At 71.1% G+C, this 56792-nt stretch carries 52 protein-coding genes and 2 pseudogenes (1 of these 54 running past the window's edge); 19 read left to right on the top strand and 35 right to left on the bottom strand.

What is annotated here, in order from left to right; genetic code table 11:
• Positions 1 to 388, top strand: partial view of a dTDP-4-dehydrorhamnose 3,5-epimerase family protein gene (locus tag OIE75_RS00270; RefSeq protein WP_307017556.1) — the 3' portion only. The gene continues 221 nt to the left of window position 1, outside the view; 388 of the gene's 609 nt are visible here — the last part of the coding sequence; its start codon lies beyond the left edge, outside the window; it ends in the stop codon at positions 386 to 388.
• A gap of 67 nt (positions 389 to 455) precedes the next feature.
• Here the strand turns inward: OIE75_RS00270 and OIE75_RS00265 are convergent, their stop codons facing one another.
• Complete coding sequence (locus OIE75_RS00265; RefSeq protein ID WP_307017558.1) at positions 456 to 1469, bottom strand: Gfo/Idh/MocA family protein; 1014 nt, start codon at positions 1467 to 1469, stop codon at positions 456 to 458.
• Between the two features lie 195 nt (positions 1470 to 1664).
• Between OIE75_RS00265 and rfbA the strand changes: the two genes are divergently transcribed.
• Positions 1665 to 2534, top strand: a complete 870-nt coding sequence (gene rfbA, locus OIE75_RS00260; protein ID WP_307017560.1) for a glucose-1-phosphate thymidylyltransferase RfbA — start codon at positions 1665 to 1667, stop codon at positions 2532 to 2534.
• Positions 2535 to 2594: 60 nt separating this feature from the next.
• The gene (locus OIE75_RS00255) at positions 2595 to 3671 is read left to right on the top strand and encodes a glycosyltransferase (RefSeq protein ID WP_329468912.1); all 1077 of its coding nucleotides are present in this window, start codon (positions 2595 to 2597) and stop codon (positions 3669 to 3671) included.
• Between the two features lie 98 nt (positions 3672 to 3769).
• Here the strand turns inward: OIE75_RS00255 and OIE75_RS00250 are convergent, their stop codons facing one another.
• Positions 3770 to 4948, bottom strand: coding sequence for a glycosyltransferase (locus OIE75_RS00250; RefSeq protein ID WP_329468911.1), 1179 nt, complete (start codon positions 4946 to 4948; stop codon positions 3770 to 3772).
• A 241-nt stretch (positions 4949 to 5189) separates the two neighbouring features.
• Between OIE75_RS00250 and OIE75_RS00245 the strand changes: the two genes are divergently transcribed.
• Positions 5190 to 5453: a hypothetical protein gene (locus tag OIE75_RS00245; RefSeq protein ID WP_329468910.1), complete on the top strand. Its 264-nt coding sequence runs from the start codon at positions 5190 to 5192 to the stop codon at positions 5451 to 5453.
• A 64-nt stretch (positions 5454 to 5517) separates the two neighbouring features.
• Here OIE75_RS00245 and OIE75_RS00240 read toward each other — a convergent pair whose 3' ends face one another.
• The 17 genes and pseudogenes from OIE75_RS00240 to OIE75_RS00160 all read right to left on the bottom strand — a co-directional run.
• Positions 5518 to 7452: a multicopper oxidase family protein gene (locus OIE75_RS00240; protein WP_329468909.1), complete on the bottom strand. Its 1935-nt coding sequence runs from the start codon at positions 7450 to 7452 to the stop codon at positions 5518 to 5520.
• A gap of 73 nt (positions 7453 to 7525) precedes the next feature.
• On the bottom strand, positions 7526 to 9304 hold the full coding sequence (locus OIE75_RS00235) for an ABC transporter ATP-binding protein (RefSeq protein ID WP_329473906.1): 1779 nt from the start codon (positions 9302 to 9304) through the stop codon (positions 7526 to 7528).
• 69 nt (positions 9305 to 9373) lie between these two features.
• Positions 9374 to 9583 (bottom strand): hypothetical protein, encoded by a 210-nt coding sequence (locus OIE75_RS00230; RefSeq protein WP_307017575.1) that lies wholly within the window; start codon positions 9581 to 9583, stop codon positions 9374 to 9376.
• A 108-nt stretch (positions 9584 to 9691) separates the two neighbouring features.
• Complete coding sequence (locus OIE75_RS00225) at positions 9692 to 9985, bottom strand: hypothetical protein (protein WP_329468906.1); 294 nt, start codon at positions 9983 to 9985, stop codon at positions 9692 to 9694.
• A 53-nt stretch (positions 9986 to 10038) separates the two neighbouring features.
• Positions 10039 to 10320, bottom strand: coding sequence for a TrkA C-terminal domain-containing protein (locus tag OIE75_RS00220; protein ID WP_329468905.1), 282 nt, complete (start codon positions 10318 to 10320; stop codon positions 10039 to 10041).
• Positions 10321 to 10478: 158 nt separating this feature from the next.
• Positions 10479 to 11627: an FAD-dependent monooxygenase gene (locus OIE75_RS00215; RefSeq protein ID WP_307017581.1), complete on the bottom strand. Its 1149-nt coding sequence runs from the start codon at positions 11625 to 11627 to the stop codon at positions 10479 to 10481.
• A gap of 275 nt (positions 11628 to 11902) precedes the next feature.
• A complete protein-coding gene (locus OIE75_RS00210) occupies positions 11903 to 12904 on the bottom strand; it encodes an SMP-30/gluconolactonase/LRE family protein (protein ID WP_329468904.1) in 1002 nt (333 codons plus the stop codon).
• Between the two features lie 170 nt (positions 12905 to 13074).
• Positions 13075 to 13959, bottom strand: coding sequence for an aldo/keto reductase (locus tag OIE75_RS00205; protein WP_329468903.1), 885 nt, complete (start codon positions 13957 to 13959; stop codon positions 13075 to 13077).
• A gap of 67 nt (positions 13960 to 14026) precedes the next feature.
• A complete protein-coding gene (locus OIE75_RS00200) occupies positions 14027 to 14815 on the bottom strand; it encodes an SDR family NAD(P)-dependent oxidoreductase (protein ID WP_307017588.1) in 789 nt (262 codons plus the stop codon).
• Positions 14816 to 14850: 35 nt separating this feature from the next.
• On the bottom strand, positions 14851 to 15168 hold the full coding sequence (locus OIE75_RS00195) for a putative quinol monooxygenase (RefSeq protein ID WP_329468901.1): 318 nt from the start codon (positions 15166 to 15168) through the stop codon (positions 14851 to 14853).
• 13 nt (positions 15169 to 15181) lie between these two features.
• Positions 15182 to 15955, bottom strand: coding sequence for an SDR family NAD(P)-dependent oxidoreductase (locus tag OIE75_RS00190; RefSeq protein ID WP_329468900.1), 774 nt, complete (start codon positions 15953 to 15955; stop codon positions 15182 to 15184).
• Positions 15956 to 16041: 86 nt separating this feature from the next.
• On the bottom strand, positions 16042 to 17022 hold the full coding sequence (locus OIE75_RS00185) for an aldo/keto reductase (protein ID WP_329473905.1): 981 nt from the start codon (positions 17020 to 17022) through the stop codon (positions 16042 to 16044).
• Between the two features lie 90 nt (positions 17023 to 17112).
• Positions 17113 to 17442, bottom strand: a complete 330-nt coding sequence (locus OIE75_RS00180; RefSeq protein ID WP_329468898.1) for a carboxymuconolactone decarboxylase family protein — start codon at positions 17440 to 17442, stop codon at positions 17113 to 17115.
• Between the two features lie 94 nt (positions 17443 to 17536).
• Positions 17537 to 18793 (bottom strand): MFS transporter, encoded by a 1257-nt coding sequence (locus OIE75_RS00175; RefSeq protein ID WP_307017593.1) that lies wholly within the window; start codon positions 18791 to 18793, stop codon positions 17537 to 17539.
• A gap of 77 nt (positions 18794 to 18870) precedes the next feature.
• Complete coding sequence (locus OIE75_RS00170) at positions 18871 to 19752, bottom strand: aldo/keto reductase (RefSeq protein ID WP_307017595.1); 882 nt, start codon at positions 19750 to 19752, stop codon at positions 18871 to 18873.
• 214 nt (positions 19753 to 19966) lie between these two features.
• On the bottom strand, positions 19967 to 20854 hold the full coding sequence (locus tag OIE75_RS00165; protein WP_307017597.1) for a helix-turn-helix transcriptional regulator: 888 nt from the start codon (positions 20852 to 20854) through the stop codon (positions 19967 to 19969).
• A 408-nt stretch (positions 20855 to 21262) separates the two neighbouring features.
• Positions 21263 to 21499: pseudogene (locus tag OIE75_RS00160) on the bottom strand (integrase core domain-containing protein); the annotation flags it as partial.
• A gap of 89 nt (positions 21500 to 21588) precedes the next feature.
• On the opposite strand from OIE75_RS00160, the gene OIE75_RS00155 reads away from it, so the two are divergent.
• Complete coding sequence (locus tag OIE75_RS00155) at positions 21589 to 22296, top strand: hypothetical protein (protein WP_307008757.1); 708 nt, start codon at positions 21589 to 21591, stop codon at positions 22294 to 22296.
• 59 nt (positions 22297 to 22355) lie between these two features.
• Here OIE75_RS00155 and OIE75_RS00150 read toward each other — a convergent pair.
• Both OIE75_RS00150 and OIE75_RS00145 read right to left on the bottom strand, forming a co-directional pair.
• Positions 22356 to 22544 (bottom strand): annotated as a pseudogene (locus tag OIE75_RS00150) (helix-turn-helix domain-containing protein); the annotation flags it as partial.
• Between the two features lie 76 nt (positions 22545 to 22620).
• Positions 22621 to 23334 carry an SDR family NAD(P)-dependent oxidoreductase gene (locus OIE75_RS00145; RefSeq protein ID WP_307017601.1) on the bottom strand — a complete coding sequence of 238 codons (714 nt, stop codon included), beginning with the start codon at positions 23332 to 23334 and terminating at the stop codon, positions 22621 to 22623.
• 145 nt (positions 23335 to 23479) lie between these two features.
• Between OIE75_RS00145 and OIE75_RS00140 the strand changes: the two genes are divergently transcribed.
• A complete protein-coding gene (locus OIE75_RS00140; protein WP_329468897.1) occupies positions 23480 to 24112 on the top strand; it encodes a TetR/AcrR family transcriptional regulator in 633 nt (210 codons plus the stop codon).
• Positions 24113 to 25257: 1145 nt separating this feature from the next.
• Here the strand turns inward: OIE75_RS00140 and OIE75_RS00135 are convergent.
• Entirely contained in the window at positions 25258 to 25713 is a 456-nt protein-coding gene (locus OIE75_RS00135; protein ID WP_329468896.1) for a MarR family winged helix-turn-helix transcriptional regulator, read from the bottom strand.
• Positions 25714 to 25827: 114 nt separating this feature from the next.
• Complete coding sequence (locus OIE75_RS00130; RefSeq protein ID WP_329468895.1) at positions 25828 to 26433, bottom strand: maleylpyruvate isomerase family mycothiol-dependent enzyme; 606 nt, start codon at positions 26431 to 26433, stop codon at positions 25828 to 25830.
• Between the two features lie 71 nt (positions 26434 to 26504).
• On the opposite strand from OIE75_RS00130, the gene OIE75_RS00125 reads away from it, so the two are divergent.
• The gene (locus OIE75_RS00125; RefSeq protein ID WP_329468894.1) at positions 26505 to 27428 is read left to right on the top strand and encodes a LysR family transcriptional regulator; all 924 of its coding nucleotides are present in this window, start codon (positions 26505 to 26507) and stop codon (positions 27426 to 27428) included.
• A 36-nt stretch (positions 27429 to 27464) separates the two neighbouring features.
• Entirely contained in the window at positions 27465 to 27644 is a 180-nt protein-coding gene (locus OIE75_RS00120) for a hypothetical protein (RefSeq protein ID WP_329468893.1), read from the top strand.
• Positions 27645 to 27794: 150 nt separating this feature from the next.
• Here the strand turns inward: OIE75_RS00120 and OIE75_RS00115 are convergent, their stop codons facing one another.
• The 7 genes from OIE75_RS00115 to OIE75_RS00085 all read right to left on the bottom strand — a co-directional run bounded on the left by OIE75_RS00115 (position 27795) and on the right by OIE75_RS00085 (position 34617).
• A complete protein-coding gene (locus OIE75_RS00115) occupies positions 27795 to 28685 on the bottom strand; it encodes an ABC transporter permease (protein WP_329468892.1) in 891 nt (296 codons plus the stop codon).
• Positions 28672 to 29499: an ABC transporter ATP-binding protein gene (locus tag OIE75_RS00110; protein WP_329468890.1), complete on the bottom strand. Its 828-nt coding sequence runs from the start codon at positions 29497 to 29499 to the stop codon at positions 28672 to 28674. Before OIE75_RS00110 ends, OIE75_RS00115 begins: the two co-directional genes overlap by 14 nt.
• A gap of 58 nt (positions 29500 to 29557) precedes the next feature.
• Complete coding sequence (locus OIE75_RS00105; protein WP_329468888.1) at positions 29558 to 30664, bottom strand: aliphatic sulfonate ABC transporter substrate-binding protein; 1107 nt, start codon at positions 30662 to 30664, stop codon at positions 29558 to 29560.
• A 239-nt stretch (positions 30665 to 30903) separates the two neighbouring features.
• Complete coding sequence (locus OIE75_RS00100; protein ID WP_307015747.1) at positions 30904 to 32259, bottom strand: sulfate adenylyltransferase subunit 1; 1356 nt, start codon at positions 32257 to 32259, stop codon at positions 30904 to 30906.
• Between the two features lie 2 nt (positions 32260 to 32261).
• Positions 32262 to 33200 (bottom strand): sulfate adenylyltransferase subunit CysD, encoded by a 939-nt coding sequence (gene cysD, locus OIE75_RS00095; protein ID WP_329468886.1) that lies wholly within the window; start codon positions 33198 to 33200, stop codon positions 32262 to 32264.
• Positions 33197 to 33787 (bottom strand): adenylyl-sulfate kinase, encoded by a 591-nt coding sequence (gene cysC / locus OIE75_RS00090; RefSeq protein ID WP_443078251.1) that lies wholly within the window; start codon positions 33785 to 33787, stop codon positions 33197 to 33199. The genes cysD and cysC overlap by 4 nt, the downstream gene beginning before the upstream one ends.
• Before the next feature lie 53 nt (positions 33788 to 33840).
• Positions 33841 to 34617 (bottom strand): alpha/beta fold hydrolase, encoded by a 777-nt coding sequence (locus tag OIE75_RS00085; protein ID WP_329468884.1) that lies wholly within the window; start codon positions 34615 to 34617, stop codon positions 33841 to 33843.
• A 350-nt stretch (positions 34618 to 34967) separates the two neighbouring features.
• Between OIE75_RS00085 and OIE75_RS00080 the strand changes: the two genes are divergently transcribed.
• The 9 genes from OIE75_RS00080 to tpg all read left to right on the top strand — a co-directional run bounded on the left by OIE75_RS00080 (position 34968) and on the right by tpg (position 46676).
• A complete protein-coding gene (locus tag OIE75_RS00080) occupies positions 34968 to 36911 on the top strand; it encodes a condensation domain-containing protein (protein ID WP_329468883.1) in 1944 nt (647 codons plus the stop codon).
• On the top strand, positions 36908 to 37042 hold the full coding sequence (locus OIE75_RS00075) for a hypothetical protein (protein WP_307017629.1): 135 nt from the start codon (positions 36908 to 36910) through the stop codon (positions 37040 to 37042). The genes OIE75_RS00080 and OIE75_RS00075 overlap by 4 nt, the downstream gene beginning before the upstream one ends.
• The gene (locus OIE75_RS00070; RefSeq protein ID WP_329468881.1) at positions 37042 to 39024 is read left to right on the top strand and encodes an FAD/NAD(P)-binding protein; all 1983 of its coding nucleotides are present in this window, start codon (positions 37042 to 37044) and stop codon (positions 39022 to 39024) included. Before OIE75_RS00075 ends, OIE75_RS00070 begins: the two co-directional genes overlap by 1 nt.
• On the top strand, positions 39021 to 40448 hold the full coding sequence (locus OIE75_RS00065; protein ID WP_307017633.1) for a lyase family protein: 1428 nt from the start codon (positions 39021 to 39023) through the stop codon (positions 40446 to 40448). The genes OIE75_RS00070 and OIE75_RS00065 overlap by 4 nt, the downstream gene beginning before the upstream one ends.
• 133 nt (positions 40449 to 40581) lie before the next feature.
• Entirely contained in the window at positions 40582 to 41352 is a 771-nt protein-coding gene (locus tag OIE75_RS00060) for a thioesterase II family protein (protein ID WP_329468880.1), read from the top strand.
• 10 nt (positions 41353 to 41362) lie between these two features.
• Entirely contained in the window at positions 41363 to 42628 is a 1266-nt protein-coding gene (locus tag OIE75_RS00055) for a beta-ketoacyl-[acyl-carrier-protein] synthase family protein (protein WP_307017638.1), read from the top strand.
• Positions 42625 to 43872 carry a ketosynthase chain-length factor gene (locus OIE75_RS00050; RefSeq protein ID WP_329468877.1) on the top strand — a complete coding sequence of 416 codons (1248 nt, stop codon included), beginning with the start codon at positions 42625 to 42627 and terminating at the stop codon, positions 43870 to 43872. Before OIE75_RS00055 ends, OIE75_RS00050 begins: the two co-directional genes overlap by 4 nt.
• 131 nt (positions 43873 to 44003) lie before the next feature.
• Positions 44004 to 46112: a telomere-associated protein Tap gene (gene tap, locus OIE75_RS00045; RefSeq protein WP_329468875.1), complete on the top strand. Its 2109-nt coding sequence runs from the start codon at positions 44004 to 44006 to the stop codon at positions 46110 to 46112.
• A 6-nt stretch (positions 46113 to 46118) separates the two neighbouring features.
• The gene (gene tpg, locus OIE75_RS00040) at positions 46119 to 46676 is read left to right on the top strand and encodes a telomere-protecting terminal protein Tpg (protein WP_307017644.1); all 558 of its coding nucleotides are present in this window, start codon (positions 46119 to 46121) and stop codon (positions 46674 to 46676) included.
• Between the two features lie 37 nt (positions 46677 to 46713).
• On the opposite strand, the gene OIE75_RS00035 is transcribed toward tpg, so the two are convergent.
• Positions 46714 to 48087 carry a helix-turn-helix domain-containing protein gene (locus tag OIE75_RS00035; RefSeq protein WP_329468873.1) on the bottom strand — a complete coding sequence of 458 codons (1374 nt, stop codon included), beginning with the start codon at positions 48085 to 48087 and terminating at the stop codon, positions 46714 to 46716.
• A 216-nt stretch (positions 48088 to 48303) separates the two neighbouring features.
• On the opposite strand from OIE75_RS00035, the gene OIE75_RS00030 reads away from it, so the two are divergent.
• On the top strand, positions 48304 to 48924 hold the full coding sequence (locus OIE75_RS00030; protein ID WP_329468872.1) for a hypothetical protein: 621 nt from the start codon (positions 48304 to 48306) through the stop codon (positions 48922 to 48924).
• A 68-nt stretch (positions 48925 to 48992) separates the two neighbouring features.
• Here the strand turns inward: OIE75_RS00030 and OIE75_RS00025 are convergent, their stop codons facing one another.
• On the bottom strand, positions 48993 to 49199 hold the full coding sequence (locus OIE75_RS00025; RefSeq protein WP_329468871.1) for a hypothetical protein: 207 nt from the start codon (positions 49197 to 49199) through the stop codon (positions 48993 to 48995).
• 6 nt (positions 49200 to 49205) lie between these two features.
• A complete protein-coding gene (locus OIE75_RS00020) occupies positions 49206 to 50465 on the bottom strand; it encodes a hypothetical protein (RefSeq protein WP_329468870.1) in 1260 nt (419 codons plus the stop codon).
• 514 nt (positions 50466 to 50979) lie between these two features.
• Here OIE75_RS00020 and OIE75_RS00015 point away from each other — a divergent pair.
• Entirely contained in the window at positions 50980 to 51738 is a 759-nt protein-coding gene (locus OIE75_RS00015; RefSeq protein WP_329468869.1) for a hypothetical protein, read from the top strand.
• A 167-nt stretch (positions 51739 to 51905) separates the two neighbouring features.
• Here the strand turns inward: OIE75_RS00015 and OIE75_RS00010 are convergent, their stop codons facing one another.
• A complete protein-coding gene (locus OIE75_RS00010; protein ID WP_329468868.1) occupies positions 51906 to 52079 on the bottom strand; it encodes a hypothetical protein in 174 nt (57 codons plus the stop codon).
• A gap of 151 nt (positions 52080 to 52230) precedes the next feature.
• Entirely contained in the window at positions 52231 to 54792 is a 2562-nt protein-coding gene (locus OIE75_RS00005; RefSeq protein ID WP_329473903.1) for a DEAD/DEAH box helicase, read from the bottom strand.
• Positions 54793 to 56792 lie beyond the last annotated feature (2000 nt).

The raw sequence follows: 56792 nt of genomic DNA, 5'->3' as shown, positions 1-56792 counted from the left end.
CACCTGCGTGCGCGGCAGCGCCCTGGACATCGCCGTCGACCTCAGGGTGGGCTCACCGACGTTCGGCCACTACGACGTCACCCACCAGAGCCCGCAGACCGGGACGGCCGTCTACCTGCCCGACGGCGTCGGCCACGCCTTCCTCGCCCTGAGCGACGACACCTGCATGAGCTACCTGTGCTCCCAGGAGTACGTGCCGGGATCGATGATCGACATCGACGCGCTCGACCCGGCACTCGCCCTGCCCTGGAACCTCACCGCACCGCCCATCCGCTCGGACAAGGACGCCGCGGCACCCACCCTCGCCCAGGCGGCCGCGGCCGGCCTGCTGCCCACCTGGCAGCAGTGCCCGCCGCGCCCGCCCGCCGCGGCACGGGCCGGACAGTAGCGGGACACACCACGGCGGCCGGCCCCTCGGGGGCCGGCCGCCGCGGTGTGCTCTCACCGGACCCCGCTCACCCGGCCGCCCCGACCAGGGCGCGGGCGCGGATACAGGCCATCAGCCGCGCCTGCCGCACCAGATCACCGTGGTGCACCGCCCGCGCCGCCGGATCGGCCACCGCCGCGTGAAACGCGGTGAACACACCGACGAACTGGTCCGAGGCCGCGGCCAGGATCCGCGTCTGACGGTCCTTCTGCTCCAGACGCAGCACCGGACGGGCACCGACCGAGGGCGTGAACGCCCACTCCAGCACCAGCCGCCCCTCACTGCCCCACAGGTCGTACGTCGAGCGGTAGCCGTGGGACAGACCGAACGAGCAGTGCGCACTGACCCCGTCGTCGTCACCCAGCAGCGCTACCCCGGACACGTCCACGCCCAGCTGCGCGTCGAACCGCAACGCGGCCCCCAGCACCCGCGCCGACGCACCGAGATACTCCTGCGCCGCCCGCACCGGATAGCAGCCCACCTCCCACAGCGCCCCGCCCCCCAGCTCCGCCTGGTACTTGATCTGGCCGGGATCGGTCGGCGGGATCCCGAACGACCCGTTGAAGGACCGCAGTTCACCGATGGCCCCGCCGTCCACCAGGGCCCGCGCCTGCGCGTGCTGGGGATGCCGCAGGAACGCGAAGTTCTCCATCACGGCCAGCCCGCGCTCCTCGGCGAGCGCGACCAGGTCCCGGGCGCTGTCCTCGTCGGGCACGGCGGGCTTTTCCAGCAGCACGTGCTTGCCCGCCTCGAGCGCCCGCCGCGCCCACTTGGCGTGCTCGCTGTTCGGCAGCGGGATGTAGACCGCGTCGACACCGGGCGCCTCCAGCAGCCGCTCGTACCCCTCGACGGCCGCGCAGCCGGCGCCACCCGCGACACCCTCAGCCTTCTCACGGGAACGGCTCGCGACGGCCGCCAGACGGAACGGGGAGCGGCCGATCGCCGGCAGCGCCCGGCGCACCGCGATGTCGGCGCACCCCATGATGCCGATACCGGCCCTCGACCCGGATTCGAGAAAGGGCGTCAGATCTTCGATTTCCACAGGCCCACCTAAACGACGTCAGTAAATACGAATGCCTGAACCGGTATGCCGCCAGCCTGAGTACGCGGGCCCGTGCCTGTCAACAACACCGAATGCGAAGGCACCGCCGCGGGGAAAACTTCCGGGCGGACACCGGCCCCCGATAAAGTGCGTGGCACGCCTAATTGGGCACGAAGTCACTGAGGAGGCGCCACGGTGAAGGGCATCATCCTGGCCGGCGGCAATGGCACGAGACTCCATCCGATCACCCTCGGAGTTTCGAAGCAAATGCTCCCGGTCTACGACAAGCCGATGATTTACTACCCGCTGTCGGCCCTGATGCTGGCGGGGATCACCGAAATAGAGATCATCACCACGCCCGAGGACTCGGACATGTTCCGGCGGCTGCTGGGCGACGGCTCCTGGCTGGGCATCACCCTGACCTACGCCGAGCAGGACAAACCCCGCGGCCTCGCCGACGCGTTCCTGGTCTGCGCGGACCACATCGGCGACGACTCCGTGGCCCTGGTCCTGGGCGACAACATCTTCCACGGCTACGAGTTCGGGCCCATGCTCCAGCGCGCCGCACAGGACCTCACGGGCTGCGTCCTGTTCGGCTACCCGGTCCGCGACCCCGAGCGCTACGGCGTGGGCACCCTCGACGAACAGGGCCGGCTCGTCGCCCTGGAGGAGAAGCCCGCCGACCCGCAGACCAACATGGCCATCACCGGCCTCTACCTCTACGACAACCAGGTCGTCGACATCGCCCGCCGCCTGCGCCCCTCGGAACGCGGCGAACTGGAGATCACCGACCTCAACCGCGTCTACCTCGAACGCGGCCAGGCCCGGCTGGTGCCGCTGGGGCGCGGGTTCGTCTGGCTCGACACCGGAACCCACGACGCGCTCATGGAGGCCGGGGACTACGTCCAGGTCCTGGAACACCGCCAGGGCGTACGCATCGCCTGCCTCGAGGAGATCGCCTACCGCATGGGCTACATCGACCAGGAGTCCTGCTACCGGCTCGGCAGCCGCCTCGCGAACTCCTCCTACGGCCGCTACGTCATGGAAATGGCCCAGGCCGGCTGACTCCGCCCCGCCCGCGCGGTCCGCGCACCCGACCCGACCACGAAAAGAAGTGCGACAGCCATGAAAATACTGTTCACCGTCGGGGGCAGCCAGGCGGCCGTCTTCGGCGTCGCCCCGCTCGCCGCCGCCGCCCGCAACGCCGGCCACGAGATCCTGCTGGCCGCCGACGAACCACTGATGGCGGCCGCCCAGTCCGTCGCCCTGCCCGCGGTCTGCATCACGCCCGACCGCATGCGCTACGGCCAGGACGCCATGACGGCCACCGACCGCATCGACGCCCTGCTGGAGGTGACCCGGCAGTGGACCCCGGACCTGGTCGTCGGCGGCCTCTCCCACGTCCCCCGCCTCCTCGCCGCCCGCCTCAAGGTCCCCTTCGTCCGGCACATCTGGTACATCGCCCCGATGGCCCGCCGGGACCGCACCGCCATCGCCGAACTCCAGCCGCAGCTGCAGCGCCTCGGACTGACCGGCCTGCCCGAGCCCGACCTCTTCGTCGACCTGTGCCCGCCCGCCCTGCGCCCGCCGGGCGCCTCCGCGGCCCGGTCGATGCGCTGGGTGCCCCGGGTCAGCCAGCGCCGCGTCGAGCCGTGGATGTACACCCGCCCCGCCGGCCGGCGCCGGGTGCTGATCACCGCCGGCACCCGCAACCTGATGCTCGACACCCCCGGCAGCTCGCTGCGCCGCCTGGTGGACTCCCTGACCGGGGCGGGTGCCGAGGTGCTGATCGCCGCCCTGCCCGAGGCCGCCGAACGCTACGGCGCCGAACTCGGCGGCGTACGCATCGGCTGGATCCCCCTGGACGTCGTCGCCCCCACCTGCGACCTGGCCGTCCACCACGGCGGCGCCACCACCGCCATGACACTGATCCACGCCGGCGTGCCCCAGCTGATCGTCCCCGACAACGGCTACGGCAAGGCCGTCGCCCAGGCCGTCAGCGGCTACGGCGCCGCCGTGATGGTCGACCGCGACCGGCCCCAGGACGGGCAGGACCTGGACGAGGTGACCGTCACGGCCTGCCGGGAGATCCTCGCCGACCCGACGTACGCCGAGCGGACCCGTACCCTCGCCGCCCACAGCGCCGCGCTGCCCACCCCGGACGAGGTGCTGCGCGAGATCGAGGCCCTGGCCGCCCGCTGAGCGGGAGCCCGCACCACGCGCCCGCGCCCCGGGACCGGCGGAGAACCCTCCGCGGTCCCGGGGCGCGGGCGCGTGCCGGCCGTGAACGTGGCCGGCCCTCAGACCAGCGCCTCCAGCCTGGGCACGATCTCGGCGGGCGTGGGCAGCGTCGAGATCTCCTTGGCGAGGAACTGCGTGCGCTCCGTGTAGCCGGGGTTCTCCAGCAGCTCCCGGCAGGCCGCGGCGATCACTTCGCCCGGCTCCTTGTCCGGCTCCTGGGCCTGCGGCCACAGCGTCCTGCCGGCACCGAAGCCGGTGATGGCCTTGGCGATGGCCTCCCGGTGGTAGTTCGGCGGGAACTCCGGCGGGTTCTCCGGGATGACCAGCTGCGGCACCCCGTTGGCCATCAGCGTCGTCGCGGTGGTCGCACCGCCGTGATGGACCGCCAGGTCACAGGTGGCGGCGGTGACGTCGATGGGGATCCAGCCCACGCGCGCGTCACCCAGCTGGTCGCCGAACCGCCCCACCGCGCCGGGGTTCGCCGCGATCAGCGTCTCGGCACCCAGCTTGTCCAGCTCCTTGACCAGCAGCGGCATCGACCAGCCCGGGTCGCGGAACATCAGACTGCGGAAACCGGAGGTGATCACCACCCGCTTGCGGCCGCCCTCGGGGCGGGTGTACATCCAGCGCTCCAGCCGGCGCTGCGGGTTGCTGGGGATCCAGCGCATCGCCTGCGCCGCCGGATCGCCGGCCGGCCGCAGCGAGGGCGGCGTCGAGTCGAGCAGCAGGTCGGGCTCGAGCAGCCCGTCCACGCCCAGGCGCTCCATCTCCGGCCGCAGCTCGGCCTCGGCACCCGGGTCGATCCCGGTCAGCGGAATGCCCAGGTACTCGATGTGGCGCACGTAGGGGACCTTCAGGTGGGCGGCCAGCAGCATCGCCGCGTAGCTCTGCGAGCTGCCCACGACCACGTCCGGCCGCCAGTCCCGGGACAGTTCCAGCAGCGACTCGACGCCCGCCAGGCCCATCTTCGCGAAGCCGCGGCCCTGCCCGAGCATCTCCTCGTCGCCCAGCTCCCGGGGGAACCGCAGCCCCTTGCCCGGGTTGGTGACCCGCATGAAGTGCCGGATCGGGTCCACGGTGAAGCAGAAGGTGGGCAGACCGATGGCCTCCGCGGTCTCCACCCACGGCTCGTGGGCGGCCAGCACGACGTGGTGGCCCGCGTTGCGCGCGGCCGTCGCCAGCGGAGCGGCGGCGTAGTAGGTGGCCTGGCTGCCTGTGGTGACGAACAGGATTTTCATGGCACTCCGGATGCTTTTCGTGGGACGCGGCCAGCAGCATGTGCGAACACTGCCGATGGTCCGCAGGGCGGCCTTTCTCTGTCAAACATCGTTAATTGGCAATCCCGTTCAATCGCGGAATTCCCGCAGTTGAACAGAGTATTCTTTGGGCCTCGTTGCGCACCGTTCGGCCGCTGACCATCATGGGTCCGGTACGTGTGGCCAGGAAGCCCCAGAAACGGATACCGGAAGTCGGTGGCACATGAACAGCCTGATCTACGAAGCCCGGATGGCCCTTCGTGACGTCATGGAAGTGAACATCTACAGCCAGGGAAACGACAAGGTCTACCTGACGGTTTTCCCCGAGCTGGTCTGGGAGGGCACCGAGAAGACGCAGCCGGAAAAGGTCGTCCGCAACGTCATCGGCCGGCTCCACGACATGTCGCTGGACGTCGCGGGCGGTGAGGGCGCCGTGCGCGCCCTCCTGGACGCCGGCCCCGTGGAGATCGTCCGCAAGGCCGCCTGACCGCACCCCCGACGCTTTGCCCGCCGTGTGCCCGCGCCGACCACCGCCGCGGGCACACGCCGTGTCAGTGGTGGCCGCCCACGTGCCGGTGACCGGCCGGAGAGACCACCAGCGGACGCACCATGTGCTGCTCGTGCTCCAGCATGTGACAGTGGTGCACCCCACGGCCCACCACGGGAAAACGCACCGCCACGGTGACCATCTCACCCGGCGTCCCCTCCGGCCCGGGCACGATCCGGCCGGCCGTGCCCACCCGGACGGTGTCCTTCTCCCCGAGCTCGTGCGCCTCCAACTGCGCCGCCCCCAAAAACGCGGCCGGCCTGGCCGAACCCCGCACCACCCGGTCGAAACCGCTCACGTCGTAGTGCTCCCGGGACAGCACATGGAAGTGCGCCAGGTGAATGTGCATGGGATGCGGCGACGCGGCCAGATTCAGGTACTTCCAGATCTCCACACCGCCGTGCGCCACGGTGAACGCGTTCCCGTCGTCGTAGGCCATGGCCGTACGCCGCAGCGTGGTCACCACCCCCTCGCCGTCCCGGACCTGGACGACACCCGCCGAGGGCAGGGTGATCTGCTCCGCCTCGGCCGCCTCCACCTCCTCCATCTCCCACAGCTCGGGCACGTTCGCCGCACCCGGACCGACCAGCACCACCCACCGGGGACGCCCGCCGTGCGGCAGATCGTGATGCGTGGGCCGCTCGAAGCCGGGCGACAGGGTCCGGGGCAGCGTGAACCGCCCGCCGGATCCCCGGCCCGCGACACGGAACTGCATCACATCGGGCTCCAGCAGGTCGTCACGGACACTGGAACCACCCGGGCTCACACCGTCCATCGTGTTGACCAGCTTCACCGACCGGCCGCGCAACGCACCGAAGTCGACCAGCACGTCCACGCGTTCACCGGGGGAGAGGTTCAACGCCCCCTGAACCGGCAGCGGCCTGCCGACCAGCCCCTGATCAGTCCCGATCACCTGGAACGCGCCCGCCACGGGCGCGCCGTCCGCCAGCAGCATCAGCCGGTAGATCCGCGAGTTGGCCGTATTGACGATCCGGAACCGGTACCAGCGCGGCTGGACCTCGAGATACGGCCACACCACACCGTTGACCAGGGTGTAGGGAGCGGCATGCGCCCGCATGAGCTTCGTATTGACCATCTCCACCTTGTGCACCAGACGCCCGGCCATGGCCCCCGACCCGTCCAGATCGAAGTTGCGGTCGCTCAGCACCAGCGGCACCTCGAACCGGCCCCGCGGCAGCCCCAGGGCACGCTCCTCGGCGTTGCGGCACACGAACAGACCCGCCAGCCCCGCATACACACTGAACCGGCTCACGTGATGGGTGTGATCGTGATACCAGAGGGTCGTCGCGGCCTGGTCGTTGGGATACGCCGACAACTGCACCTCGCCCGGAGCGAGCAGGTTCTCCATCCAGCCGTCGTTGCCGCCACCGGTCAGCATGCCGTGCAGATGCACCGCCGCCCACGGCCCCAGACCGGCCACCCCGGCCACCTCCTGGCAGCCGTCCGTGCCGGGATAGTTGGACAGCGGATCCGGCATGGGGCCGCCGGGCCGCCCGAACTCCACAGCGGTGACCGGGATGTTCCCCGTCAGCGCGTTCTCCCAGGCCACCCGCAGCCGCCGGCCGCGGACCGTCTCGATCGTCGGACCCGGATAACTGCCCTCGTACGTCCACATCCGGACCGCCGGCAGCTCCGAGTGCACGGTGACGTCGGCGGTACGCATCCGCACGGTCAGCTCGTCGAACCCGCCGCGCTCACGCGGACGCAGCACCGGCGGCGTGCGCAGCGGGTCCTTGAACTTCGTCAGCAGCAGTCCGTCCGCCGACGGCTCGGCGCCCCCGGCCGGAACCGGGCCGGGCGAGGCGAAGACGGACGACGACGACACGAACGCACCCAGCCCGGCGACGGCACCACCGCGCAGCAGGGTGCGCCGGCCGACCGAGTACGGATCCGGTATTGCGGCAGACGCGGTCTCCATGCGCCGGATCGTAGGCAATGACCCCTCCAGAACCGCTCGAGGCCGACTGCACACCCCCCGGCCAGGCGCCCGCCTACACCACGGCCATCTCGCCGTCCCGCCGCACCAGCGTCGCGTAATGACCGCCCAGGGCGAGCAGTTCGTCATGGGTGCCGCGCTCGGCGACCCGCCCCCCGTCCAGGACCAGGATCTCGTCGGCGTTGCGGACGGTCGACAGCCGGTGCGCGACCGTGATCGTCGTACGGCCGGCGCTCGCCGCGTCGACGGCCTGCTGCACGGCCCGCTCGGTCTGCGTGTCCAGCGCACTGGTCGCCTCGTCCAGCACCAGCACCGGCGGATCACGCAGGATCGCCCGTGCGATGGCCAGCCGCTGCTTCTCCCCGCCGGAGAACCGGTACCCGCGCTCGCCCACCACCGTGTCGTAGCCGTCGGGCAGCGACATCAGATAGTCGTGGATGTGCGCCACCCGCGCCGCCGCGACCAGCTCCTCGTCACTCGCGTCCGGCTTGGCGAACCGCAGATTGTCCGCGACCGACGCATGGAAGAGATACGTCTCCTGGGAGACCACACCCACAGCGGCGGCAAGCGTGTCGAACGACAGGTCACGCACATCGACACCATCGATCGTCACCACGCCCGACGTCGCGTCGTACAGCCGCGGAATGAGGTAACTCAGCGTCGTCTTGCCCGACCCGGTCTCCCCGACGACGGCGAGACTGCGCCCCGCGCCCACCGTCACATCGACACCCTCCAGCGTCGCCCGCTCGGCCCCCGCATAGCGGAAACCGACCCCGCGCAACTGCACCTCGCCCCGCAGACTCGCCGGCACCACCGGCCGCTCCGGCTCGGCCACGTCCACGGGCAGGTCGAGATACTCGAAGATCCGGCCGAACAACTCCAGGGAACTCTGAATGTCCAGACCGATCGTCAGCAGCCGCTGCGCCGGCCGGAACAGGATCTGCTGGAGCGTGGCGAACGCGACCAGCGCACCGATGGAGACGGACATGTGGCCGCCGCCGGCACTCAGCCCCGCCACCCAGTAGATCACCGCCGGCATGGCCGCCATCACGATCCAGATCGTGGACTGATACCACAGGCCCGCCGTGCTGGCCCGCACCTCGATGTCGGTCAGCTTGCGCGACTGCCCCGCGAACGCGTCACTGAGCGAACGCGAACGGCCCATGGTGTGACCGAGCATGATCCCGCTGACCGACAGCGACTCCTGGACGTTCGACGACAGGTCGGCGAACTGACGCTGCCGCGCACGGGTCAGGACCCGCAGCTCGTCCCCGACATGACGGCTCACCCACACGAAACCCGGCAGCACGAACAGCGAGGCGAGGGTGAGCCGCCAGTCGAGCAGCGCCATCGCGGTGACCGTCGTGAGCACCGTGGTCACGTCCGACACCAGCGCCGTCGCCGTCGTCGTCACCGTCACCTGCATCCCGCCGATGTCGTTGGCGATCCGCGACTGCACCTCACCGGTACGGGTCCGGGTGAAGAAGGCCAGCGACATGCGCTGCAGATGGGAGTAGACGGCGGTCCGCAGATCGTGCATGACGAGCTGGCCGACCTTCGCGGACAGATAGGTCTGCCACACGTTGAACGAGCTGTTCGCGACCGCGACGACGACCATGCCCAGCGCGAGCACGGACAGCAGCCCCGTCCTGCCCTGCGGCAGCGCCACATCGATGATCTCGCGGATCAGGAACGGATTGACGAGAGAGACCAGCGACGAAGCCACCACCAGCACCCCGACGAACAGCAGGCTCCTGCGGTAGGGACGGAACAGCTTGAGAATGCGCCGCTTGGGCACAGGAACATGAGCAGCGGCCGGCCCGGTGCGCCTCACCTGGGTCTCCTTCTTCGTCGGCTTGTCCTCGGGCGGAACGTCTGGCAGGCCGCACACCGCGGCCACCTCTCACAGGTCCTTGACCGGCGCCGTCCACCGCACGAACTCCTCCTGCGACAGAGGCGGCAGACACGGCTGCTCGACGAGCGGCAACGCGTACCCGGACCACGGACGGGGCGGCAGCGCCCCGAACCATCCGAACCCCATCCACATGACGCCCTCGCCGAAACCGCGGCCCAGCGCCCTCATGGCCCTGGCCGGTGCCTGCCGTGCCCGCATGACGGTCTCCGTTTCGCCGGCCCACCCCGTTCACCGCCACCCTGACCCAAGCGCCTCAACAACCGGCGGGCGATCCGTCGACTCCGGCTGGAGGCCCGGCCGAGCCCCTCAGCCGCTGCCCGCAGCGGCCGGCCGGGAAGCCCGGGGCACGGCGAGCGCCTCCCGCACCGCGCCGGCGGCCTCGGCGGCCTGCGCCCGGATCTCCGCAGCGGCGGTGGTCTCCAGCAGGTTCCCCCGCCGCAGGGCCCCGATCGTCCACAGCCGCACACCCCGCACACCCGCCGCGGGCACCAGCCGCCCCTCCTCCCCGGTGCCGAGACCGACACCGGCCGGACCGGGCCGGGCCTGACCCTGCTCCAGCAGGCAGCGCACCAGGGGACCGCCGGTGCCGCGCAGGTCCATGCGCGCCCCGGTGCATGCGACGACCGCACCGACCCGCAGCCGCCTGCCGTCGCTTACTGGAGTTCGCTCAAGCGTTCGGTCGCGCGGGTGCGTCCGGCGACGATGATGGTGCCGTCTGCTTCCACGACGGTTTCGGCGGTGGCGTGAGTGAAGCCTTCGCCGGGGAGTTTGATGGCGACGACCGTGATGCCGTAACGGGTGCGGACGGCGCTGTTGGACAGGAGGAGGCCGATGATGTCGGCCGGAGGGTTGGTCTTGACCATGGCGAAGTCGTCCTCGAACTCGATGTAGTCCAGCTTCCGGCCTCGTACGAGGTGGGTGACGCGCTGGCCCATGTCGTGCTCTGGGTAGACGACGTGGTGGACGCCGGCTCTGTGCCACCGACGACCAGATGAGACCTTGGCTTCAACCCGTCCACGTCTGAGTCGTCGACGCCGGTGTGCTGGTGACGTGTGGATTCGGTTCCGGTGGTACGCCGGCGCCAGGGATGTGCTCAGGCGGCTCGGCCGGTGAAAGAGCGGCTGAACTGCTGGCCCGACTGGACCATGCCGCGGACGTTGCCGAGCCGCTTCCTTTCGTACTCTCCGAGAGCCTGCGCCACCGTCGATCCGCGCACGCCCGCAGCAACGGATTCGGCGACGGCCTCGGCGTCGTGGAGCGATGCGCTGAAGCCCGAGCCGGTCATCGGCGTCGGCACATGCGCGGCATCTCCCACCAGGGCAAGACGCCCGTTAACGAGTTTATCGGGGACGTACTCGGCGATGGGGGTGCCGATGACGGCACGCCGCTCGATGCAATCGAGGATGGCCTCACGCCAGGGCGACGGCCACAGGTCTTCGGCTTTGTCCGCGAGCTCGCGCAAGGTCGCCTCCGGTATGTCGCCGGAGGTGAGCGACCGACGCACGACGTTGCCGACAACACTGCCCGTTTCGCATAGGAGATTGTTGTGGCTCGCGTCGTACCAGGCCCAGCCGACCTGGCGCGAGCCCGGGGCGACGGAACCGTCGGGGCCGGGCAGTGGGTAGCCGAGGAGATAGTCCTCTCCGCCACTGAGGATGTCGACGTCCCGCGGCAGGCGGCGCGAGGACGCGAGCGAGGACTCGTTGGTGAGGCCGAGCCAGATCAGGTAGCCGGCGAACGCCGCGTCGGGCTTGTCGGGTGCGACGCCGACGCGCACGACGCTTCCGTGGCCATCCGCTCCGATCACGACATCACCTCGGAATGTCTGCTGGTCCGAGGTGATCACCCACGCGGAATCCGCGTCCTGGTCGACGCTCCGTACGAGCGTATGGGGGCGCAGCTCGATATAGGGGTCGGCGTCGGCGGCCGCCCGGAGCCGGGCGTGGACCGCCATCCAGCTCTGCACACCGGGGGCCACTGAACTCAGTGGCGCCGAACCGCCGTGTGCGTGACGAGATCCCGTGATTCTGCTGAGGAGGCCCTCACTCACCCCGCCGAGAGCAGCCCCCTTCCGGGCCCGAGGGGCGGCTCCCGATCGCTCCAGCATCGTCACGTCGACTCCGGCGTGCGACAGGGCCAAAGCGGTCATCAGACCCGCGAGAGATGCACCGACGACGATGGCGGCGCCCTGGCGCTCGTCCCGGTTCCCGGAACGGGGCACGTCGCGCATAGCTGTGGTCATGCTGTTGTTCTCCTCAGGGGAGTCGTCACGGTGGTGGTGTGGCCGGGCGCGCTGTGGCGGACGCCGAGGCTCGGGGTGAACATCTCGGCGGCGCTGTCCAGCGTGCTCACCGGGCTCTTGCCAGTTGGGGCCCCATCCCCACGGAAGGGGGACACTGACCATGCAACCGGCAATGGCGATGACGTGGGAGTCTCGGTTGTGAGGGGCACCTGCAGGGACCCCCAGCTGGCATCCTGCAGGCCACGCCCTTTGGACCACTGGGCACTGCCGGACGCTCAGTGTGAGAGCAGCGCGCCGAGGTCGATCTTCCCGCTCTGCACTTGCGCGTCGTGGGGCTCGTTGAGTCCGCCGTCGGTGATGTACAACCGCTTCCCGCGCACTGCGGTGGCGGTGGGCGAGGCGAGGCCGTCCGAGGCGGTCAGCACGGTCCTGGTGGTGCCGTTCGGATAGACGACCACGATCTTGTTCTGTGTGTTCAGCGCGGCGAACACGACGTTGGAGTGGTCACTGAGGAAATTGAAGTCATCGATGCCAGTGAGGCCGTCGGCGACCGTGTGGATCCGGCCCGGAGTTCCGGTGGCGGTGACGGGGACCCGCAGCAGGGTGCCCTTGCTGAGGTTGGAGACCCATACGGCGCCGTTGTGGAAACGGAGTCCGTTCGCACCGTACGGCACGGGGGCGGACGCCTTGATCGCGAGGGCGGGGTCGACCAGCCAGGCGGCCGCGGGGCCGCCGGCGACCGGGACGGCCCAGACGGTGCCCTTCTGGCTGTCGGCGACGTACAAGGTGCGCCCGGCCGGATCGATGGCCAGACCGTTGGGGACTCTGTCGACGGGCAGGGCCGCGATGCGGTGAGGAGTGCCGCCGGGCGGCAGCTTCCACACCCCGTTCCGGGAGGCGTCGGAGGACCAGACGTTGTAGTAGACGGTGCCGTCGTGGCCGCGAGTGTTGCCGGTGATCCCGTCGCCCTTTTGCCCGGTGACCAGCACCGTGCGGTGCCCGGACGGCGTGATCCGCACCAGTGCCGGCCGTTCGCCCGCGGGCGTGCCCACCATCGAGACGGTCAGCGAATTGTCCGGGGCGACGGTGATGTTCTCGGGCACGTCGCCGGTGGCGAAGTCGAAGGCGGCCACGGTCTTCACATGGGTGACGGCGGGCTGCGCGTCCGTTTGTCCGGTCGCGGCGGACGCGTACGGTGCCGAGACGATGACGGCTGCCGTCGCGGAGATCGCCGCGAGCTTGAACGGCTTCTTCATGGATATGTTTTTCGTGGTCATTGCACTCTTTCGTTCTTTCCATCGGCGCCGCACGGGTACCGAGGTGTTCAGCGCTTTGGAGGCAGCAATGGGGAGAGCCACGACCGGGCCCAGGCCCGTGAGCCGTTCGGGCCCGGCCGGAGGGGGGGCGTCAGCGGCGCTGACGACGTGCCTGATCGGCTGGGGAGTCCCTAGTCGGGGATTGGGAAGCCGGCGTTCTCCAGGTTGAGCGAGTCCGGGTCGGGTCCGCCGCGTACGCCGGTGTCGAGGGCGTCGATCGCGGCCACCTCGTCGGGTGTCAGGGCGAAGTCGAAGACGTCGAAGTTCTCGGCGATGCGATGGGCTTTGACGGACTTGGGGATCGCGCAGAAGCCGTGGTCGAGGTGCCAGCGCAGCACGATCTGCGCGGACGTCTTTGCATGCTTGTCGGCCAGGGCCGTGATGACGGGGTCCTCAAGAGGGTTCGTCTCGGCGCCTCGGTAGACGTAGGAGCCGCCGATGGGCGACCACGACTGGGTCAGGATGCCGTGGCTTTCGTTCGCTGCGCGCCACTCGGGCTGCGTGTAGTAGGGGTGCACCTGGATTTGGTTGACGGCCGGGACGATGTCGGTGCGGGAGATGAGCTCTTCGAGCTGTTTGGGCGTCTGGTTCGACACGCCGATCGCACGGACGCGCCCCTCGGCGAGGAGCTTCTCCGCCGCCTTGTACGCCGCGATCGTCCTCTCGAAGTCGGACGGCAACGGCTGGTGCAGCAGCCACAGGTCGAGCTGCTCGATGCCCATTTTGCGCAGACTTACGTCGAAAGCCCGCAGCGCGGAGTCGTAGCCGTAGTCGCTGATCCACACCTTGGTCGTCACGAAGATCTCGGAGCGGTCCATGTCGGAGCGGGCGATCGCCTCACCGACCTCCCGCTCGTTGAAGTAGGCGGCGGCGGTGTCGATCAGCCGGTAGCCGTCGTGCAGCGCGGTCAGGACCGCGTCGGTGGTCTCCTCGGGGGCGCTCTGGTAGACGCCGAGTCCCAGGGCGGGGATCTGGACGCCGTTGTTCAGGGTGATGAGTGGGTTCGTTGCGGTCATGGTTCGCTCCAATCGTGGTGGGCGCACGCAGCGGTGCCCGCGTGAGGACGGGAAGGGGGACGCGGGCTCAGTCGGCAGAGACTGCTGTGGGCAGCTCGACGTCTGTGAGGTCGGCGCAGTACGTCAGCAGCCGATCCTGCACTTCGGGCGACTGCGTCGCCGGGTGCGGAGGGCGGGGCTGCTGGTGGTGGAAGTAGCGGCCGGTGACCAGCGCCGCCGCGTCGTCGGCGGCCGCCAGCCATGCCTGGGTCACCGGAGCCAGCCGCAGGTCGTCGGTGGCGCCACTGCCGCCCATCTTCGTGGCGACCCAGCCCGGGTCGACGGCGTTGGAGAGCACCTCGGGCCATTTCCTAGCGACGGCGAGCGTGAGAGCGGTGACGTGGAACTTCGACTCCGAGTACGCCTGGGAGCCCTGCCACGGCCGCGTCGTCCACTGCGGGTCCCACAGGGTGGCCTCGCCGCTGTGGTGCATGCCGGAGCTGAGATAGATGAGCCGTCGAGGCGGTGTGATCAGCGCCGTGAGGAGGTAGGGCGCCAGCACGTTGACCGCGAAGACGTCCGAGAGACCGTCTTCGGTCTCCACCTTGCCTCGCCCGTAGTAGCCGACGCCGGCGTTGTGGATGACCGCGTCGAAGGTGCCCAGGTCGTTGACCTGGGTGGCCACGTCGCGGCTCTGGGCGATGCTGGAGAGGTCACCGACGGCGACGCCCGCGTGGTCCGGGAGCGCGGCGTGTGCGTCGCGGGCCCGGGTGTTGTTGCGTGCGTGGAGCGCCACCGTGTGGCCCTGCCGCACGAGCAGTTGGGCGGCCATCAGGCCGAGGCCGTCGGTGGAACCGGTGATAAAGATGCGAGCCATGAGTATGTCCTGAAGGGTTCGGACCCCGCCTGTCGCTAGTCCGGGTCGCTGACCCGATTGCTGGTGGTGACCTTGAGGGGTGCGTCGAGCAGCGGGAGGAGTTGCTCGACGACCTTCGTCACGTTCGGGTGCTCGGCGTGTTCCACGACGGCTTCGGGCGAGGCCCAGCCGTCGACGATGTAGAAGGTGTCGGGCTCGTCCGACTGCTGGTAGAGGTCGTAGTAGAGGCATCCGGCTTCGGCCCGCGCGGGGCCCACGAGCTCCAGCAGGAGCTCCTTGACCTTGGCGCGGTGGGCAGGGTTGCCGCGTACCTCGCAGATGACGTGGCGCTCTGCCGACTTGAGCGTGGTCATGTGGGTTCCTCCGTCAGTTCTGGCCGGCGTAGACGCGGGTCATGCCGCCGTCCACGACGAGGTCGACGCCCGTGATGTAGCGGCTGGTGTCCGAGGCCAGGAAGACGAGGGCGTCGCCGATGTCCTCGGCCGTTCCCACGCGTCCGGCCGGGATTTCCTTCGCGACGCGCTCGACGTAGGCGGCGATGTCGTCGTCGCTCAGCTTCTGTTCGTGGCTGTAGCCCTCGGTGGGCACCACTCCGGGGCTGATCGAGTTGACCCGGATCCCACGGTCCTTGAGGTCCGTCGTCCAGCTGCGGGCGAGGGAGCGTACGGCCGCCTTCGACGACGCGTAGACGGCGAACCCGGGCAGCCCCATGTCGGCGGTGATCGACGCGTTGAGGACGATGGACGCGCCGTCGCGCAGGACGTCCAGCACGCTCTGCACCGTGAGGATGACGCCCTTGATGTTGATGCCGAGCTCGCTGTCGATCTGCTCCTCGCTCAGCTCAGCGAGGGGCGTGGCGTGTCCGCCACCCGCGTTCGCGAAGAGTATGTCGAGGTGGCCGTGCGCCGCCTTGATCGTTTCGGCGACGCGCAGCATGTCGCTCTTGCTCGTGACGTCGGCTCGGATCCCGGTGGCGGACGGGCCGAGCTTCTCCGCTGCGGCGTCAAGCACGTCCTTGCGCCGGCCCGTGATGTAGACGGTGGCTCCCTCTTCGATCAGACGCTTGGCGGCGCCGAAACCGAGTCCGGTCGTGCCGCCGGTGACCAGGGCGATCCGCCCCTTGAGTGCCTGCGCTTCCATGTGAACTTCTCCTGACGGGCAGGGCCCTCCTGACGAAGCGCCTTGAACGACGCTTCGTCAGGAACGGGCCGAGGGAGGATGATGACTTACCGGTTGATGGTCTTCTGCTGCGCTGCGGTGTACCGCTCGCCCTTGATCTGCACCTGGGCAACTGCCTCTTCGATGCGCCCGAGGTCCTCGGAGGTCAGCTCCACGTTGTCGGCGCCGATGTTCTCTTCGAGGCGGTGCAGCTTCGTCGTGCCCGGGATCGGTGCGATCCACGGCTTCTGCGCCAGCAGCCACGCGATGGCGGTCTGAGCCCGGGTCGCCTGCTTGGCGTCCGCGATCTCACCCAGCAGCGCGATCAGCGCGAGGTTGGCCTCACGCGCCTCTTCCTCGAAGCGCGGCAGCACGTTACGGATGTCGCTGGCCTCGAACTTCGTGTCCTGACTGATCGCGCCGGTCAGAAAGCCCTTGCCGAGCGGGCTGAACGGCACGAAGCCGATGCCCAGTTCTTCCAGGGTCGGCAGGATGATCTCCTCGGGCTCGCGCCACCACAGCGAGTACTCGCTCTGCAGGGCCGTGACCGGCTGGACCGCGTGGGCCCTGCGGATGACGTCCTCACCCGCTTCGGACAGGCCGAAGTGCTTGACCTTGCCTTCCTGGATGAGATCCCGGACCGTGCCGGCGACCTCTTCGATCGGCACGTCGGGGTCCACCCGGTGCTGGTAGAACAGATCGATGCGGTCGGTCTGCAGACGCTGCAGGGACTGCTCGGCGACCAGCCGGATCCGCTCCGGCCGACTGTCCAGCCCCGCTGCGGGGTTGCCGTCCTTGAACCCGAACTTCGTGGCGATGGAGACCTGGTCGCGCACCGGCGCCAGGGCCTCCCCCACCAGCCTTTCGTTCGCTTCCCCGTACCCCTCCGCGGTGTCGAAGAGCGTCACACCGCGCTCGGCGGCCGCCCGGATCAGCTTGATGGCCTCACCGGTGTCCGCGGCCTGGCCGTAGCCGAAGGTCATTCCCATGCAGCCGAGCCCGATCGACGACACTTCAAGCCCGCTGTTTCCCAGTACACGCTTCTTCATTTCGTTCTCCTTTCGAGTGGCCACGAGCGACGACAACGCCCTGGCCGGTGCAGGTCCTGATGGTCGTGAGGTAGACGGAGCGGCGCGGGGTCAGCTCGCGTCGGCGCCCTCGACGATGTTCTTCAGCTGGGTGATCGCGGACATCGCATTGGGCCAGCCGGCGTAGAACGCGATGTGGGTGATGGCCTCGACCAGCTCGTCCTTCGTCACTCCGTTCTCCAGCGCCTTCGGCAGGTGGAAGGCAAGCTGGTCGGCGCGGTAGAGGGCGACCAGGGTGGCCACGGTGATCAGGCTGCGGTCCCGCTGGGACAGTCCCTCACTCGCCCACACCTCGCCGAACAGGACGTCGTCGGTGAGCCGGACCAGTTCGGGCGCGAAGTCGCCGAGCAGCTTCTGTACGGCGGTCTGTTCTTCAGTCATGGCATTTCATCCTTTCTGCGTGTTTAATTAGCTGAAAAACTTAATCAGCAGATTTGATTGGTTTATTGCAGGAACACCCCGTGGTGTTCCGGAATCAGGCCGCCACGTGGTGAGCCTGAGCCTTGTGCGAGGTCTCCTCGTCCGCCGCAGGCAGGGACATCTGAGGCACGGCGGTCCGGGTGGCGCGCATCGCGGCGAGGACGAGCAGGGGAATCAGGCCCAGTCCGGCCATGACCGCGCCGACCACCTCCGGTCCGGTCACGCCCAGGGAGGTGTCCAAGGTCGTGCCCGCCAGCCAGGAGACGAGGGCGATCCCCACGTTGAAGGCCGACACCGTCAAGGCAGCGGCAAGGGCGGGCGAGGAGTGTCCGAAGCGCACGGCCAGCGGGGTGGCGATCGATGTGATGCCCAGACCCGTCACACCCAGGAGCACCACCAGGACGACGGTCGCCACAGGGCTGGTGGACAGCGGGATCAGCAGGAGCAGCACCAGCACCGAGGCGACGGAGGTGGTGATGAACGTGGCCAGCGGCCTGCGGTCGCCGAGGCGCCCGGTGATGTTCGTGCCCAGCAGAGCACCGACGCCGAAACCGACCAGCACGAGAGGTACGGCTCCTTCGGAAATCCCGGTCCGCTCGGTGAGCAACGGAGAGATGTAGCTGTACGCGGCCATGAATCCACCCGTGACGAGCGCGGTGGCGGCAAGGACCAGCCACATACGGCCATGGCGCAGGACGGCGAGCTGGGAGCGGACCGAGGGTGTCACCTCGGCGCGTTCCTCGGCAGGGATGAACCGGCCGATGACCAGGGCAGCCACGACCGCGAGGGCGGCCAGCGCCCAGAACGTGCCGCGCCAGCCGATCGCCTGGCCGACCCAGGAGCCCAGCGGCACACCGGCCACGATGGCCAGGCTCATTCCGCTCATCATCACGCCCATGGCGCGGGAGGCGGCGGCCGGTCCCGCGGCGGAGGTGGCCACGACCGAGGCGACGGAGATGAAGGTGCCGGTGGCCAGCGCGGTGACCACGCGTGCCGCGAGCGCGACGGTGAAGGAGGAGCTGAGTGCGGCGATCACGTGGCCGACGGCGAATACGGCAAGCGCCATGACCAGGGTGAAACGCCTGGGCAGGCGCAGCGTGGCGATCGAGATCGTGGGCGCGCCCACGATCATGCCGACCGCGAACGCCGTGATCAGCAGGCCGGCCGTGGAGACGCTGACGCCGAGGTCGGCGGACACCTCGGACAGGAGGGCCGCGATGATGTACTCGCTGGTGATCATCAGGAAGGTGCCGAGGGCCAGCAGCGGGACGACGAACGGCAGCCTGGCGGGCTTTTCTCGGTGAGAAGACATGCGGAGGTAGAGCCTTTGCTGAATATGGGGTGAAACAGGGAGCCGCGTCGCGGCAGCGGCCGAGGGCCGGCGCCGGTTCAGCCGAAGGAGTCGGCCTTGATGCTGTCCGGGTCGGGACCGCCGCGCAGGCCGGTGTCGAGGGCGTCGACGGCGGCCGTCTCGTCGGCGGTGAGCGCGAAGTCGAAGATGCCGATGTTCTCCGCGATGCGGTGCGGCGTGACGGACTTCGGGATCGCGGACAGGCCGTGCTCGATGTGCCAGCGCAGCACGATCTGCGCGGGGGTCTTGCCGTACCTGGCCGCGATCTGAGTGATGACCGGGTCCTGCAGCGGGCTCTTGCCCGCCTGCGGGGCCTCGGGCCAGTACAGGTTCACCGCGCCGAGGGGCGACCATGCCTGGGCGACGATGCCGAGGCCGGCATGCGCCTCGCGCAGCTCGCCCTGGATGAAGTACGGGTGCAGCTCGACCTGGTTGACCGCCGGTACGACGTCGGTGCGCACGATCAGGTCGTCCAGACGCTCGGCGCTGAAGTTGGAGACGCCGATCGCCCGCACCCGCCCGTCGGCCAACAGCTTCTGTGCCGCCTTGTACGCGGCGACTGTGGAATCGAACTCGGACGTGTACGGAAAGTGCAGCAGGTACAGGTCCAGGTAGTCCAGGCCCAGCCTGCCCAGGCTGGCGTCGAAGGCACGCAGGGTCGCGTCGTGGCCGAAGTCCGAGAGCCACAGCTTGGTGGTCACGAAGACCTCGCCGCGGTCGACGCCGGAGGCGGCAATGCCCTCGCCGACCTCCTTCTCGTTGCCGTAAACGGCGGCGGTGTCGATCAGCCGGTAGCCGTGCTGGAGCGCGGTCGTGACCGCGGTGGCGGTCTCCTCCGGTGGGCTCTGGAAGACGCCGAGGCCGAGCGCGGGCATCTGCACGCCGTTGTTCAGCGTGATCATCGTGCTCTTGCCAGTCATGGTGGTTCCTTGCATGAGCGGGGACGGACCGATACGAGGTTCGATACCGGTCGGCCCCAAAGCGGGGCACTAACCATGCAACCGGGAACGGACACGATGAGGGAGTCTCCGCTGTGAGGGGTAACAGCAGGGACCCCCAGCGGCATATGCGCAGGCCAAAGCCCCGCCCCTGCTGCCGGCGGCAGCCGGAGCAGGCGGGGCTATGGACGTCGGTTCAGTTCTCGGAGTCCGCCCCGGCGGACTGCACATCCGCGGCCTCGGCCGTGGCGGACCAGCTCGCCAACAGGTTCAGCGCGTCCGCGGCCGCGGAGCCGGGGGCCGCGTTGTACAACGCCACGACCAGCCCCGAGCCGTCCGGCAGGTTCATCGATTCGAAGTCGAGCTCCAGCTCGCCGACGACCGGATGCCGGAAGCGTTTCGTCCCCTCATGGAAGACGTGTACGTCGTGCGCGCCCCACATCACACGGAAGGCGTCACTGCGAGTCGACAGCTCACCGATCAGGTTCGACAGCTCGCGGTCGTACGGGTTCTTGCCCGCCTCGACCCGCAGCGCACCCACTGCGCCCCTGGCGATGCGTTCCCAGTCGACGTAGAACCGCCGGGCCGCGGGACTGAGGAACACGAACCGCACGGTGTTCGCCCCACAGACCGGATCGGCGTACATCTCCGAGAACAGTGCCCGCCCGAGCGGATTGGCCACCAGAATGTCGAATCGGTGATTCTTCACGAACGCCGGCATGCCCGGCATCCCGTCAACGATGCGCTGCACGCTGGGCCGCACAGCCGGCCGGGCAGCCCGGCGCCGCACACGGGCGGGCGTCGCGTTCGCCGCCCGGGCCAGGTCGTACAAGTGCGTGCGCTCCGTGTCGTCAAGCCGCAGGGCCTGGGCGAGCGCGTCCAGGACACTGTCGGAGACTCCGCTGAGATTGCCGCGCTCCAGGCGCGTGTAGTACTCGACGCTGACTCCGGCGAGCGTCGCGACCTCGTTCCTGCGCAGCCCCGGCACCCGGCGTTGTCCGTACACGGGCAGACCGGCCTGCTCGGGCGTGATCTTGTCACGGCGAGACTTCAGAAACGCACTGATTTCGGCGCGGTTGTCCATGCGCCCAGAGTAGGTTCGCCGCACACAAACTGAGAGACCCTGTCATTACCCCTCACAGCAGTAACCCCCAGTGCCAGCCCTTTCCTGTTGGGTGGAGCCGCAGGTCAGAGGAATTTCGCCGCTGGATACCTCCCCGCCCCCAGGCTGGATGCGGATCACGGGACGGGACCGCGCAAGCCGACGGACCTTCCGGACGAGTCGCCACCACAGTGCAGAGGGCTACCATCCGCCCGGCTCCGGACATCAAGCCCTCTGGAAGCCGATCAGCAGCAGCGGCGCCCGATGCAGCCGACCAGCCAACACGCTCCAGGCCGCATCAGCCCCGAGGAAGCCGGCATGACGGTCCTCTGCGGTGAGCGCCGCGTCCCCGGGCTGCGCCGTGAGGAGGCCCCCGCCTTGCACCGTTTACTACATGTATTGACCCGCAGGGTTGTTCACGCGGCTAATGGGTGGCTGACCATCGAGTGCGGTGTGGCACCGGTGGTAGTTGTAAGTGTGGAGGAAGTCTGCCAAGGCTTCGGTGCGCTCGGCGTTGCTGGAGTACGGGCGCACGTACGCCCACTCGTCGAGCAGGGTGCGATTCAGGCGCTCCACCTTGCCGTTTGTCTGGGGGCGATAGGGGCGCGTGCGTTTGTGGACGATGCCGGCAGCGCTAAAAACTCCTAACGGAATGACTCACAAGGCATCGTCGGGCCCTGGGGCAGTGGGTAGCAACCAGGTGCGAGGATGCTGTCGTGTTGGATGCGATCAACGCGGTGGACTGGGATGCCATACCAGGCCATCCCAACTGGTATGAACCGGCTCGTGCCGCCCACGGTTTGCGCGCGCTGGCGGATGCAGCGAACCTGGTGGAGGCGGCTGAGGCCAGCTCACTGCTCGGCGGCGGCGGAATCGTCCATGGCCACAGTGCCGCGGTGTTTCCGGCGGCGGCGGTCGCGACCCCTCTGCTCCTGGACATCGCGCAGCAGGGTCACCCGGCGGCGCGGGACGCCGCGTTGGGGCTGGTCGATGAGGCCCTGTCGTCCTATCCCCACGGCGAGTACTCGCGGGTGACGACGTCCTACGGCACAGCGGTGCCGATCTGCTGCGCCATCGCCCACCAGTTGCAGGCTCGCTCAGCTCTCCTTGCTGGACTGGGCAAGCGGGGCAAGGCACTGCTTGCCGATGCGGCCGAGCACTGGCGTTTCAAGATCCGAGAGTGCGTCGCCGAGAGCAATGACACGGCAGCCTTCGGGGCTCTGGTCGGCTGTTTCCCGAGCGGCGTACACGCAGCGGAACTACACGTCGGCGGCGAGATCGCCGTGCTGGACGAGGTTGCCCTCGAATACCCACCCGAAGACGGCTCTGCTGAAGCGTGCCTGCGGGTGACGGGACGGCGACCAGCCGAACTGCCGCCCGGCGCCGCCCTGTTCCCAGCAGAGTGCGGTGAACGCATGCACTGACCAGCCTCTACAGTTCACAGTCCATGCGGTACAGGGGCCGTCTGCCGGGCTGAGATGAGACGCCGAACCCACTTGTGAGCGGTGGTGCGGGAGATACCCATTTCATCGGCCACGTGGGCGACGGGTCTGCCGGACCGAACCCGGTCGACCAGCAGCCTGCGGCCGTGGATGGTCAGCCGGGCATTGGGGTGAGACACGACGACCTCTGCGGTGGTGGGGAGATGCGTGGAGGTGAGGAACGGCCCCATCCCCTCGCCCCTGAGTGGGGATTACGGGCCTCGCCGCACGCGACGGCGCCGGGGCCGGTCGTCAGCGCGTCCTGGGCTACACGTTCTGGGGCTGGGGGTAGAGCTGCTCGATCCGGTCTCGTTTGGTGTACATGTCCCAGTACTGCTCGGCGAGCTCGTCAGGGTCGACGAGGGGGAACTCTGCAGTCGATCCCGTAGAGGCGATGAGGGCGCTCAACTCGCTGCGGTCGATCGTCGCACCGACGGAGAGGGTGCCGGCGTAGATTCCCGCCTCGGCGACCTCACCGTGGAGAGAGTGCAGGTAGTTACGGGCGGCGGCGCCGACGGGGGCCAGGCCGCTGAGCCGGGGCAGGGGGTGGACGGCCGTGACGCCGGTGGTCAGGAGGAAGGCTCCATCGCCCCGCTCTGTCCACTCCGGCAGAACTGCACGTACCACTTCCACCGGCGTCAGCAAGAACATCGGAATGCCCTCCTCCAGGGCGGCAGCATCCATCTCGGCGGCTGGAATCAGACTCTGCTCGGTGCTGAACGGCCCGTACTCGATCACGTCGACGCGGCCGAAGCGGTCGCGGATTCTCGCCACCAAGGCCGGTACTTCGGCGGGCCTGGATAGATCGGCGGTGAACCCGGCTGCCTCGATGCCGGCCACCGCCAGCTGCTCTACGAGTGCGTCGAGGCGCTGCTTGCGGCGCGCGACCAGGGCGACACGGAAGCCTTCGCGGCCGAAGCGGCGGGCGACGGAGGCGCCGAGACCGGTGCCGGCCCCGAAGACGGCGATCACTTTGGACATGCGGTGGACTCCTTATTCCGGTCATCTTGACCCACGGGTCAACTTACGGGTCGACGGTAACATGCAAGTTGACCCGATGGTCACGTTCTGCTGACCGGCAGCACGCGGCGAGGGATACGCCAGGCCGACCAGGAGGAATCACCGCATGCGGACCGACGCGCAACGGAACGCGGAGAAGCTGCGAGCTGCCGCCGCCGAGCTCTTCCAGGAACGTGGTCTGCAGGTGCCGCTCAAGGAAATCGCCCGACGGGCGGGCGTGAGTCACGGCACCCTCTACAACCTCTTCGGCACGCGTGAGGCCCTCATCGACGAGGTGGTGACCGACCGCGCGGCACACCTCCTGGACCAGGTCGGCCAGCAGGCCCTGTCCTTGGAGGATGCCTGGGAGGGATTCACGTATTACGTCGAGAAGCTCTGCGAACTTCAGGCCACCGATCCAGCCGTCGCCGACGTGGTCAGCGGACGTTACCCGAACGCGAAGCGACTCATGACCGCCTGCGCCCGGAGCATGGGCGCCGCACGGCAGATCGTTGAGCGGGCCCACGAAGCCGGCGCACTCCGTCCCGATTTCACCAACGCGGATCTGGTATTCGCCTTTGCCGCCAATGCCCTGCTGGCCCGAGCCACCGGCGAGGCCGCACCAAGCGGGTGGCGCCGCCAAGCCGCCTTCCTCCTAGACGGCCTGCGCACCGAGTCCTCCCGCCACCCCCTGCCCGCGAGCCAACCGACCCCACAACAAGTCCACGACGCTATGGCAAGCCTCGGCGACAAGGCATAGAACGATCGAGGGTGGCACGCGCGACCCGGCAGCACATCCATTGCCCACAGGTCGCACGTCTGGCGAACGCTGACCGTCACAGCGAGGCCGCCCACGGCCCTACCTCGACCCGAGAAACGCCCTACATCACCGCGGTGCCGCCTGGGGGGTGAACGTGTCTCCAGCGCCTTCACCCGAGCCACAAGCGTTGTGTCACCGTCAACAACGCTCGTGGTCAATACAACTACACCGGGATGAAACGCGGGAAACTGCGCGGCGTCTCCACGAGCGTCCTGCGCTCACTCACCCGCATCCTGCGCATGGACGAAACCGAGACCCAGCACCGCTCAACACGCTGAACTTGACAGGGAAGACCAGGTGCGCGGGCCAAGTGCTCGCGGCCGCCAGAGCGCCGGCGCCGCGACGGTGGGCCAGGCGCTGCTGCAGCCGCTCGGACGCGAGACGGCCGGACTCCCACACCACCAGCTCACCGTCCAGGCCGGTGTCGTCGGGCGGCTGCGCCAGGGCTACATCACGGTGCCGTGGGCTGGTAGCGCAGGAGCACGGTCTGGGAGTCGAAGGTCCGGGATTCGACGAGCTCAAGATTCAGTCGCTCCGGGGACTCCGGGATGTTCTGGCGGACGTGACGCGCTGAGAACTGTCCAGGCGTCCACGACACGGCGCCGGTCTCCAGCGGCCGCGCCACCGTACGCTCCGGGTTGATAAGCGACTCGGGTGTGTGCAGGCCGGGGAGACCGGTGCGCCGCTGTGGAGGCCACAGCCGCATAACGCACGGCATGGACATGGTCAGGACGCAAACTCCGTGCGTCACTCAAGAAGAGCAGGGACTCAGGTGCGCCCGCCGTGATCGGAGGTGTGCCTCTGTCATGCGGTGAGACTGTCCGAGGCTGGTCGTGGCAAGCCCGAGCGGTCTCGACTCGGCTCCTAGTTAGCGGCGGTGCCGCGTTGCGCGGAAGTAGCAGTTGAGGCTGTCGTAGGTCACCAAGTGATAGTGGTGGTCGAAGAGCTGTTGCCAGATCTGCCCCCTGAGCCCCTTGCTGCTCATGCGCTCCCCCTGGACGGGGCAGGAACGTTCGGGATCACGAGAGCGAGGACCTTGGACAAGCGCCGGATCTGTTCGTTTCGGCAGGTGGGGCGGTTGATCATCACCCCGCGGCCACGTCTCCACCCGCGTTGCGCATCATGCGTTGCAGGACCTTCAGGGTGATCAGGTATTCCTCGTCCGGGATACCCGTGTGCACCTGTGTCCGGCTGGCGCGCTGAGTCTCGGCGGCGCGCTGGTGCAGCGCCCTGCCATCGTCGGTGATCTGGAGCCGGCCGGTTCTATCCAGCACGAGCAGCTTCCGCTCCACCAGAAGGTCGATGTCGGGAGCAAGGCCGGCGCCAACGTCCAGGTTGCCCTGCTGGGCACTGATCACCTCCTCCCGCGTGGCACCGCTTTCGCTGTGCAGCACCTGGTGCAGCACCCACCACTGAGGCTGTGTGATTCCGATGGCCGCGAGCCGCCCCCTGACATACGCCGTAAGCGTCTTGTTCGCGGCCCACGTCCAGTACCCGATCGGCTGGTTCACCAGCTCTTCGTCGTCGTGCGAGTACTCCATCGCGCCACCTTCTCTCTGCCGGTTCGCCCACCGCGCTGTCCGAGCGGCTACGCCACGCGGACAGCCGGACGCCACCCCGGCTCACCTTGGTCACCAGTAACTACCGAGTCGGCGTCAGCCGTCTGCGCGCACCGCTGGGAGCCTGCGCCCGTAGGCAAGCAGCAGGAGCTCCTGAGCGGGGCGCGCCACCTGGGCGCCCCTGCCGTACGACCACTCCAGGTCGGTGGCCCGCAGTTCGACGTCGCCGAGGTGCGCCCGGAAGAAGCGGAGCGTGCTCGGCTTGACGGTTTCCAGCACGATGCGCAGGCGTTCCAGGGGGACTTGTCGCCCGAGCCCGAGCGCGACGGTGATGTCCAATCCGTGAATGACATCGTGCCCGAGTGCCGCCGCCGGGCCGCCTACCGGCGGCCTCCAGGGGTGATGGGCATTGTCCCGCAGCGCTGCGGCGAGTTCATGGGGCGTGAGGACAGCGGCGTCGCGGCGCGCGGCGCGGTCGGTCATCCGGTGCAGGTTGCCTCCCGACCGAGCCAGCTCCAGCGTCGTCCTGCCGAACGAGTACCTGAATCCCATGCTCATGTGTGCGGCGACCTCTCGCACCCGCCACCCGCTGCACAAGGTCGGCGCATCCCACTGGTGCTCGGTCAGTCCGTCCAGCACGTCCGCCAGTTCGCGCCGCTCGGCCGCGATCTCGGCACGGACGTCCACGGCTGCACTCTTCATGATCACCAGCGTCTCGGACGCTGTGCCAGAAGTCCAAGAGACGGTAATTCTCGCAACTAGCATCTCCGCTTATGGAGCTCCGCCAGCTGCAGTACTTCCTCACCGTCGTCGAAGAAGCCAACTTCACCCGCGCCGCGGCCCGCCTGCATGTCGCGCAACCGGGGGTGAGTGCCCAGATCCGGCAGATGGAGAGGGAACTTGGGCAACCCCTGCTGGACCGGTCCGGTCGAAGGGTTACCACCACCGAAGCGGGCGAGGCTGTCCTTCCCTATGCGCGGGCAGCACTTGCGGCCATCGAGGGGATGCGGCAGACGGTGGACGAGTTCACCGGCCTGGTCCGAGGGCATGTCACCATCGGCGTCGTCTCAGGCGCGGCCACCGACGGGTACGACCTGGCCGCCTTGCTCGCCGACTTCCACGACGAGCACCCGCAGGTGGAGATTTCCCTCACCGAGGACACTTCAGCACGCATGCTCACCGCCCTGCGTCGCGGTGAACTCGACCTCGCCATCGTCGGCGTCACCGACGACGACCCCCCGCCGGGCATCAGCCTCCAAGTCGTGATCGACACCCCACTGGTCGCCGCCATGACCCCAAAGGATCCACTGCTCCTCCCCGCCGGCCGCACAGAACTCCCACTGACCGAGCTCGCCGACCGCCCACTCATCAGCCTTCCACGCGGCACCGGCATGCGCGGCGCACTCGAACGCGCCTGCCGACAGGCCGGTTTCCAGCCACGCATCGCCTTCGAGGCCGCCGCGCCGAGCCTGCTGACACGCTTCGCCGCCCGCGGCCTCGGAGTTGCCATCCTCCCGGAACTCCCGCCCGAAGCCGCGTCCGCTCTCGGCCTCCGCACGCTCCCCCTGACCTCCCCCCGCCTCCGCGGCCGGATTGCTCTCGCATGGCCGACGGACGGTCCCCACACTCCGGCAGCCAAGGCCCTCCTCATCCGCATGCAAAAGGCCCTCCCGCCGACCCAACCCTCACAGCACTAGGAACGCGGCCAGGCGCCACCCCGAAGTCTCCCGCGGGTGCAGAAACAGGCACTCGGCGTCACGGCCACCGCGTCCGCCACGGCCCGCACCACCTCCCCGCCCCCCCCGCAGCAGACCCCGCGCCCGCAACTCACCGAGCGCGGCCGCCGTAGCTGGCGCCAGACGGTGACGGTGCACACCTCCCACGTCCGCAGGTCCTCCGCCCCGTTGAGGTAGAGCCAGACCGTGCCCTGTCGGCGGGGCAGGCCGCGGGGGCCGCCGTCGCGCAGAACCCGGTTCCACCGCTCGGCCTCCGCGCCGATGCCGGGCGCGTCGAGCGCGGCTGGAGCCGACGGGCCCGGGGAGGGGTCGGGGCCGGCAGCGCCGTCAGTACGTGGCCAGCAGGCCGCGGCTGCGCAGTACCCACCGCTCCAGCGGGCTGAAGATGAGCAGGTCGATGGCGATGCCGACGATGAGGATGAGGAGGATGGCTTCGAAGACCATGGCCATGTCGCTGGCGTTGCGGCCGTTCTCCAGCAGCTGGCCCAGGCCCACCCCCAGGTCGGGGAAGGAGGCGATGATCTCGGCGGCCATCAGTGAGCGCCAGGAGAACGCCCAGCCCTGTTTGAGGCCGGCGACGTAGCCGGGCAGGGCGGCGGGAAGGACGATGTGCCAGGTGCCCTTCAGTCCGGTGGCGCCCAGGGTGCGGCCGGCGCGCAGGAAGAGGGGGGAGACCTGGTCGACGCCGGAGACGAGGCCGTTGGCGATGGAGGGGACGGCGCCGAGGAGGATGACGGCGTACATCATGGAGTTGTTCAGGCCCAGCCAGATGACGGCGGGGGGTACCCAGGCGACCGAGGGCAGGGACTGGAGGCCGGACAGGATGGGGCCGATGGCGGCGCGGACGACTTTGACCCGGGCGACCAGCAGCCCGAGGGGGGTGCCGATCACGAGGGCGAGCAGGAAGCCGGAGAGTCCGCGCGAGACGCTGGTCCAGATGTAGCCGAGCAGTTCGCCCTCAAGCCACGCCTGGTGGACGACGTCCCACACGGCGGAGGGCGCGGGCAGCCGGTTCGGGTCGTCGACGATCTTGAAGGAGACCAGGGCCTGCCAGATGGCGAGCACCAGCAGGACGGCGACGGCGGGCGGCAGGACCTTCTCCACGAAGGTCTGCCTGAAGGGGATCCGGGTCCTGTGCCGGGTCTCCAGGGCGTCGAGGCCCGCCTCCAGACCGGCGAGGTCGACGTCACCCTTGAGGGAGGGATCAGTGCTGGCCATGACGGCGGATCTCCCCACGCAGTTCTTCGGTGATCTCGACGGAGAGTTCCGCCACGGCGGTGTCCTCGATGCGGCGCGGCTGCGGAAGGCCGACCGTCCACTGGCGGGCGATGCGCCCGGGGCGGGAGGACAGCAGCACCACGCGTTCGGCGAGGCGGACGGCCTCGCGCACGTTGTGGGTGACGAACAGGACGGACAGCTGGGTCTCGCGCCAGATGCGGGTCAGTTCGTCGTGCAGTACGTCGCGGGTGATGGCGTCGAGTGCCGCGAACGGCTCGTCCATCAGCAGCAGTTTGCTCTCCTGGGCGAGCGCCCGGGCGAGCGCGACGCGCTGGCGCATGCCGCCGGACAGTTCGTGCACCCGCTTGCCGTGCGCGCCCGACAGCCGGACGAGTTCGAGCAGTTCCTCCGCCTTGTCACGGCGCTCGGTCTTGGGCACGCCGCGCAGTTTGAGGGCGAGTTCGATGTTCTTGCCCGCGGTGAGCCAGGGGAAGAGGGCGTGCTCCTGGAACATGAGGGCGGGGCGTCCGTCGGTGGTGATCTCGCCGGTGCTGGGCCGGTCCAGGCCCGCCACCAGGTTGAGCAGCGTGGACTTGCCGCAGCCGGAGGCCCCCAGGAGGGTGACGAACTCGCCGGGCGCGACATCGAGGGTGATGTCGTCCAGCACGAGCTGCTGCCCGGCGGGGCCCGCGAACGACTTCGAGACATGCTCGATACGGGCGGCGCGCGCGGTGGTGGCCGCGGCCTTCCCGGCGGTGCCGGCTTCACCGGCCCGGGTGTCCTCGGCGACGGGCGGGGTCGTGGTCGTGGCCATGGTCGGTCGAACCTCCTGGTCCCTGGTCCTGGTCCCTGGGCGTGATCGGCGCCGGCTGCTAGGGCCGGCGGCCGAGTCCGGCGTCGTCGACGGTGGGCTTGCCCTTGGCCTTGAGGACCTTGTTGAGCAGTGTGAGGTCGTAGATGCCGCCCAGGTCGGGCTGGTCGAGCAGGCCGGCCTTGACGGCGTGTTCGGCCTGGGCGTCGAGGGTGGCGGCCAGCGGGTCGTCGGTGAGCTGGATCGACTTCCACGCCGGGTCGAGGACGTCGGCGGGCAGGGCCTTGCCGGTGTCCTTCTCCAGCTGCTTGTTGGCGGCGGCCTTGGCCTCGTCGGGGTTGGCCTTGATCCACGCGTTGGTGTCGACCGAGGCCTTCAGCACCGCCTCGACAGCCTTCGGGTGTTCGGTGAGGAACTTCTGCGACACGATGATGTTCGTGATCACGAACTTCTTGTTGGGCCACAGCGTCGACTCGTCCAGCAGTACCTTGCCGCCCTCGGCGACCAGCTTCGACGCGGTCGGCTCGGGCACCCAGGCGCCGTCCAGGGAACCGGACTTGTAGGCGTCGGGTGTGACCTTGTTGTCGCTGCGCACGACGGTCACGTCGCCCTTGCCGGACTGCGCGTCGGTCTTCCAGCCCTGCTCGGCGATCCAGTTCAGGAAGGCGACGTCCTGGGTGTTGCCGAGCTGCGGGGTGGCGATGCGCTTGCCCTTGACGTCCTTCAGCGACTTGATCTTGTCCGGGTTCACCACCAGTTTGACGCCGCCGGAGGCGGAGCCGCCGATGATGCGGAGGTTCTTGCCGCCGGACTTGGTGTAGCCGTTGATCGAGGGGGAGGGGCCGATCCAGCCGATGTCGATGGAACCGGAGTTCAGCGCCTCGATCTCGGAGGGGCCCGCGTTGAAGGTGGCGTACTTGGCCTCGGTGGCGCCCAGGGCTTTCTGGAAGAAGCCCTTCTGGTTGCCGACCAGCGCCGTGGCGTGGGTGACGTTGCCGAAGTAGCCGATCCGGACGGAGTCCAGACCGTCGGTCTTCTCGGCACCGGCGGCGACCTTGGCCCCGTCGTCCTTCTCGGCCTGGGAGCCGTACCCGCAGGCGGCGAGCGCCAGCAGCGGCAGGGCGGCCAGGACCGCGACGGTGCGGCGCAGGGCGGTGGTGGCAGGCACGGGAGGTGTTCCTCTCGTTGGTCCGGCTCTCACGCCTGTCGGGTCGTCCGAGGTGTCAGGTCGTGGCCGGGAGGTCGGCTTGTCTTCGGCTGTGCGGGTGGGGGGTGTGGGCGCGCGGGCAGTGCGCGTACGTCAGCGCGCACATCGCGCCACTCCGCCCTGCCCGCTGCCGAGGGCACCGCTGCCGACGCGGCCGCCCTCCTTTGCGAACGTGGAGTAGAAGTCAGGGGAGTTCATGCTCAGAAGTCCCACCCGTCTTCGTCCGCCTCGTCTTTGACCGGCTCCGGCGTGGCGAAGGACTCACCGGCCATGCCGGCGGTGAGGGTGGTGCCGTCGCTGGGGTCGATGAGGATGAAGGAGCCGGTGCGGCGGGAGTCGGCGTAGGAGTCGGCGGGCAGGGGTTCGGCGGTGCGGATGGTGACCCGGCCGATGTCGTTGGCGGCGAGCTGTCCGGGGTGCGGGTGCAGGGACAGGTCGTCGAGGGTGAGGCGGGCCGGGATGTCCTTGACGATTGCCTTGACGGTGCGGGTGCCGTGTTTGAGCAGGACCCGGTGGCCGACGGTGAGGGGGGCGTCGGCGACGTGGCAGACGGTGGCCTCGACGTCCTGGCTGGTGGCGGGGGCGTCCTTGCGGGGCACGATCAGGTCGCCGCGGGAGACGTCGATGTCGTCCTCGAGCAGCAGCGTCACCGACTGCGGCGTCCAGGCCTCCTGGACCGGCACCCCGAGCAGGTCGATCCCGGACACCTTCGAGGTGCGTCCGGAGGGCAGGACGGTGATCTCGTCGCCGACGCGGAAGGTGCCCGCGGCGATCTGACCGGCGTACCCCCGGTAGTCGGGATGTTCGGCGCTCTGCGGGCGGATCACGTACTGGACGGGCAGCCGGGCGTGGCAGTTTGCGAGGTCGTGGCTGACCGGCACGGTCTCCAGGTGCTCCAGCACGGTGGGTCCGCCGTACCAGTCCATGACCGCGGAGGGCTCGACGACGTTGTCCCCGGCCAGTGCGGAGATGGGGATCGCGGTGACCTCGGGGACGCCCAGCTCGGTGGCGTAGGCGGTGAACTCCTCGGCGATCGCGGCGAACACGGGCTCGCGGTAGTCGACCAGGTCCATCTTGTTCACGGCGAGGACGACGTGCGGCACCCGCAGCAGCGCGGCGATGGCCGCATGCCGGCGGGTCTGTTCCACGACCCCGTTGCGGGCGTCGACCAGGATCACCGTCAGCTCGGCGGTGGAGGCGCCGGTGACCATGTTCCGCGTGTACTGCACGTGTCCGGGGGTGTCGGCGAGGATGAAGCGGCGCCTGGGGGTGGCGAAGTAGCGGTAGGCGACGTCGATGGTGATGCCCTGTTCGCGTTCGGCGCGCAGGCCGTCGGTGAGCAGGGCGAGGTCGGGGGCGTTTTGGCCGCGGCTCGCGGAGGCCCGCTCCACGGCCTCCAGCTGGTCGGTGAGGACCGACTTGGAGTCGTGCAGGAGGCGTCCGACGAGGGTGGACTTGCCGTCGTCGACGGAGCCGGCGGTGGCGAACCGCAGCAGCGTCGTCTCGGACAGCTGCCAGATGGACAGGGCTCCGGTGGGTTCGGTGGTGCGGGTCATGTCTAGAAGTACCCCTCGCGCTTGCGGTCTTCCATCGCGGCCTCGGACATCTTGTCGTCGGCGCGGGTGGCGCCGCGTTCGGTGAGCCGGGTGACGGCGATCTCGGCGATGACCTTCTCGATGCTGTCGGCGTCGGAGTCGACGGCGCCGGTGCAGGACATGTCACCGACGGTGCGGTAGCGCACCAGCCGCTTCTCCACGGCTTCGCCGGCCCTGGGGCCGCCCCACTCACCCGCGGTCAGCCACATCCCGGCGCGGGCGAACACCTCGCGTTCGTGGGCGTAGTAGATGGCGGGCAGTTCGATGTTCTCGCGGGCGATGTACTGCCACACGTCCAGCTCGGTCCAGTTGGACAGGGGGAAGACGCGGACGTGTTCGCCGGGGGCGTGGCGGCCGTTGTAGAGGTTCCACAGTTCGGGGCGCTGGCGGCGCGGGTCCCACTGGGAGAACTCGTCGCGCAGCGAGAACACCCGCTCCTTGGCGCGGGCCTTCTCCTCGTCGCGGCGTCCGCCGCCGAAGACGGCGTCGAACTGTTCGGCCTGGATCTTCTCGGTCAGCGGCAGCGTCTGCAGCGGGTTGCGGGTGCCGTCCGCACGCTCGCGCAGGACGCCGCGGTCGATGTAGTCCTGCACGGAGGCGACGTGCAGCCGCAGCCCGTGCCGTTCGACGGTGCGGTCGCGGTAGTCGAGGACCTCGGGGAAGTTGTGCCCGGTGTCCACGTGCAGCAGCGAGAACGGCACCGCCGCGGGCGCGAACGCCTTCAGCGCGAGGTGCAGCATGAGGATGGAGTCCTTGCCGCCGGAGAACAGGATCACCGGCCGCTCGAACTCACCCGCCACCTCACGGAAGATGTGCACCGCCTCCGACTCGAGAGCATCGAGGTGGGGGAGTGCCTCAACGTCCTCGGGCACCGCCTCGCGCAGTTGCGGCGCTACCGTCATGCCAGGCCCCTCTCGGTCAGAAAGGTGTGCAGTTCGGCGGCGGTGTCGGCCACCGTCCTGCCCTGTGTCCGGATCCGCAGCTCCGGCGTCCCTGGAACCTCGTACGGGTCGTCGACGCCGGTCAGCCCCGTCAGCTCACCCGCCGCCTGCTTGGCGTACAGGCCCTTGACGTCGCGCACCGAGCACACCTCGACGGGGGTGGCCACGTGCACTTCCACATACGGCGTGCCGTTCGCCTCGTGGCGCTCGCGGACCGCGTCGCGGCTCTCCGCGTACGGGGCGATCACCGGGACCAGTGCCGTGACGCCGTTGCGGGCGAGGAGTTCGGCGACGAAGCCGATGCGCTGCACGTTGGTGTGCCGGTCCGCGCGGCCGAAGCCGAGGCCCGCGCAGAGCAGTCCGCGGATCTCGTCGCCGTCGAGGACCTCGACGCGGCGGCCGGTGACGTGCAGCCGTCGGGCGAGGGCACGGGCGAGGGTGGACTTGCCCGCGCTGGGCAGCCCGGTCAGCCACACGGTGGCGCCGCCCGCACCGGCGGCTGCCCCGGCGGGGCCGGTCCTGGTGGCCGGGGTGTGCGCTGTGGTCACGGTGGGGCCCTCCTGGACGGGGGATGGCGTGGGGGAGCGAGCAGAGGCGGTGCTCAGGCCGTGGCGAACTCGGCGAGGGTCCGGCCCAGGACGTCCATGTCGATCCGGTGCCAGGAGCCGGGCAGTTCCAGCGACCGGCCGGCGGGCAGGGCGGCCGCGGTGGCCCGTGCCGCCGCACGCAGCCACTCGCTGGTGCCGGAGCTGTTGAGGACGAGGGTCTGCGTGGTGTACCCGGCGAGCCGTCCGGCCGGGACGGTGCAGTCGCCGCAGATCGCCACGTCGTAGGCGAGGGTGTGGGCGTTCGCCTCGTTGACCGCCCAGATCGGTCCCTTGCGCCACTGGGCGACGGTGTCCGGGGTCAGCCCCAGGAAGCTGCCCAGGTAGTACTCGACCGCCTCCTGGCGCCGGTCCTCCTCCATGAGGACACGCAGCGTCTTGGCGACGTTCCACGGCGGCTTCGGGAAGCCGTCGACCCGGTAGAAGGGCTCGTGCAGCGCGAGCCTGGAGATCGCCGTCCCGGCGAGCGCCGCCTCGACGGCCAGGTTCGCGCCCGAGGAACCGGCGAACACCACCGCCGAGCCGCCCGCCTCCTGGATCACGGCCTGGAGGTCCTCGATCTCGCGGGCCACGTCGTAGTGGGGGCTGTCGCCGCTCTTGCCGCGGCCGCGGCGGTCGTAGACGTAGGTGGTGCAGTGCGGCGCCAGTTCGGGAACGAGCGCGTCGAAGATGGTGTGGTCGCGGAAGGAGCCGTTGAGGAGCACGATCGGTGGTCCGTCGCCGGCCTTCTCGTAGGCGATCGTCGTGCCGTCCCGGGAAACGACCTTGCGCATCACGTACTCCTCACGCCGAAACGGAGGTGCTCTCACCTCCCCGTCTGGCGGCATCCTCGGCCGCCGCGCTGGACCACGGGTCGAGGACCGGTCGCAGAGCCCCTGCGCCGCGCTCGTCCCCCACCGGCCGCGCTCCCCTACGCCGCCGCCCGGCCCCTCCCGCCCCCGCCCGCACCAGCGGCCCGCGAGCCGCGCCACAGCCGCAGTCCACCCGACCGCCCTGTCATGACAGTGGCGAAGCAAGGCGCGGCGGCAGCCGTCAGCGGCGCGTCAGTCCCTGGGGCGGCACCGGCGGCGACAGCGGGCCGGGCCCGTCGTCCCGTCCCGCCGCCGACCACCGGGAGACCGACATGAGCGACCGGGTCGCACTCGGCCAGGTGCACGCCGCGCTCGTCTCCCTGCCCGGGGTGCGGGACGCGGCCGTCGGCCTGGCCGGACACGGCCCGGACGGCCCGCGGATCGTCGCCCACGTGGTGACGGGCACGGCGCCGGCCGACCTGCGTGCCGCCCTGGCGGCGCGGCTCCCCGCCCACCTGGTCCCCGCCCGCTTGTACCGGGTGCCGCACATCCCCCTGCGCGCGGACGGCAGCACCGACCGGCCCGCCCTGGCGCACCTGACCTCACCGGAGCCCGAGCGCGCGCGTGAGCCCGATCCCGATCCGGGGCCCGATCCCGATCCGGGGCCCGATCCTGATCCGGGGCCCGGGCGCGAGCCGGTGCCGCCGCGTGCGCCCGAGCCGGACCCGGTGCCGCCCCGTGAGCCGCAGCCGCTACCGGCCACCGCCCCCACACGCCCGGGGGAGTCCCGCCACCACCCCCCAGGCCACCCCCCAGGCCACCCCTCAAGCCATTCCCCGGACCACCCCGCCCCCACCCCTCACCCTCCACCGGCCACCCTGCCGCTCACCCCCCACCAGCACACCCTCCTCCTGGACGCCCTCGCCCACCCCGACCCCGGCCGGCACGTGGAGCAACTGCACTGGCGCTGGCGCGGCCCCCTGGACACCGAACGGTTCACCGCCGCCTGGCAGTCGGTGGCCGACCGGGAGACCGTCCTGCGCGCCGCCTTCGACTGGGAGAACGGACCACGCCTGCTCCTGCACGCACACGCCGGCATCGAAGTCGTCCGGCATCCGGCCGGCTCCGTCGGCTTCCAGCACCTGAGCACACGCGACCGCACACGCGGCTTCGACCTGCGCCGCCCGGCCCTGCTGCGCCTGAACCTCCTCGACGACAGGGCCCCCGCCGGCGCCGGCCACCACCCGGGCGTGCGGGTGCTGCTCACCTTCCACCACGTCATGCTGGACGGCTGGAGCGTGGCGGTCCTGCTGCAGGAGTTCTACCGCGCCTACCTCGCCGGCGGCCGCCTGCCCGGCGGCGAACGGCGCCCCGACATCCGCGACTACGCACGCTGGCTCGCCCGCCAGGACACCGCCCCCGCCCGTGACTTCTGGTCCCGCGCCATCACCCCGGGCACCGCCCTGGTCCTGCCCGGCGTGCCGGGACCGGCCACCGGCCGGAACGGGACCGGCCGCAGCGAGGCCCGCCTCGGCGCCGCCCAGGCCGGCCGGCTGCGCGCCTGGGCGGCGTCCTGCGCGGCCACCGAGGCCGGCGCGCTGCAGGCGGCGTGGGCCCTGCTGCTGTACCGGGCGGCGGACGCCACCGGGCCCGCCACGGTGGGCTTCGGCGTCACCGTGCCCGGCCGCGGCATCGCCCTCGACTCCGTCGAACGGCTGCCCGGCCTGCTCACGAACACGCTGCCCGTGACCGTGCGGGTCGACCCCGCCGCGCCCGTCACCCGGCTGCTGGCCCAACTGCGCGACGCGGCCCTGGACATCGCCTCCTACGAGTGGGTCTCGCTCGGCCAGGTCCACCGGTGGAGCGGGTGCCGCGCAAACGAGGAACTCGCGCAGAGCGCCATCGCCGTCGAGACCCTGCGGCCCGGCCGCGACGACCTGCGCTCCGCCCTCGCCGCCCAGGGCATCAGCGTCACCCCACCCCGCCCGGCCGGCGCCCGGACCCTGTTCCCGGTCACCCTGTCCGCCCGCCGCGGCACCGACGACGGCCTCGTCCTGACCGCCGTACACGACCGCTCCCGGATCGCCGACGCCGACGCGTCGCGTCTGGTCGGCCAGTGCGCCCGGCTGCTGCGCGAACTGCCCCGACTGGGGGGCGGCACGGGCGGCGTGGCCGCCGCGCTCGCCGCCCTGGCCGGCCAGCCGCGGGTGCGGATGGCCCAGGCACCCGCCGGGCCCGCTTCCAGTGAACCGACCCGAGGAGAGCCCCGGCCATGACCACCCCCCGTCGGCGCCGCACCCCGGCCCACGCCCCCGGCCACCCCGCCGCCGGCCGGACACCCGCCCCCGCCCCCACCCCCGTGCCCGGATCCGAGGACGCGTCCGTGCCCGGATCCAAGGACGCGTGATGAACACGCAGCACCTGCGGATCGCCCTCGTGGGAGCCGGCCCCCGCGGCCTGTCCGTACTGGAACGGATCTGCGCCAACGAACGCGCCGCCCCCTCACCCCGCCGGGTCACCGTCCACCTCGTGGACCCCGCACCGCCCGGCGCCGGACAGGTCTGGCGCACCGACCAGTCACGGCTGCTGCTGATGAACACCGTCGCCTCCCAGGTCACCGTGTTCACCGACCCCACGGTCACCATGAAAGGACCGGTGGAACCCGGCCCCGACCTGTACACCTGGGCCCGCTCCCTGGCCCGGACCGCCACGCCCGGCGGCCCCTTCGACGACGCCACCCGCGCCGAGGCACACGCCCTGGGGCCCGACGCCTACCCCACCCGCGCCTTCTACGGCAGCTACCTGCAGGACGCCTACCGGCGCATCAGCCGGCGGGCGCCGGCCCACTGCCGCATCGTCGAGCACCGCACCCGCGCCGTCGCGCTGCGCGACCAGAGCGACGAACCCGGCGGCCCCCAGATCCTCACCCTCGCCGACGGCACCCGCCTGCGCGGCCTGGACGCCGTGGTCCTCGCCCAGGGCCACCTGCCCCGCCGCCCCGGCGCCCAGGAATCGGCCTGGACCCGCACCGCCGCGGAACACGGCCTGACATACGTCCCGCCCGCCAACCCCGCCGACCTGGACCTCGACACCATCCCACCCGGACAGACCGTGCTGATGCGCGGACTCGGCCTCAACTTCTTCGACCAGATCGCCCTGCTCACCCTCGGCCGCGGCGGCCGCTTCGTCCGCCGCCGGGGCCGCACCGTCTACCTCCCCTCCGGCCGCGAGCCACGCCTGTACGCCGGCTCCCGGCGCGGCGTCCCCCACCACGCACGCGGCGAGAACCAGAAAGGCCCCAGCGGCCGCCACGAACCACGCCTGCTCACCGCCGCCGCCATCGACCGGCTGCACCGCCGCCGGCGCGAAGGAGAACCGGTCCGCTTCACCACCCACCTGTGGCCGCTGATCTCCGCGGAAGTCGAGAGCGTCTACTACGAGACACTGCTGCGCACCCGCCACCGCACCCGCCAGGCCCCCCACTTCGCCGCCGCCTACCTCACGGCCGCCACCGCACACGAGCGCGAACACGTCCTGGACACCCACGGCATCACCCCCGCCCAGCGCTGGGACTGGGACCGCATCCAGCACCCCGCCCGGGGACGGCACTTCGCCGGCCGGGACCAGTTCCAGCACTGGCTCCTCACCCACCTGGACCAGGACATACGCCAGGCACGCGCCGGCAACGTCGACGGACCGCTCAAAGCAGCCCTCGACGTCCTGCGCGACCTGCGCAACGAAATACGCCTCGCCGTCGACCACGCAGGCCTGGACGGCGCCTCGTACCGGGACGAACTGGCCGGCTGGTACACCCCCCTCAACGCGTTCCTCTCCATCGGCCCGCCCGTCTCACGCATCGAGGAACTGACCGCACTGATCGAAGCCGGAACCGTCCGGCTCCTGGGACCGGGCACCCACGTGTCCCTGAGCACCGGCGCACACGGAGCCCGAGCCGCGTTCGTGGCCGGCGCCGGCCAGGTGAGCGCCGCCCCCGTCCGCGCCGGCGTCCTCATCGAGGCCCGCCTGCCCGAACCCGACCTGCGCAACACCGCCGACCCCCTGCTGCACAGCCTGCTGACCACCGGCCAGGCGACGCCCTACCGGATCAACAGCACCGGCGGCGCCTGGGAATCGGGCGGCCTGGCCGTCACCACCCGCCCCTACCACACCGTGGACGCCCAAGGCCGCGCCCACCCGCGGCGCTTCGCCTACGGCGTCCCCACCGAGTCCGTGCACTGGGTGACCGCGGCCGGTATCCGCCCCGGCGTCGACTCCGTCATCCTCGGCGACTCCGACGCCATCGCCCGCCACGTACTGCGCCTCGCCCCCGCCCGGCCCGCCACCCCCCTGCCCGCACCCCCCGCCGGCCTGCTGGAGAGGACACCATGACCGAGCACGCACCCCCCTTCGACGGCGGCCCGGACGCCGGACTGTTCTCCCCCGTACGGGCCGGCACCCCCGTCGAAGAGGCCGTCGGTGAAACGGCCTGGCTCCAGGCGATGCTGGACGCCGAAGCGGCCCTCGCCCGCGCCCAGGCCGCCCTGGGCACCGTCCCGCACTCCGCGGCCCGCGCCATCACCCGCGCCGCCCGCGCCGAACGCTTCGACCCGCGCGCCCTCGCCCTGCAGGCGCGACAGACCGCCAACCCGGTCGTCGCACTCGTCGCCGCCCTGACCGAGGCGGTGGCGGCCACCGACCCGCAGGCCGCCGAATACGTCCACCGCGGCTCCACCAGCCAGGACATCCTGGACACCGGCACCATGCTGATGTGCCGCCGGGCCCTGGACCTGATCCTCACCGACCTGGACCGCACCGCCGCCGCCCTGGCCCGCCTCGCCCGCCGGCACCCGCGGACCGTCATGGCCGGCCGCACCCTCACCCTGCACGCCGTCCCCACCACCTTCGGCCTCAAGACCGCGGGCTGGCACCGCCTGGCCGTCGACGCCGCCGACCGCGTCCGCGCCGCACACCGCGGCCTGCCGGTCTCCCTCGGCGGAGCGGCCGGCACCCTCGCCGGATACCTGGAGTTCGCCGGCCCCCAGGCCCACCGGGCACCCCACCGCGACTATCCGCAGCAGCTCGTCACCGCCTTCGCCACCGAGACCGGCCTGGCCCGGCCCGCCCTGCCCTGGCACGCGCTGCGCACCCCGGTCGCCGACACCGCCGCCGCCCTCGCCTTCACCACCGGCGCCCTGGGCAAACTCGCCGCCGACGTACAGGTCCTGACCCGCACCGAGATCGCCGAGGCCGCCGAGCCCGCCGCCGCGGGACGCGGCACCTCCTCGGCCATGCCGCACAAACGCAACCCCGTCCTGTCCACACTCATCCGCAGCGCCGCCCTGCAGGTGCCCCTGCTGACCGCCGGGCTCACCCAGTGCCTGGTGACCGAGGACGAACGCTCGGCGGGCGTGTGGCACGCCGAGTGGCTCCTGCTGCGCGAGGCGCTGCGCCTGGCCGGCGGCGCCGCCCACACGGCCGCGGAACTGGCCGCCGGCCTCACCCCGGACCCCCAGCGCATGCTGCACAACCTCCGCCTGACCAAGAGCCAGGTGGTCAGCGAACGCCTGGCCGCCCTCCTGGCACCCCGCCTGGGCCGCACCCGCGCGAAAGACCTCCTGGCCCACGCCTCGCTCACCGCCCACCAGCAGCAGCGCCCCCTGCTGGACGTTCTGGCCACCCTGCCGGACGTCACCGCGCACCACACCGTGGAAGAACTCGAAAAGCTCCTCGACCCCACCGCCTACGTGGGCGCCGCACCGGCCCTGACCGCCCACGCCCTGACCGCCCCCACCCCGCCCCCGCCCGCGGAGTGACACCGGCACACCGCGGCAGCTGCCGCCAACACCCGCCCGCACGTGGCCGATTCAAGCCGTGCTCCAGGCACGTCGGCGAGGCTCAGCACCAGCCCACACGCTCCCACCACGGCGACCGAGGAGGTGCGACACCATGCCGGACGGCACACCCCTCACCCTCTACTGCCTCGCCCACGCCGGCGCCGGCGTGTCCGCCTTCACGCACTGGCCCGCCACCACCGGCCCCGCGGTGCACGTCGTCCCCCTCCTGCTGCCCGGACGCGGCGCCCGCCGCCGCGAAACCCGCGCCACCACACGCGCCCAGCTCCTCGAGGCCCTCCTGGGCCCGCTGGCCGAACAGATCACCGACGGCCGCCCCTACGCCCTGTACGGACACAGCCTGGGCGGCGTCGTCGCCCACACCCTCACCCGCGCACTGCTCGACCTCGCGCTGCCCGCCCCCGCATTCCTGGCCGTCGGCGCCAGCCCCCCGCCCCACGCCGCCACCCCCCACCACGGCGAGCTGAGCGACACCGACCTGCTGCGCTTCGCGAGCGACCTCGACGCGGCACCCCACGGCCCCCTCGCCGCCCCCGGCAGCCTCTGGTACCGCACCGTGCTGCCCGTACTGCGCGACGACCTCCTGCTCGCCACCGCCCTGCGCACCGCCGCGCTCGCCGACGCGGCACACCGCCCCCTGCCCGTGCCCGTCCTGGCCGTCGACGGCCACAACGACCCCGTCGTCGGCGCGGCCACGCTCGACGGCTGGGCGCGCTGGACCACCGGCCGCTTCGTCCGGCGCACCGTCCCCGGCGGCCACTTCTTCGTCCGCGGCCCGCACGCACCCCGGCTGATCGGGCGCGCCTGCCGCGTGGTGCGGCGCACTCGGCCCGTACCTGGGCTCATAACTGGAGGACAACTGTGAGGGACAACCGATGAGGCGGGTCGTCATCACCGGCATCGGGGTCGTGGCCCCGGGCGGCGTGGGCACCCGCGCGTTCTGGAACACGCTGACCGCGGGCCGCACCGCCACCCGCGGCATCACACTCTTCGACGCGAGCACCTTCCGCTCACGCATCGCCGCCGAAGCGGACTTCGACCCCGCCGCCCACGGCATCGGCCCCGCCGACGCCACCCGCCTCGACCGCGCCGCCCAGTTCGCCCTCGCAAGCGCCCGCGAAGCGCTCGAGGACAGCCAACTGGCCGGCGTCCTGGACCCGGTGCGCACCGGCGTCACCCTCGGCAGCGCCGTCGGCTGCACCACCGGCCTCGACACCGAGTACGGCGTGGTCAGCGAAGGGGGCAGCACCTGGGAGGTCGACCACACCCGCGCCGTCGCGCATCTCTTCGACTACTTCGTGCCCAGTTCCATGGCCGCCGAGGTGGCCGGCGCCGTCGGCGCCCAGGGCCCGGTCTCCCTGGTCTCCACCGGCTGCACCTCCGGCATCGACTCCGTCTGCCACGCCGTCGACCTGATCCGCGAGGGCAGCGCCGACATCATGGTGACCGGCGCCACCGAGGCACCCATCTCCCCGATCACCGTGGCCTGCTTCGACGCCATCAAGGCCACCAGCCCCCGCAACGACACCCCACAAACCGCCTCACGCCCCTTCGACCGCTCCCGCAACGGCTTCGTCCTCGGCGAGGGGTCGGCCGTGCTGGTCCTGGAGGAGTTCGGGCACGCCCGCCGCCGCGGCGCCCACATCTACGCCGAGATCGCGGGATTCGCCGGCCGCAGCAACGCCTACCACATGACCGGCCTGAAGTCCGACGGCGCGGAGATGGCCGAGGCGATCCGCGCGGCACTCGACGAAGCCCGCCTGGACCCCACCGCCGTCGACTACGTCAACGCCCACGGCTCCGGCACCAAACAGAACGACCGCCACGAGACCGCAGCCTTCAAACGCAGCCTCGGCGACCACGCCTACCGGGTCCCGGTCAGCTCCATCAAATCCATGATCGGCCACTCCCTCGGCGCGATCGGCTCACTCGAGATCGCCGCCAGCGCCCTGGCCATCGAGCACAACACCGTGCCCCCCACCGCCAACCTGCACGAGGCCGACCCGGCCTGCGACCTCGACTACACCCCGCTGACCGCACGCGAACAGCGCACGGACACCGTCCTCAGCGTCGGCAGCGGATTCGGCGGCTTCCAGAGCGCCATCGTCCTGACCCGGCCGCGACTTGAGGAGGCGGCATGACCACGGCCACCCTCGACCGACCCGCCCGGCGCGCCGCCACCGGCGCCACCACCGGCTCCGTCGTCACCGGCATCGGCGTCACGGCCCCCAACGGGCTGGGCACCGAAGCCTGGTGGGCGGCCACCCTGCGCGGCGAAAGCGGCATCCGCCCGCTCACCCGCTTCGACGCCTCCCGCTACCCCGTACGCATCGCCGGCGAGATCCCCGGATTCGTCGACGAGGACCACCTGCCCAGCCTCCTGCTGTCGCAGACCGACCGCGTCACCCGCCTCTCCCTGACCGCCGCCAAGGAAGCCCTCGACGCCTCGGGCAGCGACCCCGCCACCCTGCCCGGCTACGGCGCCGGCGTCGTCACCGCCTCCTCCGCCGGCGGCTTCGAGTTCGGCCAGCGCGAACTGCAGGCCCTGTGGTCCAAGGGCGGCCAGTACGTCAGCGCCTACCAGTCCTTCGCCTGGTTCTACGCCGTCAACACCGGCCAGATCTCCATCCGCCACCAACTGCGCGGCTCCAGCGGCGTCGTCGTCGCCGAACAGGCCGGCGGCCTCGACGCCCTCGCCCACGCCCGCCGCCAGATCCGCAAAGGCGCCCGCCTGATGGTCACCGGCGGCGTCGACTCCGCCCTGTGCCCCTGGGGCTGGGCCGCCCACCTCGCCACCGGCCACCTCAGCACCACCGCCGACCCCGCCCGCGCCTACCGGCCCTTCGACGCCCGCGCCGACGGCCACGTCGTCGGCGAGGGCGGCGCCCTGTTCGTCCTGGAGAACGCCACCGCCGCCCGCGAACGCGACGCCCCCGTCTACGGCGCGTTCACCGGCTACGCCGCCACCTTCGACGGCCCCGGCACCCCACGCCTGGCCGACGCCGCCCGCCTGGCCCTCACCGACGCCGGCCTGGACGCCGCCGACATCGGCGTCGTCTTCGCCGACGCCGCCGGCACCCGCACCGCCGACCGCGCCGAAGCCCAGGCCCTCGCCGCCCTGTTCGGCCCCCGCGGCGTCCCCGTCACCGCACCCAAGACGATGACCGGCCGCCTCCTGGCCGGCGGCGCCACCCTCGACACCGCCGCCGCCCTGCTCACCCTGCGCGACCAGATCATCCCGCCCACCACCGCCACCACCCGGCCCGCCGCCGACTGCCCCCTCGACCTCGTCACCACCCCCCGCGAGACCCGCGTCCGCCACGCCCTCGTCCTCGCCCGCGGCCGCGGCGGCTTCAACTCGGCGGCCGTCCTGAGCGCCGTCTGACCGGACCGGCCGCCGGAACGACATCCCCCGCGTTCCGGCGGCCTCCCCGGCGGGTTAAATCCAGGGGTAAACACGTCGGCGAATCGGAGGGTAACGAATGCTACGGTGACCGGCGGAGGTGACCGGGTTCCATGCCGACGGAAGAAGAGCTGTTCGCGGCCGTTGACACACTGCTCGCCGGTGAGCCGCACCTGCCCGCCCCCGCCGAGCGGGCCCGCCTGAGAGAGAGGGCCGGCATCACCCAGGCCCGCCTCGCCCAGGTACTGCAGACCACGGCGCAGACGGTGAAGAACTGGGAGTCCGGCCGCGCCGAGCCCCGCCCCCCGCGGCGCCAGGCCTACCAGCGCCTCCTCGACGGCTGGGCACAGCAGTTCCCGCCCGCCGGCGCCCCCGAGGACACCCTCACCCCCGACGCCCCCGAGACTCCCGACGGTGCGGACACCGCCGCCCCCACCCCCACCGCCCCCACCCCCACCGCCACGGCACCCAGCCCCGCCCCACCCGCCACCGCCCGGCGCTTCGAACACGGCCCCCTCGCCGTCATCGACGCCGAGACCGGCCCGACACAGGCGTACTGCGTCGACGGCCTGGTCCTGGACGTGCCCGCCAAGTCCCTGCCGGCGCTCGTCGACTGGGCCCTGACCGAGGCCCGGCTCGGCCAGGCCCGCCTGCACGCCCACGGCCGCGACGCCGACCCCCTCCTCGTCCTCACCCCCTCCGCCCTGCGACGCTACGGCCTGCCCACCACCCTGACCGACGACGAACGCCGCAACGGCCGCCTCCCCGACAGCCACCGGACGGTCCGGCAACTGGCCCGCGCCGACTGGAAACTGACCCGACGCGGCCTGGGCCCCTGGGCGAGGATCTACCGCCCCGCCGACGGAGCGCGCCGCCACTGCGTCCAGCTGTGCATCCCGGCCTGGAACGCCCTGGACGCCCGCGAGTGGGACGACCGCGACACCCCGCGGCTGCCCACCATGCACCCGGCCGACCTCGCCCGCTACCTCACCACCTACGCCCAGCGCGTGATGACACCGCGCGGCACCGCGGCGGTCACCGGCCTGGAGCTGATGACCGCGCTGCACCCGCCGACCCGCGCACAGAAGGACCCCGCCACCGGCGAGTTCACCCGGGCCCTCAACGACGACGCGCTCACCGCGGTGCACGAGGCGGTGGAGTGCGAGGTCCCCGACGAACACCCCCTGCTCAAGGGCCGCTTCGCCCGCCACCACCTGCGCACCCCGGCCGAGATGCTGATGGAGGAGCCCTACGACTGGTGCCGGCCCCTCACCGACGAGGAGTGCATGCGGCCCTACCTGGTCGCCATCGACATCAACATGTCCTTCGCCGCCGCCGCCAACGGCCTCACCGTCGGCCTGGGCGGCCCCACCCACCGCACCGGCAACCCGCCCTTCGACCCCTCACTGCCCGGCTCCTGGCTGGTCGACCTCTCCCACGTCGACCTCTCCCGCATCCAGATCAACGGCCGCACCATCGACGCCGGCCGGCTCCCCTCCCCGTTCACCCCCAAAGGCGAACACCCCACCGGACCGGCCTGGTACGCCACCCCCACCGTCGCCTACGCGGTGGAACTCGGCTTCGAGGTCGCACCCGTCGAGGCGTACGTACGCACCCGCAACGGCCGCTACCTGGACGCCTGGTACAAGCGGCTGCGCGACGCCTACGTCGCCACGATGGCCGACCTCGGCGTCACCACCGGCATGGACGGCGCCGAGTTCCTGCGGGCGATGGCCCGCTCCCGGCACGCCGACGCGGCGCCGGCCCTGCTGGCCGGCGCCATCAAGGCCACCGCGAAGGGCGGCATCGGCAAACTCCGCCAGCGCAGCCGCGGCCAAGTGCCCCACTACGAACCGTGGCCGGCCCTGCAACGTGAGACGTGGCGCCCCGACATCCGGGCCGCCGTGCTGGCCAACCAGCGCGTCGGCCTGCACCGCAAACTGATGAAGACCGCCGCCGCGGCCGATCTCTACCCGGTGGCGATCGGCACCGACGCCGTCGTCTACCCCTCACCCGGGCCGTCCCCGCTGGACGTCCTGCCACACACACCCGAGGGCCGGCCCCTGCCGGGCACCTTCCGGCTCGGCATCTCCCCGGGCATGGTCAAACACCAGGGCACCCGCACGGTCCTGTGGGCCGAGGAGCAGTTCGAGCAGCAGGGCGGCGTCTTCAACATCGCCAACCACGTCAAGAACGATCCGCCCACCGGGGAAGGGGAGTAGCCGACGATGACAGACCCGGTCGGGGACGGCCTGGACCGCTCCCTGGAGGCAGCCTTCACCCGCCCCCTTCCCCGCAGCGCCCAAGCCCGGATGAGGTACCTGGTCAAGCAACTCAAGGGCACCGGGGCCGTCGCCCGACTCCTCGGCGTCTCCCAGCGCACCGTGGAGCGCTACGTCAAGGGACAGCTCAAACGGCCCCGCCCGGACCTGCGCGACCGCATGGAACGCGAGGTCAGAAAGCGCTGGCAGCCGAAGGTGCGGCAACGGGCCAGGACAAAGGCGTCCACCACAGACGGCCTGATCCTCTCCACCCGGGCCCGCTTCGGCTTCACCGCGGCTCCCGGCACCACGGACGACGCCCGAGTCCGCGACATCACCCAGGCCCTCACCCCCCAGTGGGCGGACCGCCTGTTCACCGCCCGCGACCAGGGCGCCACCGAACAGCAGCTCCAGCGCATCGCCGCCGAGGGCCTCGCCGAGATGTACTTCCGCTACAACAACACCCGCGCCCACGGCCTGGGCGTGGAGTTCACCGACATCGACCGGCTCGACATCGGCCTGTAGCGCCCGGCCCGGCCCGCACGAACCCGGGGCCCCGCTGCTAGCTGTAGGGCCCCCACCGGCGGTTCAGGGTGTCGTACGTGTACCGGGGCAGGCCCTCGATGGCGCTGGTGCGAAACGGGCGGCCGCCGTCGTCGATACGGACCGTGCCGGTGCGGCCCTGGGAGGACCAGTCCAGTTCCAGGTACCAGCGGCAGTCGCACGCGCGGGTGCCGGCGGTGACCAGCAGCACTTCGGGGTCCGTCGCGGAGACCCGGTAGGGCATGCGCACGGCCGGGATCGGCGTGCCGGAGTCGTTCCCGGCGACCGCACGGGCGAGGGGGCGGTCCTTGTCCAGGTCCACGGCGAAGGACCGGGGTGTGACGGCGCCGCCGCAGCCCTGGTCCATGGCGTAGGCGCTGCCTTCGGCCGGCGCGGTGCGTCCGCTCACCCGCACGCGCAGCGCCTCCAGCACGACGGCGGTGTCGCTGCGCCCCTGCACCGTCAGCTGCACGAGTGTCTCGCCGCCGTGCACCGCCCCCTGCGTCGCCGCCCAGGGCGCGGCGTCCTGCGGGGCGGGGGGAGGGGGGACCTGGGCGGGCTCCTTGGCGATGACGTAGTCGTGCCCGCAGCCGAGTTTCCAGGCCTGGGAGTTCACGGACCAGGCCAGCGGCAGGCGGGCGGGCTGCCCGCCGCCGCCGGCGGTGGCGGACGCCGCGCCGGACGGGGCCGTGGTGGCCGGCTTCTTCCCGGGTGCGGTCGGCTGCGCAGAGCGTGCGGCGCCGGGGGTGCGGCTCGCGGGGGGCGAGGTGCTCGGCCGCTGGGATGCCCCGGTCCTTGCCGTGCTGGAGGCGGACGGGACGGCTGCCGCCCGGGCGGGAGTGCCGGCGGGCGCCCGCTGCCCGTCCGCCAGCGCGGTCAGCGCCCCGAGCGTCGCGAGCACAGCACAGGCGCAGGCCAGTGCGGCCACAGCACGTCTGCGGCGGTACCACGGCCGGCGCGGCGGGGACAGCGCGGACCCCGCGGGCGCGAGATCCGGTCCCGCGGCCGTGGCACCCCCGCCGGCCCCGGCCGCAGGACCCGGCCCGACGGCGCCCTCCACCGCGGCGCCCGCACCGTCCTGCGCCGCCTCGTCCGCGGCATCCGCTGCGTGAGCGGTGCGGGGCCGATGGCGGGCCGCCACGGCCAGGAGCCAGCAGCGGTGAAGTTCCAGGCGCTGTTCGGGCGTTGCCCCGCACAGCGCCGCGAAGCGTTCCACGGGCGCGAAGCCGAGCGGCACCGCGTCGCCCGCGCAATAGCGGTGCAGCGTCGAGGTGTTCATGCCCAGCCGGCGGGCCAGCGAGCCGTAGCTGCGGTCGGTGCGCTCCTTCAGCGCCCGCAACTGCGCCGCGAACCGCGCGACCTCACCGCCGCCTTCGTCGTCCTGTGCCGACACAGGTCCCCCGTCCTCGTTGCGACCCACGCCCCGGCCCGGGACGGCGTCCCAGGCATCCGTGTACCTGCACGTCAGCGGGGCTGGGATGGTTCCACCGTGTCCGGTCGCCGGCGGGCTGTTGCACCCGCCCGCCGCCCGGGCCGATGCTCTGGGTGGCGCACCGGCCGGGCCGGATCCGGCCGCCGTCCACGCACTCGTCCCACGGGGGGAACACCCATGTCCATGCGCATCCGAACGGCCGCCGTGACCGCCCTGGCCGCCGCCCTCACCGCCGGCGCGGTCCTGACGGCACCCGCCGCGACCGCTACACCGAAGACGCCGGCGCCCGCGTTCCTGTCGGCGTCCCAGTTGCCGCCGCACCCGACGTCGTCCTGGACGGCCGGGCCGGTCACCGAAGGCTTCCCCGAACAACTCGACCTGTGCGTCCACACGGAGGGCGTGCCCTCCTACGACTACCGCCACCGCACCTTCCGCACCGACCTGGACACCGGCGCCGTGCAGCTGACCGTCGTCGCGGACACGGCCGCCCACGCCAAGGCCCTGGCCAAGCACTACGACGACCTGATCCGCACCTGCGCCGACCGCATCGAGGAGTCCTCGCCCGACACCGTGGCCGAGGGCCGCGACTTCGGCACGCTGCCGGTCGAGGAGGGCGCCCGCGTCCGCGGCCTGCACACCGAGACGTCCTGGGGCGCCACCGACATCGCCCTGCTGTCGGTCGGACGGGACAACAGGACCGTCACCGTCGTCCAGTGGGCACAGCTGGGCGACTTCACCGACGCGCCCGTGGCCGCCTTCAAGAAGACCACGACCCGGGCCGTCAACAAGCTGTACTGACCGGCCCGCCACCCCAGAGCCGGGTCCGTCCTCCCGCCACGGGGGTCGGGAGGACGGACCCGCCCCGCTCACCCCGCCCGGGCCGTGTCCACCACGAGCCAGCGCTCCGCGGGGTGGCGCACCGCGTCACCCGCGTAGCCGAGGAGGTGGTGGACACGGCCCGGCTCGCCCGCCACGACGTCCTCCAGGACGAACGTGTTGTCCTCGGCGGCCGGGACCGGCGGCAGGCCGGCAACCCGGCTGCCCTCCATCCGCCGCACCGTGACCTGCTGCACCGTGACCTACGACGCCCCGGCCAGGGCCGGCCCCTCCGGCTCCAGGCGTCCGCTCACCCTGAACGGTCCCGCGGCGACGGCCGGTGAGTGCGTCACGTCCGCGAACCTCGACGGGGCCAGGGCCTGGCGCGTGCGGATCGTGTGCAGCCAAAACCGGCTGCCCGCCTCGTCGGAGGTCACGACGAAGAGCTGTTCGCCGTCCCCGGAGAACTCCATGCCGCGCGGGACGACGCGCCGGCCCGCGGCCTCGTCCTCGAAGCTGATGCGCAGCGGCTGCCGCCCGACGGCCGGGTCGGCGAACGCCAGGGTCAGGTCGGCCTCCTCGCCCGACGCCGCGCCGCCCTGCGCGAACCACGTGCCGTCGGGGCTGAAGGCGACGGCCGTGGGCGCCACGCCCTGGGGCAGGGGCGCGTAGGGGTTGTCCAGGAAGCGGGCGTCGCGACCGCCGAGCAGCACGGTCCCCCTGTCCCCGTCGGCCACCGCGAGGACGGAGCCGTCCGCGGAGAAGGAGGCGTCCCGGAAGTCCATGCCCGGGCCGGTGCCGTCCTCGGTGAAGCGGCGCTCGCCCAGGAACTCCAGCACGCCGCCGTCCGCCCCGTCCGTCACCCGGTAGATCCCCAGGTCCGGGTCGTCGCGCGGATCCGTGCGCTCGGGAGCGGTCACCAGCAGTGCGCCGGGCCCCCCTTCGAGATGGACCGGGGAGCCCGTGTACATGACCGTGCCGGCCTCGCCGCCGGCTCTCGCGGCGACGTTGACCGTGCCCAGCCCGCCGGCGCACCCTGCGGGTGACTCGGCGGGCCGGCTGGTGAAGAACAGCCGGCCGCCGGTGTGCACCAGTTCCCGCCCGCACCCGTCGGCCGGCGCCGCGACGGGGCCCAGTCGCTCCAGGATCCCGCTGCGGTGCGAGAAGGCCGCGATGTGGCCGGCCTGCCCGGCGTAGACCGTCGAGCCGTCCGGCTCGACCGCGACCCCGGACAGCGGAGCGTCCGGCCGCGCGCTCGCGAGGGCAGGCCCGGTGCCCGCGTAGAGCACGCCGAGCAGTTCACCCTCGCGCGACCCGTCCGGTAAGACCCGGTCGCCGGCGATCCACACCCGCCGGCCGGCGTCGTCCACCGTCATCTGCGTGAACGTCGCGGCCGCCAGCTCCATCCCCGGCCCGGCCGGCACCACCACCTCCCCGGCACCGTCTGGGGCGGCCGACGCTGCCCCGGTGCCCGCCGTCAGCGCGGCCCCCGCCAGCACCCCCGCCAGCAGCACCCCCGTCATCCGGCTGCTGCCTCTTCCCCACGTGTTCCTCAACGCCGATCCCCCCTGTTGCCGGCAGCGCCACCCCGGACTGGGCGACGCGCGTACGAAAACGAAAACGCCGTCAATGATCTGAGAAAGCCTGCAAATTGTCATAGCCGACTCACACCGATGTCCAAGCGGCACAACGGGTCTGCCTCCGTTGACGCGAAGCGGGGGCGGCGTGGGTTCAGGCGCCGACGGGCTCGTTGGGCGGGGCACCGGTGGCGACGACGGCCGTCCCCCCCCGAACCGCCCAGCCACTGGGGACGGTAGCTCGCGAGCCGGCGCGGCCGGACGCGTCGACGCCTTCCGGACGCACTTGGTGGACCCAACTGCATGGCACCTGCAGACGAATGTGCGTACGATCCGTACCTTCGCATACACATTCGCTTGCGCATTCGCATGCGGTGATGCTGAGGGTGGGGATGTACATGAACAACGGCTACCGCAGATCCGTGCTGCCAAGTGGCGCCTGAAGAGCCGTCTGGGGGCCTTGGCGGCAGCAGGCCTGCTTGCCCTGATGCCGCTCGGCGTGGCGCACGCGGACGAGCCCAACCCGCCCGCCACACCGACCGAGCAGGGCATCGCAGGCGGCAGCGGCGTCGGCTGCGCCAAGGACGAATCCACTGCGGGCACCATCGGCAGCCCGCAGCCGCGGCTGACCGCCCGTGTCCACGGCGACACCGACAACTCCCAAACGGCCGGCCTACGAGCCGACTTCACCGTCGACAGCCGAAACGCGGACGGCTCATGGACACCAGTGACTGCCACACTGGCGCCCTCCACGGGCTTCGTGGACGACGGCACGGTCGTCACCGCCACCCTGACGACGACTCTCTCCCCAAACACCCTCTACCGTATGAACGCCGTCACCCGGTCCTATACCGGCAGCCAGTACACGGTCTCGGCCGCCACCGCATTCTGCTACTTCACGGTGGATCCGACGGCCCCGCTGGCCCCCAGAATCATCTACGGCGGGCCCTACACCGAGTGCACCTCCACCCACTGCACTGCCCACGGCGGCGCGGGCATCCCGGGCACCTTCACCCTCGCCCCCGCCGATGGAGACTCCCCGATCATCGGCTACCGGTACAAATTCAGGACCGACGCCACATGGACACACGTCTCCGGATCCTCGGCGACCATCACGTTCACCCCGCCGTCCCGCACGTTCGAGACCCTGGAGGTCGCGGCACAGGACACATTGAGCCGGTACGGGGCCAGCACGACCACCTCCTTCATGGTCGCGTAACAACGACCCACACTCCCGGCGCCGGCTCCCCTCCGCAGGGAGCCGGCACCCAACCGAAGACCATCGCAGACAAGGGCCGGCCCCCGACGCGGCGAAAGCGAGCACCCGGCACCACGACTGAGCCAGGCAACTGCACCCAGGCGAAGGGAGCCCGCGTCCCTCACCGATCAGGACAGATCGACACCCAGCCGGATCTGACTGTCCGCGGTGGCCACGATCGTCTCGCGGACGCTGCGGGGCCCCCAGCCCAGTACCAAACTGGCCTTCTCGTTGCTGATCACAGAGATGCGGCCGTGCAGGACTGCGGCGTCCAGCAGGAGCTCAGCGGCCTGGAAGGGCAAGGACTGGCCGCCCTTTCGCCGAACAGACGAGACGGGAATGCCTCCGGCCGCCGGTAGACGACCGTGAGCTGCTATGCCCCTACCTGGCCGTACAGATGGCCAGAACACCGCGGAAGCGCACGGGTCCGCTCTTTGGGCGGAACGTCACGGCTTATGCGAACGGCCGGGAGGTCGACCTGAGGCGCAACGACCAGCGCATCCCGATCACGGACAGCTGCTCCACCCGCTCCGGCGACAGCGCCGCGGCCCTGCTCCGCTGATTCCCGACCCATGCCCCCAGCCGAAGCTCCCGCTCCTCCCACTCCTCGCCGCTGTCGCCGTCTCCGCAGATGACGATCCGCTCGACATGCTGCCTCGGGACTCGAAGGTGCCCCTCGCGCTCGTAGAACTGCTTGGCGGCGGCGTAGTTCATCGCCCACTTGTCGGCCTGCGTACGGCGCGGCCGCGGCTTCTCGCCCTCGCTCGCGAACTCGATCCCGAGGATGTGCTCACACATCCACTGCTGGACGGTCGTGAGCTGGTCCCACCCGAGCCGCACCGACTGCACCCACCGCCCGAGGTCCTCGCCCTGGCGCACGGCCTCGCCCGCCTCGGTGGGCAGCGTCTCACCCGCGTCCAGGTGCATCCTCACCAGGTGGAAGCAGCGCTGCCACGTCACCGGCCAGCTCGGGCACCAGGACGCGTCGATCTCCTCCAGCTGCTCACGCCGCTCGTCCGACAGCGCCCCGGCCAACGACTGAACCGGCAGCCCATCGGCACGCCGCTGCTCGATTTCCTGAGCCTTCCGAGCGGCGGCCCGCGCGTTTTTCAGAAAGATGCCCACCCGATACCCCTGGAAGGTGGCGTCCAGCGGGGCCAGGAGGTGGCCGTGTTCGGCCGCCCACCCGCGCGCGGCGGACAGGCCCTCCTCCCACGCGACGTCGAAGTGCGACCAGATCATGCCGAGCTTCTCCAGCTGCGCGACGCGGTCCTCATCCATGTCACCGCGGGCGTAGAACCTGCGCGCGTCGGCGGTCCACTGCCCGAGCGGGAACCCGGCGAGCGAGGCCGGCCACCCGGTGGCTTCCGCCTCCTGGTCGTCGACGGCGGGCACGCGGAACGTGAACGGCACCTTCAAGTCGCCGTGCACGCGGGCGTAGATGACGGCGGCCTCCACGCCGCGCCGCCAGTGTTCGTGTTCCGGGTTGAGGACTCGCAGGTTGATGAACGCGGCGAGGGCGGCCGGGTCGCGGGGCGTGGAGAACTTCAGCAGGGCCTTGGCGGGGGCACTGACGCCTCCGGAGCCCTCGCCGTTCCCACCCGCGCTCTTCCCGCTCTCATCCCTGCTGACGGGCTTGTAGCGGCTCGGGGCCTGCTGCTCCGCGAGGCTCTCCACGATCCGCGCGTCGTGCGCCCGCAGCGCCTCCAAGAGCTTGGCGAGCCCGCCGAACGCCCGGGAGGTGAGCATGTTGTCCGCCGTCTCGCCCGGCCCGAGCAGCACCGGCACCACGAGCGACGCCATCTTGCCCTCGCCCGGCTGCATCCGCAGCGCTCGTCCAACCGCCTGGACCAGGTCGGGCATCGAGCCGCGTACGTCCGCCCAGTACACGGAGTCACAGCTTTTGGTGTCGACCCCCTCGCCCAGAACCTTCACCGAGCACAGGAAGCACTTCTCCACCACGGTCCCGTCCGTGGCGATCCCGGCCGCGAACTCACCCAGCAGACGCCGCCGGTGGAGCGGCTTGTGGTCGCCACACAGCCAGTCCGCCCAGATCGTCTTGGAGTACAGCTCGGGGTCGCTGGCGTGCAGCTGCGCGGCGACGTTCGGGAGGCCGGCCGCGAACGCTTCGGCCTCCTTGACGACGTGGTGGAAGACGAGCGTGCGCCGGAAGTTCTCCTCGGCCGAAGCCTTCACCAGGGCGGTCTGCAGAGCGGCGAGCCGGGCCCCGCGGACCTCTGCCGAGCGGCCTTCGGCGCCCAGGAGCTGCGCGGCCTGGAGGGCGGTGTCGGTGACGTCCACGCATACGACCTGGTAGGGGGCACAGATTCCCCGGTCGATGGCCTCCGAGAGGGTCAGGGTGAACGCCCTGCTGCCGAAGAGGCCCTCGGGGTCGTCTTCCATGCTCGCGACCAGCTCGCCGGGTGCGCCGGCCTCGTCCTCGTCCCCGAGCTGCCACAGCCGGGGCGTGGCCGTCATGTAGAGGCGGCGCAGGGACGGGATCTTATGGTTGTCGTGGACGACCGCCCACGGCTTCCCGATCCGGCCCGAAACACGGTGGGCTTCGTCCACGACGATCAAGTCCCAGGCCGCGAGGCCTCCGGCGTGGGCCCGCTCCAGCGTGCCCAGACCGAGACTGGCGTACGTGGCGTACACGGTCACCTTCTCCAGGCCCCGCGTCCACTCCACCAGCTCGTCCACGTCCGTGGTGTTGGGGAAGGACACCTCCTCACCCCGCAGCGAGGACACCCCGATCGTCGGCCCCCTACGGCCCCCCTCCCGCCACGCGGCCTCGGTCTGCGCCAGCAGGTCCAGCGAGGGCACGAGCACCAGCACACGGCCCGCATGGAGCTCCTCCGCGCTGTGGGCCGCCACCAGAGTCTTCCCGGACCCGGTCGCCATGATCACCTGCGTTCGAAGCCCTCGCTCGGGCACACGCGATCTTGCAGGCAATTCGAAGGCACGTAGTACCGAGTCCACGGCTTCCCGCTGGTGAGGGCGGAGTTCCTTCACGATCTTTTCGCCCTCCTTCTCATGGCGACCATGCCTGCACGGTGTGCCGTGGAAAGCTGCATGTAGATTGGTTGTCCCGGTAACCAGAGCGGTGCCAGCACCAGCCAGTCGGAAGAAGTCGGGACGCGGACATCGGAGACAAGACCGATGCTACCAGTGCTGCCAATCCACTCCAGAGCCTATCGGCGATTAAAAATGAAGCACACTGCCCTTACCGGTGGGAAGTGAGGCCAGGGCAGGAATTGACTGTCGGCGGGTAGCCGAAGCCTATGAGTCAGTCCAGGTGGCGAGGTCAACATCCGCTCCCGGCCCGAACGGTGAAGATCCTTCGATTCGGGCGCTGGTTCCACGCAGCGTTCGCGTTGCTGTGGTGCGCGCTGCTGATCGACAGGGTCGTGGGCGATGAAGGTACGGCAGCGGTCGCGTGGGCGGCTGCGTGCGCAGCCATGTTCTTGGCGTTCTTCCTCGGCACTCTGTGGACCCTCCACCGTCACCGACAGGAAGAGACGATACGGCTCCGGCACTAGCGTCCGGTGCCCCCTCGTATGAGAGATGACGGTTGATGCGCCCGCTGCCTGGGGGTAGCCGATAGGCATGGCAGACCATACATACCGGTTACATGAGGGCCGGGCCGAGACGCTCCGGACGATGCGGTGGGTGCAGCTCGCAGTGGCTGCCCTCATGCTGGTCTGGTTCGGACTGGCATTGCGGAGGGGGGGGAGTACGGGCCCGCGGGCTTCAATCTGTGGTTCCCGGGGGCCTGCGCGTTTATCTGGCCGGCCCTCGCGGCCCAGAGTTTCACCCGACCGAAACGCCATCAGGACGCGATTCAGACAGATGACGGGAGCCCCCTGTAGCCGCTCGGATCGGGTGCGGTGCTCGTTGGGCGCGTTCCGGGGTAGCCGGGGTGGCATGCGGAGACGGGAACGGCTGGCCGGGTGGTGGTCTCGGCAATGGGTGCGCTGGACAACTGCTGTGGCCGTGTGGCTTGTCGTTTGCGGGGCGTCCGCGGTGGTGTGGCGCGCCGTTACAGGCAAGACGTGGCTCGACGCGCTTGTCTTCGCGGTTCTCGTGGCCGTGGTCAATGTGGTGGCGCAGTGGATGGCGAGCCGGGCCAAGAGGAAAGCAGCAGCGCGTGACGGCTGAGTGAGCCAAGCCCCGCGCTCCGTGCCCTTGCTGCTCGGGCCGGCCCTTTGTGGCGCACAGTGCTCTGAAAGCCATGAGTCGTTGTACTCATGCGTGGCGGTCTTCCCGCGCGTCACACTGCCTTGACCGTGACAGACCATCAGGAGGGGCAGGCGTGATGAGTGCGCGTAGGACCGTAGCAGTGGCGTTGTTGGCGGCTTTCGGGGCGGTGGGTGCAGGGGCGGTGCCGGCCGCGGCGGATGGTGGTCTTCTTCCTCATCCCGGGCCTGAGGGCTTGGTGTGGGTGCAGGAGTGGACGGGTGATGGCGGGGTCGCGTCCGGTGGGGCATGGGAAGGGCTGCCGACCGTGCTCACGGTGGCCTGCGAAGGCGGAGGCAGTGCGGCGGTGACGATGGAATCGCAGCAAGCACGCGTGGCTGAGTTTACGGTGGACTGCCCTGCCGGCAGCGCGGGTGTGGGCTCGGTGACCATGGACCCCGGGGTCGTGCAGCGAGGTTCTTTCACTGTGGGCGTTGACGCCTCGAATGACAGTGTCCGCTGGGCTCTGACCGTGACCCAGCCCGAGTAGAACCGCCCGCCCCAGCCCCTTCTCCTCGCCGCCCGGGCCGCAGGCCCGTTGCCGCATCCCGCGCAGCGGGCGCGGCCAGGTGGCTGGAGCGCAGCGGAGGCCACCCCAGCAGGGCCGTAGGCCCTGCGCTCTGGGAGCGCAGCGGACTGAGCGTCACCGGCCCGGCGCAGCCGGGCCGGTGAGTGGGACGCGCAGCGTCCCGCTCCGCTCCGCTCCGCGGGAGCGGAGCGGGAGCGCAACACCCGCGCGCAGCGCGGGTGTTCGCTGCACATCGCGCAGCGATGTGGCA

The sequence above is a fragment of the Streptomyces sp. NBC_01723 genome, assembly GCF_036246005.1.
GTDB lineage: Bacteria > Actinomycetota > Actinomycetes > Streptomycetales > Streptomycetaceae > Streptomyces.
This window is presented reverse-complemented; position numbering and strand designations above follow the sequence as displayed.

Bases quoted from the DNA above. Each gene is read 5' to 3' on its own strand.
- OIE75_RS00255 (WP_329468912.1), top strand. From the start codon at position 2,595: ATGAAAATACTGTTCACCGTCGGGGGCAGCCAGGCGGCCGTCTTCGGC.
- OIE75_RS00250 (WP_329468911.1), bottom strand. From the start codon at position 4,948: ATGAAAATCCTGTTCGTCACCACAGGCAGCCAGGCCACCTACTACGCC.
- OIE75_RS00245 (WP_329468910.1), top strand. From the start codon at position 5,190: ATGAACAGCCTGATCTACGAAGCCCGGATGGCCCTTCGTGACGTCATG.
- OIE75_RS00240 (WP_329468909.1), bottom strand. From the start codon at position 7,452: ATGGAGACCGCGTCTGCCGCAATACCGGATCCGTACTCGGTCGGCCGG.
- OIE75_RS00230 (WP_307017575.1), bottom strand. From the start codon at position 9,583: ATGCGGGCACGGCAGGCACCGGCCAGGGCCATGAGGGCGCTGGGCCGC.
- OIE75_RS00225 (WP_329468906.1), bottom strand. From the start codon at position 9,985: ATGGACCTGCGCGGCACCGGCGGTCCCCTGGTGCGCTGCCTGCTGGAG.
- OIE75_RS00220 (WP_329468905.1), bottom strand. From the start codon at position 10,320: ATGGGCCAGCGCGTCACCCACCTCGTACGAGGCCGGAAGCTGGACTAC.
- OIE75_RS00215 (WP_307017581.1), bottom strand. From the start codon at position 11,627: ATGACCACAGCTATGCGCGACGTGCCCCGTTCCGGGAACCGGGACGAG.
- OIE75_RS00210 (WP_329468904.1), bottom strand. From the start codon at position 12,904: ATGACCACGAAAAACATATCCATGAAGAAGCCGTTCAAGCTCGCGGCG.
- OIE75_RS00205 (WP_329468903.1), bottom strand. From the start codon at position 13,959: ATGACCGCAACGAACCCACTCATCACCCTGAACAACGGCGTCCAGATC.
- OIE75_RS00200 (WP_307017588.1), bottom strand. From the start codon at position 14,815: ATGGCTCGCATCTTTATCACCGGTTCCACCGACGGCCTCGGCCTGATG.
- OIE75_RS00195 (WP_329468901.1), bottom strand. From the start codon at position 15,168: ATGACCACGCTCAAGTCGGCAGAGCGCCACGTCATCTGCGAGGTACGC.
- OIE75_RS00190 (WP_329468900.1), bottom strand. From the start codon at position 15,955: ATGGAAGCGCAGGCACTCAAGGGGCGGATCGCCCTGGTCACCGGCGGC.
- OIE75_RS00185 (WP_329473905.1), bottom strand. From the start codon at position 17,022: ATGAAGAAGCGTGTACTGGGAAACAGCGGGCTTGAAGTGTCGTCGATC.
- OIE75_RS00180 (WP_329468898.1), bottom strand. From the start codon at position 17,442: ATGACTGAAGAACAGACCGCCGTACAGAAGCTGCTCGGCGACTTCGCG.
- OIE75_RS00175 (WP_307017593.1), bottom strand. From the start codon at position 18,793: ATGTCTTCTCACCGAGAAAAGCCCGCCAGGCTGCCGTTCGTCGTCCCG.
- OIE75_RS00170 (WP_307017595.1), bottom strand. From the start codon at position 19,752: ATGACTGGCAAGAGCACGATGATCACGCTGAACAACGGCGTGCAGATG.
- OIE75_RS00165 (WP_307017597.1), bottom strand. From the start codon at position 20,854: ATGGACAACCGCGCCGAAATCAGTGCGTTTCTGAAGTCTCGCCGTGAC.
- OIE75_RS00145 (WP_307017601.1), bottom strand. From the start codon at position 23,334: ATGTCCAAAGTGATCGCCGTCTTCGGGGCCGGCACCGGTCTCGGCGCC.
- OIE75_RS00140 (WP_329468897.1), top strand. From the start codon at position 23,480: ATGCGGACCGACGCGCAACGGAACGCGGAGAAGCTGCGAGCTGCCGCC.
- OIE75_RS00135 (WP_329468896.1), bottom strand. From the start codon at position 25,713: ATGGAGTACTCGCACGACGACGAAGAGCTGGTGAACCAGCCGATCGGG.
- OIE75_RS00130 (WP_329468895.1), bottom strand. From the start codon at position 26,433: ATGAAGAGTGCAGCCGTGGACGTCCGTGCCGAGATCGCGGCCGAGCGG.
- OIE75_RS00125 (WP_329468894.1), top strand. From the start codon at position 26,505: ATGGAGCTCCGCCAGCTGCAGTACTTCCTCACCGTCGTCGAAGAAGCC.
- OIE75_RS00115 (WP_329468892.1), bottom strand. From the start codon at position 28,685: ATGGCCAGCACTGATCCCTCCCTCAAGGGTGACGTCGACCTCGCCGGT.
- OIE75_RS00110 (WP_329468890.1), bottom strand. From the start codon at position 29,499: ATGGCCACGACCACGACCCCGCCCGTCGCCGAGGACACCCGGGCCGGT.
- OIE75_RS00100 (WP_307015747.1), bottom strand. From the start codon at position 32,259: ATGACCCGCACCACCGAACCCACCGGAGCCCTGTCCATCTGGCAGCTG.
- cysD (WP_329468886.1), bottom strand. From the start codon at position 33,200: ATGACGGTAGCGCCGCAACTGCGCGAGGCGGTGCCCGAGGACGTTGAG.
- OIE75_RS00085 (WP_329468884.1), bottom strand. From the start codon at position 34,617: ATGCGCAAGGTCGTTTCCCGGGACGGCACGACGATCGCCTACGAGAAG.
- OIE75_RS00080 (WP_329468883.1), top strand. From the start codon at position 34,968: ATGAGCGACCGGGTCGCACTCGGCCAGGTGCACGCCGCGCTCGTCTCC.
- OIE75_RS00075 (WP_307017629.1), top strand. From the start codon at position 36,908: ATGACCACCCCCCGTCGGCGCCGCACCCCGGCCCACGCCCCCGGCCAC.
- OIE75_RS00070 (WP_329468881.1), top strand. From the start codon at position 37,042: ATGAACACGCAGCACCTGCGGATCGCCCTCGTGGGAGCCGGCCCCCGC.
- OIE75_RS00065 (WP_307017633.1), top strand. From the start codon at position 39,021: ATGACCGAGCACGCACCCCCCTTCGACGGCGGCCCGGACGCCGGACTG.
- OIE75_RS00060 (WP_329468880.1), top strand. From the start codon at position 40,582: ATGCCGGACGGCACACCCCTCACCCTCTACTGCCTCGCCCACGCCGGC.
- OIE75_RS00055 (WP_307017638.1), top strand. From the start codon at position 41,363: ATGAGGCGGGTCGTCATCACCGGCATCGGGGTCGTGGCCCCGGGCGGC.
- OIE75_RS00050 (WP_329468877.1), top strand. From the start codon at position 42,625: ATGACCACGGCCACCCTCGACCGACCCGCCCGGCGCGCCGCCACCGGC.
- tap (WP_329468875.1), top strand. From the start codon at position 44,004: ATGCCGACGGAAGAAGAGCTGTTCGCGGCCGTTGACACACTGCTCGCC.
- tpg (WP_307017644.1), top strand. From the start codon at position 46,119: ATGACAGACCCGGTCGGGGACGGCCTGGACCGCTCCCTGGAGGCAGCC.
- OIE75_RS00030 (WP_329468872.1), top strand. From the start codon at position 48,304: ATGTCCATGCGCATCCGAACGGCCGCCGTGACCGCCCTGGCCGCCGCC.
- OIE75_RS00020 (WP_329468870.1), bottom strand. From the start codon at position 50,465: ATGACGGGGGTGCTGCTGGCGGGGGTGCTGGCGGGGGCCGCGCTGACG.